The sequence below is a fragment of the Streptomyces sp. NPDC025793 genome (genome assembly GCF_055558375.1).
Genome location: NZ_JBVHMR010000037.1, coordinates 1 through 57,671, shown reverse-complemented (window position 1 = coordinate 57,671; position 57,671 = coordinate 1). Strand labels below are relative to the sequence as shown.

General features: G+C 72.2%; 47 protein-coding genes, 2 pseudogenes and 2 riboswitches (1 of these 51 running past the window's edge). Of the genes and pseudogenes, 22 read left to right on the top strand and 27 right to left on the bottom strand.

Going from position 1 to position 57,671, the window contains the following annotated elements:
- The 4 genes from ACZ4MF_RS39280 to ACZ4MF_RS39265 all read right to left on the bottom strand — a co-directional run.
- On the bottom strand, positions 1-762 hold the 5' portion of the coding sequence (locus ACZ4MF_RS39280; protein ID WP_467497839.1) for an ABC transporter permease. Its footprint begins 246 nt before the window's first position; only the first 762 of its 1,008 coding nucleotides appear in the window; it begins with the start codon at positions 760-762; its stop codon lies off the left edge, out of view.
- A 273-nt stretch (positions 763-1,035) separates the two neighbouring features.
- Entirely contained in the window at positions 1,036-1,881 is an 846-nt protein-coding gene (locus ACZ4MF_RS39275; protein WP_467497837.1) for an enhanced serine sensitivity protein SseB C-terminal domain-containing protein, read from the bottom strand.
- A gap of 166 nt (positions 1,882-2,047) precedes the next feature.
- Entirely contained in the window at positions 2,048-2,839 is a 792-nt protein-coding gene (locus tag ACZ4MF_RS39270; protein ID WP_467497835.1) for an enhanced serine sensitivity protein SseB, read from the bottom strand.
- Positions 2,840-2,906: 67 nt separating this feature from the next.
- A complete protein-coding gene (locus tag ACZ4MF_RS39265) occupies positions 2,907-3,551 on the bottom strand; it encodes an AAA family ATPase (protein ID WP_467497870.1) in 645 nt (214 codons plus the stop codon).
- 163 nt (positions 3,552-3,714) lie between these two features.
- Positions 3,715-3,811: riboswitch (glycine riboswitch) on the top strand.
- Positions 3,812-3,925, top strand: a riboswitch (glycine riboswitch).
- A 42-nt stretch (positions 3,926-3,967) separates the two neighbouring features.
- On the opposite strand from ACZ4MF_RS39265, the gene gcvT reads away from it, so the two are divergent.
- From gcvT to ACZ4MF_RS39240, 5 genes are all read left to right on the top strand, one after another.
- Positions 3,968-5,095 carry a glycine cleavage system aminomethyltransferase GcvT gene (gene gcvT, locus ACZ4MF_RS39260; protein ID WP_467497834.1) on the top strand — a complete coding sequence of 376 codons (1,128 nt, stop codon included), beginning with the start codon at positions 3,968-3,970 and terminating at the stop codon, positions 5,093-5,095.
- A 137-nt stretch (positions 5,096-5,232) separates the two neighbouring features.
- On the top strand, positions 5,233-5,619 hold the full coding sequence (gene gcvH / locus ACZ4MF_RS39255; protein ID WP_467497832.1) for a glycine cleavage system protein GcvH: 387 nt from the start codon (positions 5,233-5,235) through the stop codon (positions 5,617-5,619).
- 4 nt (positions 5,620-5,623) lie between these two features.
- Positions 5,624-6,889 carry a serine hydroxymethyltransferase gene (gene glyA, locus ACZ4MF_RS39250; RefSeq protein ID WP_376289388.1) on the top strand — a complete coding sequence of 422 codons (1,266 nt, stop codon included), beginning with the start codon at positions 5,624-5,626 and terminating at the stop codon, positions 6,887-6,889.
- Between the two features lie 114 nt (positions 6,890-7,003).
- A complete protein-coding gene (locus ACZ4MF_RS39245) occupies positions 7,004-8,371 on the top strand; it encodes an L-serine ammonia-lyase (RefSeq protein WP_467497829.1) in 1,368 nt (455 codons plus the stop codon).
- Between the two features lie 407 nt (positions 8,372-8,778).
- Positions 8,779-10,206: a hypothetical protein gene (locus tag ACZ4MF_RS39240; protein WP_467497827.1), complete on the top strand. Its 1,428-nt coding sequence runs from the start codon at positions 8,779-8,781 to the stop codon at positions 10,204-10,206.
- Between the two features lie 51 nt (positions 10,207-10,257).
- On the opposite strand, the gene ACZ4MF_RS39235 is transcribed toward ACZ4MF_RS39240, so the two are convergent.
- From ACZ4MF_RS39235 to ACZ4MF_RS39220, 4 genes are all read right to left on the bottom strand, one after another.
- Positions 10,258-12,681 (bottom strand): tetratricopeptide repeat protein, encoded by a 2,424-nt coding sequence (locus tag ACZ4MF_RS39235; protein WP_467497825.1) that lies wholly within the window; start codon positions 12,679-12,681, stop codon positions 10,258-10,260.
- Between the two features lie 105 nt (positions 12,682-12,786).
- Entirely contained in the window at positions 12,787-13,686 is a 900-nt protein-coding gene (locus ACZ4MF_RS39230; RefSeq protein ID WP_467497824.1) for a class I SAM-dependent methyltransferase, read from the bottom strand.
- Positions 13,683-14,033, bottom strand: a complete 351-nt coding sequence (locus ACZ4MF_RS39225) for a VOC family protein (RefSeq protein WP_467497822.1) — start codon at positions 14,031-14,033, stop codon at positions 13,683-13,685. Before ACZ4MF_RS39225 ends, ACZ4MF_RS39230 begins: the two co-directional genes overlap by 4 nt.
- A gap of 1 nt (position 14,034) precedes the next feature.
- Positions 14,035-14,226 (bottom strand): CopG family transcriptional regulator, encoded by a 192-nt coding sequence (locus ACZ4MF_RS39220; protein ID WP_467497868.1) that lies wholly within the window; start codon positions 14,224-14,226, stop codon positions 14,035-14,037.
- Positions 14,227-14,355: 129 nt separating this feature from the next.
- Here ACZ4MF_RS39220 and ACZ4MF_RS39215 point away from each other — a divergent pair, with 129 nt between their 5' ends.
- A complete protein-coding gene (locus tag ACZ4MF_RS39215) occupies positions 14,356-14,715 on the top strand; it encodes a hypothetical protein (protein WP_467497820.1) in 360 nt (119 codons plus the stop codon).
- Between the two features lie 314 nt (positions 14,716-15,029).
- Here the strand turns inward: ACZ4MF_RS39215 and ACZ4MF_RS39210 are convergent, their stop codons facing one another.
- Complete coding sequence (locus tag ACZ4MF_RS39210) at positions 15,030-15,176, bottom strand: hypothetical protein (RefSeq protein WP_467497818.1); 147 nt, start codon at positions 15,174-15,176, stop codon at positions 15,030-15,032.
- Between the two features lie 110 nt (positions 15,177-15,286).
- On the opposite strand from ACZ4MF_RS39210, the gene ACZ4MF_RS39205 reads away from it, so the two are divergent.
- Complete coding sequence (locus ACZ4MF_RS39205) at positions 15,287-15,844, top strand: GH25 family lysozyme (RefSeq protein WP_467497816.1); 558 nt, start codon at positions 15,287-15,289, stop codon at positions 15,842-15,844.
- Positions 15,845-16,239: 395 nt separating this feature from the next.
- Here ACZ4MF_RS39205 and ACZ4MF_RS39200 read toward each other — a convergent pair whose 3' ends face one another.
- Both ACZ4MF_RS39200 and ACZ4MF_RS39195 read right to left on the bottom strand, forming a co-directional pair.
- Positions 16,240-16,902, bottom strand: coding sequence for an NADPH-dependent F420 reductase (locus ACZ4MF_RS39200; RefSeq protein ID WP_362822414.1), 663 nt, complete (start codon positions 16,900-16,902; stop codon positions 16,240-16,242).
- 132 nt (positions 16,903-17,034) lie between these two features.
- A pseudogene (locus tag ACZ4MF_RS39195) lies at positions 17,035-17,547 on the bottom strand (zinc-binding dehydrogenase); the annotation flags it as partial.
- Positions 17,548-17,552: 5 nt separating this feature from the next.
- On the opposite strand from ACZ4MF_RS39195, the pseudogene ACZ4MF_RS39190 reads away from it, so the two are divergent.
- From ACZ4MF_RS39190 to ACZ4MF_RS39180, 3 genes and pseudogenes are all read left to right on the top strand, one after another.
- Positions 17,553-17,885 (top strand): annotated as a pseudogene (locus ACZ4MF_RS39190) (helix-turn-helix transcriptional regulator); the annotation flags it as partial.
- A gap of 223 nt (positions 17,886-18,108) precedes the next feature.
- Positions 18,109-18,264, top strand: coding sequence for a hypothetical protein (locus ACZ4MF_RS39185; RefSeq protein ID WP_467497815.1), 156 nt, complete (start codon positions 18,109-18,111; stop codon positions 18,262-18,264).
- Entirely contained in the window at positions 18,261-19,049 is a 789-nt protein-coding gene (locus ACZ4MF_RS39180; protein WP_467497813.1) for an ABC transporter ATP-binding protein, read from the top strand. Before ACZ4MF_RS39185 ends, ACZ4MF_RS39180 begins: the two co-directional genes overlap by 4 nt.
- A gap of 47 nt (positions 19,050-19,096) precedes the next feature.
- Here ACZ4MF_RS39180 and ACZ4MF_RS39175 read toward each other — a convergent pair whose 3' ends face one another.
- From ACZ4MF_RS39175 to ACZ4MF_RS39140, 8 genes are all read right to left on the bottom strand, one after another.
- Entirely contained in the window at positions 19,097-19,309 is a 213-nt protein-coding gene (locus ACZ4MF_RS39175; RefSeq protein ID WP_467497811.1) for an EF-hand domain-containing protein, read from the bottom strand.
- A 59-nt stretch (positions 19,310-19,368) separates the two neighbouring features.
- Positions 19,369-20,271, bottom strand: a complete 903-nt coding sequence (locus ACZ4MF_RS39170; protein WP_467497809.1) for a MerR family transcriptional regulator — start codon at positions 20,269-20,271, stop codon at positions 19,369-19,371.
- Between the two features lie 76 nt (positions 20,272-20,347).
- A complete protein-coding gene (locus ACZ4MF_RS39165; protein WP_467497807.1) occupies positions 20,348-21,535 on the bottom strand; it encodes a YncE family protein in 1,188 nt (395 codons plus the stop codon).
- Complete coding sequence (locus ACZ4MF_RS39160) at positions 21,535-22,353, bottom strand: polysaccharide deacetylase family protein (RefSeq protein ID WP_467497805.1); 819 nt, start codon at positions 22,351-22,353, stop codon at positions 21,535-21,537. The genes ACZ4MF_RS39165 and ACZ4MF_RS39160 overlap by 1 nt, the downstream gene beginning before the upstream one ends.
- An 85-nt stretch (positions 22,354-22,438) precedes the next feature.
- On the bottom strand, positions 22,439-22,942 hold the full coding sequence (locus ACZ4MF_RS39155; protein WP_467497803.1) for an ATP-binding protein: 504 nt from the start codon (positions 22,940-22,942) through the stop codon (positions 22,439-22,441).
- A 310-nt stretch (positions 22,943-23,252) separates the two neighbouring features.
- Positions 23,253-24,020, bottom strand: coding sequence for an enoyl-CoA hydratase/isomerase family protein (locus ACZ4MF_RS39150; RefSeq protein ID WP_467497801.1), 768 nt, complete (start codon positions 24,018-24,020; stop codon positions 23,253-23,255).
- 80 nt (positions 24,021-24,100) lie between these two features.
- Positions 24,101-25,336 (bottom strand): L,D-transpeptidase, encoded by a 1,236-nt coding sequence (locus ACZ4MF_RS39145; protein WP_467497799.1) that lies wholly within the window; start codon positions 25,334-25,336, stop codon positions 24,101-24,103.
- A 155-nt stretch (positions 25,337-25,491) separates the two neighbouring features.
- Positions 25,492-26,703 carry a L,D-transpeptidase gene (locus ACZ4MF_RS39140; protein ID WP_467497798.1) on the bottom strand — a complete coding sequence of 404 codons (1,212 nt, stop codon included), beginning with the start codon at positions 26,701-26,703 and terminating at the stop codon, positions 25,492-25,494.
- Positions 26,704-26,922: 219 nt separating this feature from the next.
- On the opposite strand from ACZ4MF_RS39140, the gene glgX reads away from it, so the two are divergent.
- Positions 26,923-29,169 (top strand): glycogen debranching protein GlgX, encoded by a 2,247-nt coding sequence (gene glgX, locus ACZ4MF_RS39135; RefSeq protein WP_467497796.1) that lies wholly within the window; start codon positions 26,923-26,925, stop codon positions 29,167-29,169.
- Positions 29,170-29,200: 31 nt separating this feature from the next.
- Here the strand turns inward: glgX and ACZ4MF_RS39130 are convergent, their stop codons facing one another.
- From ACZ4MF_RS39130 to ACZ4MF_RS39115, 4 genes are all read right to left on the bottom strand, one after another.
- On the bottom strand, positions 29,201-29,845 hold the full coding sequence (locus ACZ4MF_RS39130; RefSeq protein ID WP_071370789.1) for a response regulator: 645 nt from the start codon (positions 29,843-29,845) through the stop codon (positions 29,201-29,203).
- Positions 29,835-31,085 carry a sensor histidine kinase gene (locus ACZ4MF_RS39125; protein WP_467497794.1) on the bottom strand — a complete coding sequence of 417 codons (1,251 nt, stop codon included), beginning with the start codon at positions 31,083-31,085 and terminating at the stop codon, positions 29,835-29,837. The genes ACZ4MF_RS39130 and ACZ4MF_RS39125 overlap by 11 nt, the downstream gene beginning before the upstream one ends.
- Positions 31,086-31,146: 61 nt before the next feature.
- Positions 31,147-31,881 (bottom strand): ABC transporter permease, encoded by a 735-nt coding sequence (locus tag ACZ4MF_RS39120; protein ID WP_467497792.1) that lies wholly within the window; start codon positions 31,879-31,881, stop codon positions 31,147-31,149.
- Positions 31,878-32,798: an ABC transporter ATP-binding protein gene (locus ACZ4MF_RS39115; protein ID WP_467497790.1), complete on the bottom strand. Its 921-nt coding sequence runs from the start codon at positions 32,796-32,798 to the stop codon at positions 31,878-31,880. Before ACZ4MF_RS39115 ends, ACZ4MF_RS39120 begins: the two co-directional genes overlap by 4 nt.
- Before the next feature lie 181 nt (positions 32,799-32,979).
- On the opposite strand from ACZ4MF_RS39115, the gene ACZ4MF_RS39110 reads away from it, so the two are divergent.
- The 7 genes from ACZ4MF_RS39110 (at position 32,980) to ACZ4MF_RS39080 (ending at position 45,612) form a co-directional block, all read left to right on the top strand.
- Entirely contained in the window at positions 32,980-35,319 is a 2,340-nt protein-coding gene (locus tag ACZ4MF_RS39110) for an ABC transporter transmembrane domain-containing protein (RefSeq protein ID WP_467497788.1), read from the top strand.
- Positions 35,316-37,211 carry an ABC transporter ATP-binding protein gene (locus tag ACZ4MF_RS39105; protein ID WP_467497786.1) on the top strand — a complete coding sequence of 632 codons (1,896 nt, stop codon included), beginning with the start codon at positions 35,316-35,318 and terminating at the stop codon, positions 37,209-37,211. Before ACZ4MF_RS39110 ends, ACZ4MF_RS39105 begins: the two co-directional genes overlap by 4 nt.
- 28 nt (positions 37,212-37,239) lie before the next feature.
- Positions 37,240-39,006, top strand: coding sequence for an ABC transporter transmembrane domain-containing protein (locus ACZ4MF_RS39100; protein WP_467497784.1), 1,767 nt, complete (start codon positions 37,240-37,242; stop codon positions 39,004-39,006).
- Positions 39,003-40,769, top strand: a complete 1,767-nt coding sequence (locus ACZ4MF_RS39095) for an ABC transporter ATP-binding protein (protein ID WP_467497782.1) — start codon at positions 39,003-39,005, stop codon at positions 40,767-40,769. The genes ACZ4MF_RS39100 and ACZ4MF_RS39095 overlap by 4 nt, the downstream gene beginning before the upstream one ends.
- 281 nt (positions 40,770-41,050) lie before the next feature.
- Positions 41,051-43,117, top strand: a complete 2,067-nt coding sequence (locus ACZ4MF_RS39090; protein WP_467497780.1) for a M4 family metallopeptidase — start codon at positions 41,051-41,053, stop codon at positions 43,115-43,117.
- Between the two features lie 252 nt (positions 43,118-43,369).
- Positions 43,370-45,019: a M4 family metallopeptidase gene (locus ACZ4MF_RS39085; RefSeq protein WP_362822424.1), complete on the top strand. Its 1,650-nt coding sequence runs from the start codon at positions 43,370-43,372 to the stop codon at positions 45,017-45,019.
- Between the two features lie 71 nt (positions 45,020-45,090).
- A complete protein-coding gene (locus ACZ4MF_RS39080) occupies positions 45,091-45,612 on the top strand; it encodes a DUF1990 domain-containing protein (protein ID WP_356034471.1) in 522 nt (173 codons plus the stop codon).
- Positions 45,613-46,685: 1,073 nt separating this feature from the next.
- Here ACZ4MF_RS39080 and ACZ4MF_RS39075 read toward each other — a convergent pair.
- Positions 46,686-47,090 carry an ATP-binding protein gene (locus tag ACZ4MF_RS39075; protein WP_467497777.1) on the bottom strand — a complete coding sequence of 135 codons (405 nt, stop codon included), beginning with the start codon at positions 47,088-47,090 and terminating at the stop codon, positions 46,686-46,688.
- Between the two features lie 204 nt (positions 47,091-47,294).
- On the opposite strand from ACZ4MF_RS39075, the gene ACZ4MF_RS39070 reads away from it, so the two are divergent.
- From ACZ4MF_RS39070 to ACZ4MF_RS39060, 3 genes are all read left to right on the top strand, one after another.
- Positions 47,295-48,146 carry a helix-turn-helix domain-containing protein gene (locus ACZ4MF_RS39070; RefSeq protein WP_467497775.1) on the top strand — a complete coding sequence of 284 codons (852 nt, stop codon included), beginning with the start codon at positions 47,295-47,297 and terminating at the stop codon, positions 48,144-48,146.
- 9 nt (positions 48,147-48,155) lie between these two features.
- Positions 48,156-48,353: a DUF397 domain-containing protein gene (locus tag ACZ4MF_RS39065; RefSeq protein WP_467497773.1), complete on the top strand. Its 198-nt coding sequence runs from the start codon at positions 48,156-48,158 to the stop codon at positions 48,351-48,353.
- Positions 48,354-48,479: 126 nt separating this feature from the next.
- Complete coding sequence (locus ACZ4MF_RS39060) at positions 48,480-48,851, top strand: hypothetical protein (RefSeq protein ID WP_467497771.1); 372 nt, start codon at positions 48,480-48,482, stop codon at positions 48,849-48,851.
- A gap of 28 nt (positions 48,852-48,879) precedes the next feature.
- On the opposite strand, the gene glgP is transcribed toward ACZ4MF_RS39060, so the two are convergent.
- The 3 genes from glgP to ACZ4MF_RS39045 all read right to left on the bottom strand — a co-directional run bounded on the left by glgP (position 48,880) and on the right by ACZ4MF_RS39045 (position 56,726).
- Entirely contained in the window at positions 48,880-51,498 is a 2,619-nt protein-coding gene (gene glgP / locus ACZ4MF_RS39055; protein ID WP_467497769.1) for an alpha-glucan family phosphorylase, read from the bottom strand.
- 100 nt (positions 51,499-51,598) lie between these two features.
- Complete coding sequence (locus ACZ4MF_RS39050; protein ID WP_467497767.1) at positions 51,599-56,362, bottom strand: wHTH domain-containing protein; 4,764 nt, start codon at positions 56,360-56,362, stop codon at positions 51,599-51,601.
- Positions 56,352-56,726 (bottom strand): Pepco domain-containing protein, encoded by a 375-nt coding sequence (locus ACZ4MF_RS39045; protein WP_467497765.1) that lies wholly within the window; start codon positions 56,724-56,726, stop codon positions 56,352-56,354. Before ACZ4MF_RS39045 ends, ACZ4MF_RS39050 begins: the two co-directional genes overlap by 11 nt.
- Positions 56,727-56,997: 271 nt before the next feature.
- Here ACZ4MF_RS39045 and ACZ4MF_RS39040 point away from each other — a divergent pair.
- Positions 56,998-57,671, top strand: a 674-nt coding sequence (locus ACZ4MF_RS39040; RefSeq protein ID WP_467497764.1) for a maltotransferase domain-containing protein, incomplete at its 3' end; no start/stop codon positions are given.

The window sequence follows — 57,671 nt, the reverse complement described above, 5'->3', positions numbered from 1 at the left end:
GATGGGCGCGACGAGGTTCGGCAGCAGCTCCTTGAAGAGGATGTAGAACTGCCCGGCGCCGAGGGAGCGGGCCGCCTCGACGTACTCGCGCTCACGCAGCGAGAGCGTCTGGCCGCGGACCACCCGGCCGATGTACGGCCAGCCGAAGAAACCGATGACCAGGATCATCACGAACACCCGCACGCCCGTGCCGGTGAGTCCCAGCATCTGGTTGGGCATGACGGAGACCAGCGCGATGATGAACAGCAGCTGCGGGAAGGCGAGCAGGCCGTCCATGACCCGGCTGATCAGGGAGTCCACCCAGCCGCCGAAGAAGCCCGCCAGGACGCCGAGGACGGTGCCCAGGATGACGGCGACCACGGCGGACAGGAAGCCGACGAGAAGAGAGATCTGTGCGCCGTAGAGGATGCGGGCGAAGATGTCGCGGCCGTTGACCGGCTCCACGCCGAGCAGGTGGTCTCCGCCGATGCCGCCCAGTGAGCCCTTGGGGGTGCTGAACAGCGGGTCGATCAGGTCCTGGTGGTAGACGTCCGGGTCCTGGCCGACCAGGCTCGTGATGACGGGCGCGAGCAGCGCGATCACGATGAGGAGCAGCACCACGACGCCGCCCGTCAGGGCGAGTTTGTCCCGCTTCAGGCGCTCCCAGGCGATCCGTCCCAGGGAGCGGCCCTGAACGGCCTTCGCGTCGGCGGCGGCGACCGCCGCTTCCTCGGCCGCACCGGGCGCCGCTTCCGCGGCCGGCTCGTGCAATGGTGCCGTCATTAGGCTGGGACCCCTCTCAACCGGTGGTAACCGGCCCGCACTTGCCGCTGGTAGCGGCATCATTCAGTCCGTCGTACACACAGGGGCGAGCCCCTTGAAGGGGGAGTCTTCAATGCCCGCGCGACAAGCCGCCAGCCTTGGCAGCGAATGGATGCGTAACCGTGATGCAAGCAGGCGTTTCCTGTTATGCGGACAGTTAATCGCGACAAGCGGACGGTAAGCGGAGGTCGGCCGGGGAAGGTCGGCGGCCGTAGGGCGAGGTCGGCGGCGGGGTCAGTAGCCGCCGGGCACCGGTGGATAGCCGTAGCCGGGGGCCGGGGCCTGCGGCTGGGGCGGTGACTGGAGCTGCGGCTGGGGCTGGGGGTGCGCCGGGGGTACGGCGGCGTGGGCGTCGCGGTCGTAGAACGGGCGGGCGTTGGCCCGCATCCACATCACGACCGGGTCGTAGTCGTCGGTCATCGCGACCGTCGACACCGGCAGGCCCTCGGGGACCGCGCCGACGGACTGCTGCATCATCGCGCGCACCGAGTCGACCGCGGCCGGAGAGGTGTCGTACACGTCCAGGCCGATCACGAGGTACGGCGTCCCGAGCGCGGGCTGCACCCAGGCGCGGCGCAGGGAGCGCAGGGCCGGCGTGCGGTGGGCGTTCTGCGCGAGCAGGGCATAGAACTGCGGGACCTCGATGCCGGGTTCGTCGAGCCGGAGCGGGCCTGCGGGCTGGCGGTCCAGGCCCGTGGCGATGCGGCGCAGGTCCAGCCAGGGGATGCCGACGCCGCCGCCCGGGGCGTGCGGGTTGACCCACAGGCCGTAGTGGTCCGGGTAGAGGGTGCGGGCCACGTCGAGCCCGTCCACGACCTCGTAGGAGCGGTTCCAGCCGCTGGCCGACAGTTCCTGGGCGGAGGTGACGCAGGGGGCGTAGGGGAGGCCGTCGACCTCCATCGTCCCGTACTGGGCGTCCGGGGACCCGGCCTGGCCGTGCCACAGCAGCATCCAGATCTGGCCGGAGGACGGGGTGGCGAGGGCACGCAGCAGGGCCTCGTAGGCGTCGTAGCGTCCGGGCGTGACCTGGCGCAGCGTGTGGTCGACGCTACCGAGGCCGCCGCTGTGGCTCGCGCTCACCTTGTCGTGCCCTTCTGTTTTCCGTGCCCCGTGTGTGGAGACAGCTTAAGCGCCTGCCGGGGTGCCGCTTCGGGTTCGTTCGCGAGTGCGGGTGCGTTGTGGTTTCTCGCGCTCACGCGGCGGAGCCGCATATCGGACGCAGCCCCGCGCCCCCCTTGGGGCGCTTTCAGTGGCCGTACTGATAGAAGGGCCTGACATTCCCCCGCAGCCATTCCGCCACCGGGTCGTCCGTGACGTCCAGGAGGACCAGGCTGACCGGCCAGGCGACCGGGATCCTGCCCAGGGCGCGGCCCAGGGCTTCCATCGGGAGGGTGCGCAGGTCGCCCTCCCACCGGGAGAGCTCCACGCCCACGAACATCACCGGATCGTCCGTCTCGACGGCGGCCAGGCAGCGGCGGGCCGTGCGGACCACGCCGGTCTCGGCGAACTCGGCGGACGCGGCGGCGAGGAAGTCGACCGGGTCGTCCTGCCAGTCGGGCTCGAAGAGGCGGACCCGGCCGCCGGTGTCCGCGCCGTCGAGGGGGGTACGGCCGGCGCGGCACAGCTCGGCCACGGCGGCCGGCGGGAGCGGGATGCCGACCAGCGCGTCCGGGTTCACCGCGATGCCGACCTGCGCGGGCAGGCCCCGGGCGAACTCGACGGCCGGGGCGATGGTGTACCCCATGTGGGAACCGGCCGCCTGGCGCAGCTGCTCCTCCGAGCTGAAGACGGGCACGTAGGCCTGGCCGTCGATCTCCAGCGTGGGCAGGTCCAGCGGGCCGCTGCCCGGACCGCCGCCGTTGGGCAGCGGGATCCACAGGAAGCTGCGGCCGAGGACCTCGATGATCCGGCCGGCCGCGGTGGGTACGCCGAGGGAGGCCGCGAGCACCTCCTCCAGCTCGTTGCCGGGCCAACCGCCGTGCGGGTGGGGGTGCGCCTGTGCCGGGAAGTCCGCGGGAATGTCCGCCGGGAAGTCCATCTGCCTACCGCCTGCTGGGAACCACTGCTGTGACCATGAAGGCTAGCGGGTTGCTGTGACCGTCCCCTCACCGTGGGAACGCGATCCGGCGCAGGGCGTCCGCCGCGGGGCGGTCCAGCAGGGTCGCCGAGCCGACGCCCGCCGGCAGCGCGCCCCGCTCGACGGCGGCGAGCAGCCGGGCCGTCGTGCGGCGGTGGCGGGTGAAGGCGTAGCGGGAGACGCCCCGGCCGCGCTCGCGCTGGCCCTCGCGGGCCGTGCCGGGGGTGACGTCCAGCAGGAGCAGGTGCAGGGTGCCGCCGCGGCGGCGGGCCTCGCGGGCGAGCCAGCCGCGCACCCAGCTCTGGGTGCCGCAGTCGTGCACGACGACGCCCTCGCCGGTGCGCAGGGCACGGCGCAGGCGCGCGTAGTGAGCGAGGCGGACCAGGGGGCGGTAGAGCGCGTAGGGGAGGAAGCCGGGCAGGCGGGCGGCCCAGCGGTCGCGGGTGTCCTGGGAGTCGATGCGGCGGCCGGGGACCGCGCGGCGCATCAGCGTGGACTTGCCGCTGCCGGGCAGTCCCGTGATCACCACCAGGTCCTCGGCGCGGAAGAGCAGGGCGTGCGGGCTGCGGCCGGCCCGGTCGCGCAGGTCCCGGACGACCGGGGCCGGGGCGCGGCGCTGCTTCGGCACCGCGACGCCGCTGGTGACGGTGGCGTACACCGGGGTCCTGTTCACCATGTCGGTCCTCCCCTGTCGGTTCAGTAACAGCTCTGCCCGTGAAACGTAAAGAGAAGGTAATGGACCGAGGTCGGCAGTACGGTCCGCGTGCTGCCACAGGCCGGTTACAAAAGCCCGCTCGGCGTGCAATGATGTGGCCGCCAACTGCATACCGGCCGCTTGAATCCGCGCGGGAGAGTCCCCAGCAGCTGCGCTGGGGCGCCGAAGGAGCAAGTCCCTCCCTTGAATCTCTCAGGCCCCGTTACCGCGCGGGCGAGGCACATCTGAAAAGCGGGCCGCTGCCGGCAGTGGCTCCACCCACGGTGCAAGCCGTGATCGTCCCCGTGGCGGTCGTGGCGAACCTCTCAGGTTCCGATGACAGATGGGGAGGAACGTTCCTCGCCCGTTCCGCTGTCCTGGGAGACGACCGACCGATGAGCAGTACCGAACCCACTGAGCTGCGCCATACCGCGCTGGACGCGCTCCATCGCTCGCTCGGTGCGACGATGACCGACTTCGCCGGCTGGGACATGCCCCTGCGCTACGGCTCCGAGCGCGACGAGCACGTCGCGGTGCGGACCCGGGCCGGCCTGTTCGACCTCTCCCACATGGGCGAGATCACGGTGACCGGCGCCGAGGCCGCCGCCCTGCTGAACTTCGCCCTGGTCGGCAACATCGCCTCCGTCGGCGTCGGCCGCGCCCGCTACACGATGATCTGCCGGGCCGACGGCGGCATCCTGGACGACCTGATCGTCTACCGGCTCGCCGAGACCGAGTACCTGGTCGTGGCCAACGCCTCCAACGCCCAGGTGGTGCTGGACGCCCTCACCGAGCGCGCCGCGGGCTTCGACGCCGAGGTCCGCGACGACCGGGACGCCTACGCGCTGATCGCCGTCCAGGGCCCGGAGTCCCCCGGCATCCTGAAGTCGCTCACCGACGCCGACCTGGACGGCCTGAAGTACTACGCCGGCCTGCCCGGCACGGTCGCCGGCGTCCCCGCCCTGATCGCCCGCACCGGCTACACCGGCGAGGACGGCTTCGAGCTGTTCGTGAAGCCCGAGCACGCGGTCGAGCTGTGGCAGGCGCTGACCGAGGCGGGCGAGGGCGTCGGCCTGGTGCCGTGCGGCCTGTCCTGCCGCGACACCCTGCGCCTGGAGGCGGGCATGCCGCTGTACGGGCACGAGCTGAGCACCTCGCTCACCCCCTTCGACGCCGGTCTCGGCCGCGTGGTCAAGTTCGAGAAGGACGGCGGCTTCGTCGGGCGCGAGGCGCTCACGCAGGCCGCCGAGCGCGCCGCGTCCGAGCCTCCGCGGGTGCTCGTCGGGCTGATCGCCGAGGGCCGCCGCGTCCCGCGCGCCGGGTACGCCGTCGTCGCCGGCGGCCAGGTGATCGGCGAGGTCACCTCCGGCGCCCCCTCCCCCACCCTGGGCAGGCCGATCGCCATGGCCTACGTCGACGCGGGCCACGCGGCGCCCGGCACCGAGGGCGTCGGCGTGGACATCCGCGGCAGCCACGAGCCGTACGAGGTCGTGGCACTGCCGTTCTACAAGCGCCAGAAGTAGAGACTGGGCGCGGTCGCGTCCCCCGCGGGCCCGATTCCGTGGCAGGTACGTGACCCTGCGCACAGTTGCCCGCCCACCAGCGGTTTCCGCAGTCCCCCCTTCACCAGCACTCCCGCGCGTACAGGAGAATTCAGGCCATGAAGAACCCCCAGCAGCTGCGCTACAGCAAGGAGCACGAGTGGCTGTCGCCCGCCGAGGACGGCGTCGCGACGGTCGGCATCACCGAGTTCGCGGCCAACGCGCTCGGCGATGTGGTCTACGCCCAGCTCCCCGAGGCCGGCGCCACCGTGACCGCGGGTGACTCCTGCGGCGAACTGGAGTCGACCAAGTCGGTCTCCGACCTGTACTCCCCGGTCACCGGTGAGGTCGTCGAGGCCAACCAGGACGTCGTCGACGACCCGGCGCTGGTGAACTCGGCCCCCTTCGAGGGCGGCTGGCTCTTCAAGGTCCGCGTCTCGGCCGAGCCGGCGGACCTGATGAGCGCCGACGAGTACACGGCCTTCAGCGCCGGCGAGGAGTCCTGACCGTATGACTGTCCTGAACACTCCCCTGCACGAGCTGGACCCGGAGATCGCCGCCGCGGTCGACGCGGAGCTCGGCCGCCAGCAGTCCACGCTGGAGATGATCGCCTCCGAGAACTTCGCGCCGCTCGCGGTGATGGAGGCACAGGGCTCGGTCCTCACCAACAAGTACGCCGAGGGCTACCCGGGCCGCCGCTACTACGGCGGCTGCGAGCACGTCGACGTCGCCGAGCAGATCGCCATCGACCGGGTCAAGGAGCTGTTCGGCGCCGAGTACGCCAACGTCCAGCCCCACTCCGGCGCCTCCGCCAACCAGGCGGCCCTGTTCGCCCTCGCCCAGCCCGGGGACACCATCCTCGGCCTGGACCTGGCGCACGGCGGCCACCTGACCCACGGCATGCGCCTGAACTTCTCCGGCAAGCAGTTCAACGTGGTCGCCTACCACGTGGACCCGCAGACCGGTCTGGTCGACATGGCCGAGCTGGAGAAGCTCGCCAAGGAGCACCGCCCGAAGGTGATCATCGCCGGCTGGTCGGCGTACCCGCGTCAGCTGGACTTCGCCGAGTTCCGCCGGATCGCCGACGAGGTCGAGGCGTACCTGTGGGTCGACATGGCGCACTTCGCCGGTCTGGTCGCGGCCGGGCTGCACCCGAACCCGGTCGAGCACGCTGACGTGGTCACCTCGACCACCCACAAAACGCTCGGCGGCCCGCGCGGCGGCATCATCCTCGCCAAGAAGGACTTCGCGAAGAAGCTGAACTCCTCGGTCTTCCCGGGCTTCCAGGGCGGCCCCCTGGAGCACGTGATCGCGGCCAAGGCGGTCTCCTTCAAGGTCGCCGCCTCGGAGGACTTCAAGGAGCGCCAGCGCCGTACGGTGGAGGGCGCCCGCATCCTCGCCGAGCGCCTGACCGCGGCGGACGCCCGCGAGGCCGGGGTGAACGTGCTCTCCGGCGGTACGGACGTGCACCTGATCCTCGTCGACCTGCGCGCGTCCGAGCTGGACGGCCAGCAGGCCGAGGACCGGCTCCACGAGGTCGGCATCACGGTCAACCGCAACGCCGTCCCGAACGACCCGCGCCCCCCGATGGTCACCTCGGGCCTGCGGATCGGCACGCCCGCCCTCGCGACCCGCGGCTTCACGGCCGAGGACTTCGCCGAGGTCGCCGACGTGATCGCGGAGGCGCTCAAGCCGTCCTACGACGCGCAGGCCCTGAAGGCGCGCGTGCAGGCGCTCGCCGACAAGCACCCGCTGTACCCGGGTCTGAACAAGTAAGACGCCTTTTACGGGGCACCGCGCACACTGGAGTACGTACCCGCGTACCGGCGTGTGCGGTGCCCGCCCCCCTGTACCACCGTTTTCGCTCCACCCCGTCTTGAGGAGTCGTCCGTGGCCATCTCGGTCTTCGACCTGTTCTCGATCGGCATCGGCCCGTCCAGCTCCCACACGGTCGGCCCGATGCGCGCGGCGCGCATGTTCGCCCGCCGGCTGCGCAACGAGGACCTGCTGTCCTCGGTCGCCTCGCTGCGCTGCGAGCTGTACGGCTCGCTCGGCGCCACCGGCCAGGGCCACGGCACCCCGAAGGCGGTGCTGCTCGGCCTGGAGGGCGCCTCGCCGCGCACGGTGGACGTGGAGTCGGCCGACGACCGGGTGACGGCGATCAAGGCGGCGGGCCGGCTGAGCCTGCTCGGCGAGCACGAGATCCCGTTCTCCTTCGACGACGACCTGGTCCTGCACCGCCGCAAGGCCCTGCCGTACCACGCCAACGGCATGACGATGTGGGCCTACGACGCCGAGGGCGCGGAGCTCCTGTCGAAGACGTACTACTCGGTCGGCGGCGGCTTCGTCGTGGACGAGGACGCGGTCGGCGCGGACCGGATCGTGCTGGACGACACGGTACTGAAGTACCCCTTCCGCACCGGCGACGAGCTCCTCCGCCTCACGAAGGAAACCGGCCTGTCGATCTCCTCCCTGATGCTGGAGAACGAGCGGGCCTGGCGCACCGAGGGCGAGATCCGCGCGGGTCTGCTGGAGATATGGCGGGTGATGCGCGAGTGCGTCGGGCGCGGCATGTCCCGCGAGGGCATCCTGCCCGGCGGCCTCAAGGTCCGCCGCCGCGCGGCCGTCTCCGCCCGCCAACTGCGCGCCGAGGGCGACCCGTTGGCGCACGCGATGGAGTGGATCACGCTCTACGCGATGGCCGTGAACGAGGAGAACGCGGCCGGCGGCCGGGTCGTGACCGCTCCCACGAACGGCGCGGCGGGCATCATCCCGGCGGTCCTGCACTACTACATCAACTTCGTACCGGGCGCCGACGAGGACGGAGTGGTCCGCTTCCTCCTCGCCGCCGGCGCGATCGGCATGCTCTTCAAGGAGAACGCCTCCATCTCCGGCGCCGAGGTCGGCTGCCAGGGCGAGGTCGGCTCCGCCTGCTCCATGGCGGCGGGCGCGCTGGCGGAGGTGCTCGGCGGCAGCCCGGAGCAGGTCGAGAACGCGGCCGAGATCGGCATGGAACACAACCTCGGCCTGACCTGCGACCCGGTCGGCGGCCTGGTCCAGATCCCGTGCATCGAGCGCAACGGCATGGCCGCGGTGAAGGCGGTCACGGCGGCGAAGATGGCGATGCGCGGCGACGGCTCCCACAAGGTGTCCCTGGACAAGGTCATCAAGACCATGAAGGACACCGGCGCGGACATGTCCGTGAAGTACAAGGAGACGGCGCGGGGCGGACTTGCGGTGAACATCATCGAGTGCTGAGGTAAAGCGCGTGGCGGGTGGGGCGGCAGCGGGTGGAGTGGCGGACGGGGCGGCGCGGATACGGGTGCCGGTGGGCGCGGACGCGGAGCGCTGGGTCACCCGGGTCGGCTGCCGCCGGGTCCTGTTCGTCGTGCACAACGTGACGTCGGCGACGCGTCTACTGGACGTCCTCCCGCTGTTCTCCGGCGACCTGCGCGTGCAGATGTTCGCCACGTGCACGGGCTCGTCCCCGTTCCTGGCCGGGGTGCCCGAGCTGCTGGCGCGGGCGGGGCTGCCGGTCCTGCCGTGGGAGCAGGCCAAGGAGACCCCGTTCGACCTGGCCGTGTCGGCCAGCTACGGCGGTGAACTGGCCGCCGTGCAGGCCAAGTTGGCCGTGCTGTCGCACGGGGTTGGGTACAATAAGAGGCTTGCAACACCGGACAACACCGGACAACACCGGACAACACCGGACAACACCGGTCTTCGGGCTGTCGCCCGACTGGCTCCTCACCGACGGGCGTCCCCTCGCCGACGCCACCGTCCTCTCCCACCCGGAACAGCTGGACCGGCTGCGCTCGGCCTGTCCCGAGGCGGCGCCCACGGCGGTCCTCGCCGGTGACCCCTGCTACGACCGCATCCTCGCCGCACTCCCCCAACGCGCCCTCTACCGCCGGGCGTTGGGCGTCGGCCCAGGTCAGCGGCTGATCGTCGTCAGCTCCACCTGGGCGGCCCGCTCCCTCTTCGGCGGAGCCGCCGAGCCGGCGGCGGACGACCTGCTGCCCTGGCTGCTGTCCCGCCTCGCGGCGGAACTGCCCGCCGACGAGTACCGGACCGTCGCGGTCCTGCATCCGAACATCTGGTACGGCCACGGGCCCGGCCAGGTCCGTGCCTGGCTGGACAACGCCCGGCGGGCCGGCCTCGACGCGATCGACCCCCTCGACGGCTGGCGCCAGGCCCTGATCGCCGCCGACTGCGTCCTCGGCGACCACTCCAGCGTCACCTACTACGCCGCGTCCCTCGGCATCCCCGTCCTCCTCGGCGCGTTCCCCCAGCAGGACCTCGACCCGCTCTCCCCGGTCGCCGCCCTCGGCCGTACGGCTGCGCGCCTCGTGCGCCGGGGCAGCCTGCGCGCCCAGATCGAGGACACCGTCGCCGCGCACGATCCCGCCCGGTACAAGGAGCTCGCGGAGCAGACCAGTTCGGCTCCGGGAGAGTCGGCCGCCCTGCTGCGGCGCCTGTTCTACGGCCTCATGGAGCTGGCCGAGCCCGAGGGGCACCCGGCGCTGCTCGACCCGCTGCCGCTGCCGCCGTACCTGCCCGCCCGCCGTACCGCCCCGGTCCGCGTGCTCACGGGCGGCCTCGGCACGGATCCGCCGCAGGTCCGCGTCGCCCGGTACGCCGTCGCCGGTGCCGGGCCCGACCCGTCGGACGCCCCGGACGTGCGCTGGGACTGCGCGCACACGGTGGTCGACGAGGAGACCCGGGAGGCCGGCCGGCTGCGCGTCGCCGACGTCGTCGTACGGTACGCGGCCGGGGACGACCCGCGGCTCGGGCCGCCGGCCGCCTGGACGGCGGAGGCGCTCGACCGCTACCCGTACTGCGGACTGGCCGCCTACGTCGACGGGCCGGACCGCTGCGTCGTCCGCACCCGCGCGGGCGACCTCGTACGGCTGACCGCCACCGCGGGCCCCGACGGACGGGCCGACCTGTGCGATCCCGCCGCCTACGCCTCCGCGCTCCACGCCTGGCTCACCGACGGCCGGACCCTGGCCGACGCCCTGCCCGCGATCACCGTCCGCACGGGCGAGGCGGCACACCGCGTCACCGTGGCGCCCCTCGGCCGGGGAGCACCGTGAGCCGGATCCGGGATCCCGGCTTCCGCGTCGCCGAGCCGCGCGGCTCGGGGCTCAGGCCGTCAGTTCCGTCAGGCGGGCCCGGACGCGGGTCAGGCCGAGCGGGTCCTCGTTGGCCTCGTGGCGTGCGGCGGCGGTGCGCAGGTCCTCCGCCTCCTGCTCCGGGCGTCCCGACAGGCGGTGGCAGCGGGCGCGTGCCTCCAGGGCGTCGGCCAGCTGGAGCCCGGCGCCCGCCTCGGTCATCGCCGTGACGGCCTCGTCCAGGCAGACGCGCGCCTGCTCCGCGTCGCCGGCATCGAGGTGGGCGTCGCCCAGACTCATGTAGACGCGGCCCGCGTTGTAGGTGTCACCGCCGCCCGGCAGTCGGCGGAACTGGGCGAGGGCGTCGTTCAACCGGGCGACGGCGGCCGGGAATTGACGCTGCCTGGTCTGGGCGCGGCCGATGTGGTGGGTCAGCAGGGCCGTGGCGCGCGGCACGTCCGCCCAGCCGTCCTGCCCCGGGCCGATCCGGCGCAGCACCTCCTGCGCCTCCTCGAAACACGCCTGCGCCGCCGCGAACTCCCACTGCTTGAGCCGGAGCAGCCCCAGCGACTCGACGGCGGTCGCCTCGCCCCGGTGGTGGCCGCAGGCCCGGTCGGCGTCCCTGGCCCGCGTGAGGGCGTGCTCCGCGTCCGCCGGCCGGCCCGACCCCATGTGGCCGAAGGCGAGTTGGGCCCACATACGGCCGACGGACCGCGGATCGCCGAACTCCTGCGCCACGTGGCGTCCGGCCGCCTCGACCCCGAGGAGGTGCGTGTCGATCCACTGCGCGTGGAAACCGAGCAGCAGATGCAGGCCCCACAGGGCCTCGCACAGCTGCCAGACCAGGTCGTCGAAGCCGTGGTGGGCGGCGGCCCGGACGACGGCCGCGAGGTTCTCCCGCTCGGTGCGCAGCTCGGCCAGCGCGCGCTTGCCGTCGGCGCGGTCGCGGTGTTCCGGCAGGGCGAGCCCCCGGTACGCGGGGCCGAGCCGCCAGCGCAGCGGCATGACCCGGAAGTCCGCGCCCGCCGCGAAGCGCAGGTGCGCGACCGCGACCCGGCGGACGGCGGCCGCCATCCGGGCGGGTCCGTCCTCGGCCTCCGCCAGCGCGTGGGCGTGCGCCCGGGTCAGGTCGTGGAACCGGTAGCGCTCCTCCCCGACCTCTTCCAGCAGATGCATCCGGGCCAGCTCCTCCAGCAGCCCGCGCGCCTCGTCCTCGGGGACGGCGGCGGCGTGCGCGGCGGTGCGGACGGTCACGGTCGGCCACGGCCACACCGCGAGCGCGCGGTAGAACGCGGCGCAGCCGGGGGTGAGTTCGGCGTAGGCGGCGTCCTGGACGAGCCGGACGGGATCGGCCGTCGCCGCCCGGTCCTCTTCACGCACGGCGGTGCCCTCCCGGTCGTTCCCCTGGTCCCCCTGGCCGCGGCCGGACAGCTGCTGGGCGACGCGCTCCCAGGTCAGCTGGTGCCGGACGGCGAGGCCGGCGCCCGTGGTGCACAGCGCGAGGGGGATCCCGCCCGTGCCGTCGGCCACGGCCCGGACCACGGCGTCGGGCGCGGCGGGGCGGTCACGGCCGGCGACCCGCCGGACCAGCGTCATCGCGTCCTCGGCCGACAGCGGCCCCAGCGGATACGGCCGGGCGCCGTGCTCGGCCACGAGCCGCCCGGGGCGGTACCGGCTCGTCACCAGGACGAGGCACTGCGGCGAGGCCGGGAGCAGCGGGATGACCTGGGCGTCGTCGTGGGCGTTGTCCAGGACGACGATCAGGCGCCGGTCGGCGGTGCAGTCGCGGTAGAGATCGCGCTGGCGCGCCTCGTCGCCCGGCACCAGGGCGCGCGGCACCCCGAGCCGCTCCAGGAACCACGCGAGCACGTCGGACGGCTGGAGCGCCGTTCCGGCCGAGGCGCCTTTCAGGTCCGCGAACAGCACCCCGCCGGGAAAACGCTCGCGCAGCTCCGTCGCGCAGTGCACGGCGGCGGCGGTCTTGCCGATGCCGCCCGGCCCGGTGAGGGCGGCGACGGCGGGCGCGCCGGGCGTCCGCTCCTCGTCGTCCAGCAGGGCCGTCAGCCAGGCGAGCACCTCCGCGCGGTCGGTGAACACCGCCGTCGTCGGCGGCAGCATCTGCGGGCGCGAGGCACCGTGCGCCACGGCGGGTACGGTGCGCGGCGAGAGCCACGCGGCCTCGCGCACCCAGTCCGTGACCTCGCGGGCGAACTCCGGTGATCTGCGGGCGAGTTCGAGCAGCTGCCGGGCCGCCGCCGTCTGCTCGGACTCGGTGCCGGGGAAGGTGGGCGGGGCGAGGCGCGGCGAACCGGCCGCCGCGGAGCCCGAGTTGTCCCCGGAGCGGCCCCGGCTCAGCAGGTCGCAGAGCCGCTCGGAGAGCCGTCTGCCCGCTTCACCGCTCGCTCCGGAGACGGCACCCGAAGCGACCGTGCCGACCGCCGAGAGTGCCATGCTCATCAACGCTTCCACTCCGGAACTCCCCCCAACTCGCCGTTGCCGTCATCGTATCGACGCGCGGGCGCGGCGGACGGGGGCGACAGGCGGGTACGGCGCACGGCGGGTTCACGTGGTGGCCACCAGCAGGTCCTCCCCCGTCGACGGGCGCAGGCCGTCCGGGCGGCCGGTGAAGTACCGCTCGGCGAGGGAGGCGCCCGAGACGTGCCGGGCCTCCTTGAACCCGGCCTCGCGGGCCAGGCTCAGCATCTCCTCGGGGGTGTAGAAGCTGCGGAACGGCGTGCCCGCACTCCGCGCCCCCGCCGTGCTGGTGCGCAGACCCGGGCGGTCGGCCTCGGCCACGAGATCCTCGGGCAGCAGGAAGGTCATGGCGAGGGTCGAGCCGGGGGCCAGCGCGGCGATCTGGCGCAGGGTGGTCGCGGTGGCCTCCTTGGTGAGGTACATCGTGACCCCGCTGGAGGAGACGACCGCCGGCCGGCCGGGGTCGAAACCGGCCGCCGTCAGCGGCTCCCGCCAGGCCCCGCCGCTCGCCTCGAAGTCGACCGGCACGAGGTGCGGCCGGCCGGGGACGCCGTAGCCGAGTGCGGCGAGGCGCCGGTGCTTCCACTCCTGCGGGCCGGGCTGGTCGACCTCGAAGACGCGCAGCCGGGACATGCCCCCGGTCCGGCCCCCGGTCTCGCGCTGGGCGAAGGTGTCGAGCCCGGCGCCCAGCAGGACGTACTGGTCGACGCCGCGTTCCGCGGCCTGCTCGGCGACCAGGTCCTCGACGAACCGGGCGCGGGCGACCATGGCGGCCCGGAACGCCCGGGTCGCCACCGGGTCCATGTCCGGCCGCTCGCGCCAGCCGTCGCCCGGGTCCGCGATCCTGAGCCCGATCTCGTCCGTCAGGACGTGGGGCGGCGCGTCGACCTGGACGTGCATCGCCCGCCACAGGGCGCACCGGACGGCGGTGTGGTCCGGCGCCACGTCCGTCGGGCCGCCCGCCGGGCCGCCGGCTCCGCCGGTCACGCCTGCTCCTTGCGGGGAGCCTGGAGGCTCCACAGGCGTCCGTCGGGGTCGCGGACGGTCATCAGCCGGGTGCCGAAGTGGGTGTCCTCGAAGGGCGTGACCACCTCGACGGCGGGGTCGGCGCGGAACGCGTCCGCGTCCGGCACCCTGAACACGATCTGCGTCTGCGGCTCCCGGTCCTCGGGAACCTCCGCGATGAACACGTACGGCCCGTCGCCGCACCGGAACTGCCCGGAGTTGTGGTCGGTCTCGAACTCCAGCTCGTAGCCCAGCCCCTGGAAGAAGCGGGCCGCCCTGCCCCAGTTGTGCGTCTCCAGGAAGACCGCTTCGATGCCCTCGGTCGCCATGTCAGCCCTCTTTCCCGCTCGTATCGCCGGTCTCGTTCTGCTTGCTCGTCCCGCCGTCGTCGAGGTAGGCCCGCAGGGCGTCGGCGACCAGCGCCGACAGCGACATGCCCGACTCGATGGCACGGAACTTCACCTGCTTGATCAGTCCGATCGGCAGGTACACGTTGAACTGCTTGACGTCCTCATCGCCCACATCCACGAGGCTAGCATGCTAGCAATCTAGCAGCACGCCGGAGGCTGATGTTCCTCCGTGGACTACCGGGCAGTAACCGCCTTCTCCAACGCTGCGGCCAACCCGGCAGCGGGCAGAGGGAGTTCGGGCATGCGGGTGATGAGAAGGCCGGCGGCGCTCGCGGGAGCGGCGGCCATGCTGACGGGGCTGCCGGGGAACGCGCACGCGGCCCCGGCGAAGGTCTCCGAGACGACGTCGATCGGCACGCACAACGCGTACGACAAGTCCGAGTACACGTACTTCGCGCAGGCGCTGGACTCCGGCTCCTCGCTGCTGGAGATCGACATCTACGCGGACAGCGTGAACAAGCGGTGGCGGGTGAGCCACAGCGACGCCGAAGCCCTGGTTGCGGTCCTTGCTGTACAGCTCGCTCGGGGTCTTGGCGTTGCTGGGCTCGTCGTACTCCGCACTGGACGCGGCGGCGAAGGCGAACACCTGGCCGAGCCGTGACTCCCTCAAGGGCAAGTTCGTCTTCGAGGTGATCCCCGGCACGGTGGAGAGGAAGAACCCGCTGGACCACTACTGGACGGACCAGGAGTACGGCGACCACCTGCGCGACCCGTACACGGCGGGGAACATCGCGAGGGGCGAGGCCTTCCCCGCGGTGCTGGGCGCGGCGACCCGCGGGCGAGCAGGTGGACCTCCGACACCTCGATCCGGCCCTGGTTCGTCTTCTTCGACGGTGACGCGGCGACGTACGTCAACAACGGCTACGACACGTCGTTCCACTCCACGAACCACTGCATCCTGATCATGACGGACGCCTACAACGTGTCCCCGCCGATCTCCTCCACCGCCCCCACGGACACCGAAGTCGCCGCCAGGCCGGCGCTGTTGGCCGGGGACCACGCGAGCATCATCACCTCGGACCGGTCGGCGAAGTCGGCGTCGGTCCTCAGTTCGGTCGTCACCCGGAGCCGACTTCCGCCCCGTGGAGCGGATCGAGCGTGCCATCGTGGGGCATCACTCAACCAGCACCCCCAACTCCTTACCCCCATCGGCACTTCGAGGAGTCCCCCACATGCTCCACGGCATCGATGTCAGCGCGTTCCAGTCGTCCTCGTACGACACGAGCGGACTCTCCTTCGCCTTCATCAAGGCGACGGAGGGCCGCACGTACACCAACCCCCACGTCGCCGCCCAGACGAAGACCGCCCGGGACGCCGGACTGGTCGTGGGCTTCTACCACTTCCTGTGGCCGGGCAACCTCACCGCCCAGGCCGAGCACTTCGTGACCGCCGCTCCCTCCAGGGTGGGCGACATCCTCGCCGTCGACTGGGAGACCACGGGCGACGGCACCCGCGCGAGCAGCGCGGAGAAGGACACGTTCATCCGGAAGGTGAAGCAGCTACGGCCGCAACACCGGGTCGTGCTCTACGCGAACAGGGACTTCTGGTTGACCGTCGACACGAGCTCCTACGCGGGCGACGGTCTCTGGATCGCCGACTACGTCACCGCGGGCAGGCCCCGCATCAAGGCGAAGTGGCTCTTCCACCAGTACACCAGCGAGCCCCACGACAAGGACGTGGCCAACTTCGCGAGCACGGCGGCGCTGAAGGGCTGGGCCGACGGCGCATAAGAGCTCACTTCTCCGCCCGGAGACGCTTGGCGGGCGGATCCGCAAGGTACTGGTTCAGCACATCGAAGGGCCGATGCTCGGTCGGGAGACTCTCGGTTCGACGAAATCCTTGGTCACGTTGCAGTGGCTGAGTCGGACGCCCTCAGCGTTGCAGGATTTGCACCGTATGGCCGAGGAGCTCCGGATGCGTTGCGCGTCGAGTACGCGGACACGGGCTTGGGCACGCCGTATCCGCGGCACTCGGTGATCCCGCGTTCGGCCATCTCCTTGGCAACGCCGTTGCCCCGCTTGCGCCGGATCGGGGAGAGGGGTTGTCCCTTCTCGGACTGCTGACAGTGCCCCGTACAGAATCGGCCGTACGAGGGTCCGTACACGGGGAGCGGAGGCCGCTGATGTCAGCCGCGGAAGCCCGCCGGGCGTTCCGGGGAGGCCTCGGCGAGGGCCTTGGTGACGGCTTCGGTGCCGGCCTGGAGGCCGTAGACCGGGGTGTCCGGCTGCTGGCGCCAGGAGTCGTCGATGCCGCCCGCGTCCACCGTGTCGAAGCCGAGCTCGTCGATCAGGGCGCGGACCCTGGCCTTGGCGGCAGCGTCGTCGCCCGCGACCGGGAGGGCCATGCGGTCGGGGGCGCCGGCCGGGCGGGGGCGGTCCAGGATGTCCTGGGCGTAGGTGCCGTTGAAGGCCTTGATCACCGGGTGGCCGAGGTGCTGTTCGGTCCAGCGGCTCTCGGTCAGGCCGTCGTCCTCGATCGCCGCGATGCGGCCGTCGCGCTGCTGCGGGTAGTAGTTGCCGGTGTCGATCACCGCCACGTCCTTCGCCGCGCCGTCCAGCACGCCCGAGGGGAGGTTCGGGATCGCCTTCAGCGGGATCGTGACGACCACCACCTCGGCGTCCCGGGCCGCCTCCTCGACCCGGACCGCGCTCGCGCCCGTCTCCTCGGCCAGTTCCTTCAGGGTCTCGGGGCCGCGGGAGTTGGCCACGGAGACGTCGTGGCCGAGGGCGGTGAGCCTGCGGGTGAGGTTGCCGCCGATGTTTCCCGCGCCGATGATGCCGATCTTCATGTCAGGCCCTCCGGGGTCGTCTCTTTTCATGCATGTGCATGCTTCGCGTGTCCCCGACAACCTCTTCGGTCCCGGCACTATTCCGCGACTCCGGCATTCGTGTGAACCGCCTCGGACGCGTACGACGATCTTGCCCGTGTGGCGGTTCGACTCCATCAGGCGGTGCGCGTCCCCGATGCGGTCCAGGCCGTCGTACACCTCGGCGATCACCGGCCGGAGAGTGCCGTCGGTGAGGCCCGAGCCGACGTAGTGGGCGGCGCGGCGGCGGCCCTCCGGTGTGCCGGTGAGCGCGAAGTTGGCGTAGCCGTGGACCGTGACGGGCCAGTTCATGGGCAGTTCGACGGGGCCGTCGGCGAGCCGGCCGTAACTGACCATGGTGGCGTCGGTTGCGGCGGCCGCGCCCAGTTCCCGGAAGTACGAGCCGCCGATCGCGTCCAGGACGATCTCGGCGCCCCGGTCGCCGGTCAGCCGCCGGGTCTCCTTGATCACGTCCTCGGCGTCGGTGACGATCACCCGCTCGGCCCCCAGGTCGAGCAGCGCCTGCCGCTTGGCCTCGGTGCGCGTGGTCGCGATCGGGACGGCCCCGGCCCGCCGGGCCACCTGGATCGCGGCGGTGCCGACCCCGCTGGCCGCCCCGGTGATCATCGCGCGGGGCAGCCGCACTCCTCGCGCCGGTACAAGTACGCGCCCTGGGGCGCGCGGTTCGCCGCCTCGGGCGAAGCCGGGTGGCGGAGCTGGGCGCCGCCGGCGGGCTGTCCCGGGCGGCCCTCGCGCGCCGGTTCACGGCGCTGGTGGGCGAGCCGCCGCTGACGTACCTGACGTGGTGGCGGATGACGACGGCGGGCCGGCTGCTGCGCCACGACGACCTGTCCCTGCGTCAGGTCGCCGAACGCACCGGCTACGCGTCGGAGTTCGCCTTCGCCAAGGCCTTCAAGCGGGAGTACGGCACCGCACCGGGCCACTACCGGAGGACCGCCCCCTGACCCCGTTCCCGTCCCTTCCTGCGGAGCCCAGCGGGACGGACGCCGGCGCACGGACGCCCGGGTCGGGCTCGGCGCCTGGTCCGCGCACCGGGAGGAGCCCGGGGCGCACCGGTTCCCGGGTAGCCTGACCGCCGGTGGCGGCTGCGCGGGCACCGGGGACACGCCCCTCGCGTCCGTCACGGACGCGCTCGCGGGCGCCGGACACTCGGTGGAGGTGCTGGACGTGGTGGAGCAACCGGACGTGGACGGCGAGGCGGTCGCCCGCGCCGAGTGCCGGGTCGGCGACCGGATCCGGTGGGGCGCGGGCCGGTACGCCCGCGGTCTCGCGGCCCCGGTTCGGGCCGTGCTGTGCGCGGTGGACCGGGCGGTGGTCCGGTGAGCGAGGTACTGCGCGCGGAGGGCGTCGATCTCGTCCGGGACGGGCGGCCGATCCTCCGGGAGGTCTCGCTGACGGTCCGGGCCGGGGAGCACTGGGCGCTGCTCGGGGCCAACGGGGCGGGAAAGTCGACCCTGTTGGGGCTGCTCGGGGCGGTGACGCATCCGAGCCGGGGCACGGTGGAGGTGCTCGGGAGCCGGCTGGGCCGGGTCGATCTGCGGGAGCTGCGGGCGCAGGTGGGGCACGTCAATCCACGCCATCCGCTGTCCTCGCCGCTGACGGTACGGGACGTGGTGCTGACCGGGGTGACGAACTCGATCGAGCTGCTCCCGCGCTGGCGGCCGAGCCCGGAGCAGGAGGAGCGGGCCGAGGCGCTGACGGCCACGCTGGGGCTCGCGGCGCTGCGGGACGCCCGCTGGCCCACGCTCTCGCAGGGCCAGCGCGGGCGGACGCTGATCGCGCGGGCGCTGATGCCCGAGCCCCGGCTGCTGCTCCTGGACGAGCCGGCGACCGGTCTGGATCTGCCGGGCCGGGAGCAGCTGATCGAGGCGCTGGAGGAGCTGCGGTCGGCCCGGCCGCGGCTGGCGACCGTCCTCGTCACGCATCACCTGGAGGAGCTGCCGTCGGGCACCACGCACGCGGTGCTGCTGCGCGACGGGCGGGTGCTGGCCTCGGGGCCGGTCGAGGAGGTCCTCACCGGCGACCAGATCGGCAAGTGCTTCGACCTGCCGCTCACGCTGCAGCGTCACGACGGCCGCTGGAGCGTGCGGATCCGGCGCACCGCATGACGAAGGGGGTGCCCCGGCCGGTACGGCCGTGGCACCCCCCGGGCGGGTCACTTGTTCAGGTAGGCCCAGAACTCGTCGAACGACAGGACCTTGTCGCCGTTGAGGTCGCGCTGCTTGATGATGGACTCCGCCACCGACTCGGTGACGTTCCAGTCGCCGCCCTCGGCCAGCGCGTGCTTGAACTCGGCAGCGGTGATGAATCCGTCTCCGTTCGCGTCGATCCGCTCGAACTGCTTGCGTGCTTCCTCGATGTCCGCCACCGATCCGCCCCTTTTGCTCGTGTTTCTGTTGCCGTGCTGGCGTACTGACGCTGGTCAGATTAACGGGCCGCGCGAGCACGCAGCGCGGTGACCACCCAGGCGAAGTCCTCGGCGTGCGGCGGGGCGGGCTGCCGGTTCACGACGGAGATGAGTTCGCGGTACCGGGCGACGCGGTCGTCGAACCCCACTGCCATGCGTTCCAGTACGGCTTCCCGGTCGGCGTCCCCGAACAGCTCCGTCAGGACCTCGTCGGCCTCGGGCGCGGTGGGCTCGACGCCCCGCTCGCGCGCCGGGGCCACCAGGTCCACCAGCCGCTTGGCGAACCACAGGGACCGTCCGCGCGGCTGCCGGTCCGCGGCGTTGAACTCCATCGCGCGCCGCATCTGCGCCCGGAACTCCGGGTCCTGGAGCATCTCGGCCAGTTCCACCCAGGCGTCGACCTCCTCCGGCGTGGGGTCCTCCGCGAGGTGGACGGCCGTCTGCCGGATCCGCTCCTGCACGTCCGGGTCCACCGCGTCGAGCCCGTGGAGCGTCTCGTCCACGAACTCCTGCATGATCCGCTGCCGCTGCGCCGCCGACAGTCGCGCCAGCTTGTTCATCAGGGTCATCTCCTTGGCCGTCGAGCCTCGTCGGGCGACCGTCGACAGCACGGCCCGGGTCACCTTCAGCGCCCTGATCTGCGCGTCCAGCGCCGCCACATGGGCGGCCGCGACCTCCGCCACCGTGCGCTCCCCGGCCAGCACCCCGCGCACGTCCGCCAGGCCCAGCCCCAGCTCGCGCAGGGTCCGGATGAGCTCCAGGCGGGCGACGCCCTCGCTGTCGTACAGCCGGTAGCCGCCCGGGGAGCGGGTCACCGGGGTGAGCACGCCCTCGTCGGACCAGTAACGGATGGTGCGCACGGTCAGCCCGGTGGCCCGGGCCAGCTCGCCGATGGTGAGGAGTCCGGTGCCGTCGTCGGTCATGTCCGGGAGTCTGGGCCTTCCAGCGGGTGGAGACTCAAGGGGCGCGGAGCGGTCTGTGCGGCGGAGCGTTCGGTGCTCAGCGGAAGACGCCCGTGTGGCCGAGCGAGTAGCGGCCGGGCTGGGGGTAGACCGCGAGGCCGTGCGGGCCGCTGCCGACCTTGATGCGGGCCAGCTGCTCACCGGTCCGCGTGTCGATGGCGTACACCTCGGAGTTGTAGCGGCCGGACAGCCACAGCACCTTGCCGTCGGCCGAGACACCGCCCATGTCGGGGCTGCCGCCCTGAGGCAGCCGCCACTTCTTGGTGAGTTTGTCCTGGGCGAAGTCGAAGACGGAGATCGTGCCCTCGCCCCGGTTGGAGATGTACATCTCGCGGGAGTCGCGGCTGATGTAGAGGCCGTGGCAGCCCTTGCCGGTGTAGAGGAAGCGGGGCTCGTCGAAGGTGTCGCCGTCCAGGATCCACAGTCCGTTCGCGACCATGTCGGCGATGTAGAACAGCTTGCCGTCCGGGGAGATCTTGACGTCCTGCGGCATCGAGCCGCGCTGTGGCAGCCTCCGCTGGTCGACGACCTCCATCCGCGCGGTGTCGACCTTCAGGATCTCTCCGCTGAACTCGCAGGAGACGATGAAGTAGCGGCCGTCCGGCGAGAAGTCGGCGTGGTTGACGCCGTAGCACTTGACCGGCAGCGTCTTGACGACCTTCATGGTGTGCGCGTCACGGAAGACCAGCGCGCGGTCCATGGAGGCCATGACGACGGCGTACTTGCCGTCGGGCGTGAAGTACAGGTTGTACGGGTCGTGCACCGCGAGCGACTTGCCCGCCTTGCCGGTCTTCGGGTCGATCGGGGTGAGGCTGTTGCCGAGGTCGTTGTTGACCCAGAGGGTCTTCAGGTCCCAGGACGGCACGACGTGCTGGGGCTGGCGGCCGACCGGGATCGTGTCGATGACCTTGTAGGTCGCGGGGTCGATGACGGTGACGGTGTTGGAGTTGGTGTTGGGGACGTACACCCGGGAGGGGAAGTCCTTGACGACCGGGGAGAGCTGGTTCGGGTGGTCGGCGGCGTAGAGGTCGTCCGGGTTGTCGACCGCGGGCATCCCGGGGAGCACGTCCACCCGCTTCTGGTCCACCTGTGGCCGGGCGGGCGCCTTGCTGCCGAGAGCCTGGTCGCCCCCCTTCGAGGATCCGGAGCTGCACGCGGACAGCAGGGACAGGGCGGTCAGGGCGGCACCGGCGGTCAGCAGCCGGGCGGCTTTCGTGGTGCGCATCAGCTCAGCAGCTCCGTGGTGGTGACCGCGCGCAGTCCGCGGCGGTCGAGTTCGTGGAGGACGTCGGGCAGGGCGGTGACGGTGTCCGGGTACCCGAAGTGCATGCTCACCACCGACCCCTTCTTCACGTCGGCGAGAACCTTGCGGGTGACGGCGGCGGCGCCGGGGCGGGTGTAGTCGAGCGAGTCGACGTCGTACGACAGCACGTGCGGATACCCGGCCTCGCGGGCGAGCCGGACGACCAGCGCCGACGCGGTGGGCGAGCGGGAGGGGCGGAACCAGGTGCCGATGGATCCGGTGAGCCGCTTCAGCCGGTCCGCGCAGTCGGTGATCTCCTTGCGGGCGTCCGCCTCGGCCATCTCGTTGACGGAGATGTGCCGTTGGGTGTGGTTGCCGAGGTCGTGGCCGCCGTCGAGGATCCGGCGGGCGATGTCGGGGTGTTCGTCCAGCCAGGTGCCGACGGCGAGCACGGTGAGGCGGGCGCCGTGCTGCTCCGCCGTGTCCAGCAGGGAGTGGGCGATGCCCGGATCCCCCTGGCCGTGGAAGGTGAGGGCGACCTGGGGACGGGTGCGCGGGCCGTGGGCGATCTGGGCGGGCAGGCCGGGATAGGCGCGGGGAGCGGGGGCGGCCCGGGCGCCGGGCGAGGGACGGCTCGTGGTGTGGGCGCCGGAGGGGGAGGCGGTGGGGGACCCGGGGTCCGGGGTGGCGGCCGGGGCGGTCTTACCGGCACCGCAACCGGCGGCGAGCGCACCGCCGGCGACGAGTCCGGCGCCCGCACGCAGCACCCCGCGTCGGTTGGTCGTGGTCACCCGCACCATTTAAGGGCGGGGAGGTAAGAAAAGCGCCGATTAGCCCGATTGAGGGATGACTTCGGGTCGCGGTCGCCTCGGCGCAAGACGCCGGCTACCGGTCGGACACCCGCATCTCGAACCAGGTGGTCTTGCCGCGCGGCAGCAGGTCCACGCCCCACCGGTCGGAGAGCTTGTCCACCAGGAACAGGCCGCGGCCGCTGACGTCCAGGTCCTGAACCGGCATCAGACAGGGCAGCCCGCGCGAGGGATCGCGGACCTCGACCCGGATCCAGCCGGGGCGGCGGTGCATCCGCAGGCCGAAGATTCGGGCGCCGGTGTGCCGTACGGCGTTGCCGACGAGTTCGGACACGAGTAAGACGGCGTCCTCGGTGATCTTGGGGGTCAGCCGCCAGGTCCGCAGGACGACGACCTGGGTGAGCCGGCGGGCGGTGGCCGCGGATTCCGGGCGGGACGGCAGCGGGACCTCCGCCTCCGTCGGGTTTCCGAACAGTTCGAGCGCCTTGAGCGCCTGTTCGTCCTCGACCCCGGGCGACCAGCGTGCCGCGGCAGCACGACCGTGTCCCCGCGGCTGTTCGATGCCCTCCAGCCCCGCCATGCCCCCATGATGGCCGTCCGGAGGCGCCTTGGGGGCCGTTCCGACGGAATACGCCCCCTGCACGCCCCCACTCCCACCTCTGCGCGTGGCATATGCCGACGACACGTCGACGTCCGGTGCGACTCGGTTGACCTGCGCGGACGGCTCACTTCCGGGCAATCGACAGGCTCCCTCGACGGCACAGGCTTAAGGTCGCCTTAAGGCTCCCATAAACCGCCCCATCGAGGGACCCGGATGAGACGACACGTCAATTGCAAGGGGAACAGCGGGAGTTGCGGCCGAAGTCACCCGGAAGTCCACACGCTGACGCTCAGCGGAACGTGGCCTTGCCCGGGCCCTCCTCCACGAAGCTGCGCATGCCGGTCTCGCGGTCCTCGGTGGCGAACAGGCCCGCGAACCAGTTGCGTTCGACGGCGAGCCCGGTGTCGATGCCGGTCTCCAGGCCGGTGTCCACGGACTCCTTCGCCGCGCGCAGCGCGATCGCCGGCCCCTGGGCGAGCCTCGCGGCCCAGGCGTGCGCCTGCTCGTACACCTCGCCGGCCGGCACGACCCGGTCCACCAGGCCGATCGCGAGGGCCTCGTCGGCCTTGACCTGACGGCCCGTGAAGATGAGGTCCTTGGCCTTGGAGGGGCCGACCAGCCGGGGCAGGCGCTGAGTGCCGCCGGCGCCCGGGATCAGGCCGAGCAGGATCTCGGGCTGGCCGAGCTTGGCGTTGTCGGCGGCGATGCGGAAGTCCGCGCACAGGGCCAGTTCGCAGCCGCCGCCGAGGGCGTAGCCGGTGACGGCCGCGACGACGGGCTTGGGGATGCGGGCGACGGCCGTGAAGGCGTCCTGGAGGCCACGGGAGCGCTGGATCATCGCGGCGTGATCCATGTTCTGCATCTCCTTGATGTCCGCGCCCGCCGCGAACACCCGCTCGCCGCCGTAGATCACCACGGCGCGCACGTCGTCGCGGCGCGTGACCTCCTCGGCGAGTTCCTTCAGCCGGTCCTGGGTGGCGATGTCCAGCGCGTTCATCGGCGGACGGTCGAGGCGCAGCGTGCCGACGCCTTCGGCGACTTCGAGATTCACGGTCATGGGATGCAGGTTAACGGGGACTAACGGCGGCGGGCCCGGTGCCGTAGGTCACAGCACCGGGCCCGTCCGTCAACGTGGGCTCACTTCGTCCAGTCCGCCCACGACATGTTCCAGCCGTTGAAGCCGTTGGCCGGGTCCACCGTGCGTTCGTTCGCGTGCTGGACGATCACCACGTCGCCGATGAGCGAGTGGTTGAAGAACCAGGCCGCAGGGGTGGAGCTGTCGTAGCCGCCCTGCACGTCACGCAGGCCGATGCAGCCGTGGCTGGCGTTGTAGTTGCCGAAGGCGTCGCCGCCCCAGTAGTTGCCGTGCGCGAAGGTGCCGGAGCCGGTCAGGCGCATGGCGTGCGGGACGTCCTTGATGTCGTACTGCTTGCCGTAGCCCACCGTCTCGCTGTCCATGCGGGTCTCGGTGAGCTTCTCGCTGATGACCATCTGGCCGTTCCAGGTGTCGTAGCCGGGCTTGCCGGTGGTGACCGGGAGGGTCTTGACGACCTTTCCGTCCTGGGTGATCTTCATCGTGTGCTTCTCGGCGTCCACGACGGAGACCTGGTTGCGGCCGATCGTGAACGTCACGGTCTTGTGCTGCTTGCCGTAGACGCCGGAGCGGCCCTCGACACCGTCGAGGTTCAGGTCGACGGTGACCTTCGTGCCTTCCTTCCAGTACTTCTCGGGGCGGAAGTCGAGGCGGTCGTTGCCGAACCAGTGGCCCTCGACGTCGACCGCGGGCTGTGTCGTGATCTTGATGGACTTCTCGACGGCCTGCGGGTCGGTGATGCCCCGGGTGAAGTTGACGGAGAACGGCATGCCCACGCCGACGGTGGAGCCGTCCTCGGGGGTGAAAGTGCCGAGGAAGGTGTTCTTCGGGGTGAGGGTGGTGAAGGTGGAGTCCTCGGCGCTCTCGCGGCCCTCGGAGTCCTTCGCGACCGCGTGCACCGTGTACGTGGTGGCCGCGGCCAGGTGGGTCGACGGCGTCCAGGACGCGCCCCCGCCGCCGATGCTGCCGTCGACCTTCGCGCCCTTGGCGTCCTTGACGGTCACCTCGGTCAGCCTGCCCTTGGCGACGTCGACCTTCAGCGCGCCGCTGGTGTCGACGCCGGTGGCGCCCGACTTGGGCGATATCGTGACGGCCGCCGCCGACTGCTGCTTGCCCTGCTGAGTGCTGGAGCCCTTGCCGTCGGCCCCCGCCCCCTTGCCGCCACCCCCGCCGCACGCGGCGAGCGACAGCACCAGGGCGCCGGATATCAGCGCCCATCCTGTGTTCCTACGGCCTCGCCGTCCCGCCGTCGACGCCCCCGATATGGGCCGCACGTTCAAGTCGTCTCCCCTCGCCGGACCTGGTCAGGCCCGCTCCCCACCACACTGGTGCGCGCATATTAACCGCCTGGTTTTGAGCTCGGTGTCAGGTGAATGTCACCGTTCCGTCGCAACTTCCGCCCGCACCCCCGCCCGTACCGAAAACCCTCCCCCGGTTACTTCACCGCGCTGCCCGCATTCCACTCCTGCCAGGTCATGTTCCAGCCGCCGAGGCCGTTGTCCGCGGCCACCGTCCTGTCCCGGCTGCCCACGACCTCCACGACGTCGCCGATGAGGCTGCGGTCGAAGAACCAGCCCGCGGGCGTGGCCGAACTGCCGCCCTTGACGTCCCTGAGCCCCACGCACCCGTGGCTGACGTTGACGTGCCCAGGGGCGTCCGGCGACCAGTAGTTGCCGTGCAGATAGGTGCCGGAGGCGGTGAGCTTCATGGCGTGCGGGACGTCGGGGATGTCGTACTCGCCGCCGAAGCCGACCGTGCGGCTGTTCATGCGGGTGACGTCCTGCATGTCCATCACCACCATCTTGCCGTTGTACGTCGGGTTGCGCGGGCCGCCCGCCGTGATCGGCACGGTGGCGAGGAGCTGGCCGTCGCGCCGTACCTCCATGGTGTGCCTCGCCGCGTCCACGAGGGAGACCTGGCTGCGGCCGACGGTGAAGGCGAAGGTCTTGTGCTGCAACCCGTAGACGCCGGGCGCCCCTTGGACGTCGCGCAGGTCCAGCCCGACGGTGACCTGGGTGCCGGGCTTCCAGTAGCGCTCGGGACGGAAGTCCAGGCGGCTGCCCCCGAACCAGTGCGGGCGGATCTCGACGGGCGGCCGCGCGCTGACCCGGACGGCGCGTTCGACGGCGGCCCGGTCGGCGATCTCCCGGCTGAAGGCGAGCGAAACGATCATGCCGGTGCCGACGACGGCACGGTTCTCGGGGGTGACGTAGGCGATGAACCGCTCGGCGGGGACGAGGGTGGTGAAGGTGGTGTGCCGGGCCGAGCGGCGGTCGTCGGCGTCCCGCGCCACCACGTCGACCGTGTACCGGGCGGCGAGCGCGAGCCGGTCGTCGTCGGGCCGCCAGGTCCGTCCGTCGGCGCTGACGCGCCCGGGGACCGGGAAGTCCTGCGCGTCCTGCTCTCTGACGACGGTCACCTTCTCCAGCCGCCCGTCCGGCACCCGGATCCGCAGCCGCTCGCCGGGGCGGACGCCCGTGACGGCGTCGCCGGGGCTGACGCGGATGACGTCCCGCGGTGCCCGGGGCTTGTCGTACGCCCCGAGCGGTCCGGAGCCCCCGGAGCAGCCCGCCAGCAGTGCCGCCCATGTCAGTACCGCGGCCAGCGCGGCTCCCGCGCGCCGTGCGCGTCCTTGTACGTGCCTCACGCGGGACTCAACGACCGGGCCCGCTCGGGGGAAACGTGAGTGCGACGCACGCACTGGGCAGAAGAGAGGGAAGGACGACACGTTGGGGAGCCTCCCCGGAGGGGGACCCCAGCCCGGACATGAGCCGCACGGGGGCGCAGCCGTGCCGGAGGGCCGAGCGGGATGCTCTTCGGCCGGTGGACCGCGCGCCGTCCCCCGGGCTGAAAGAGGGGCCGACAGGTGACGAGCGCAGCAAAGCGGCGGGCACCGGCCGGGCAGCCGGCCGTCGGGACGGGGCAGCAGCCGTCCGGGCTGAACGGCGTCCGGCACGCCGCGGCGCCGACCCCGGTGGTCTGGCCGGGCGCGCCGACCCCGCTGGGGGCCCGGTTCCGGACCGGCCCGGACGGGGTCGCGGGCACCAACTTCGCGCTGTGGGCGGGCGGGGCGGAGGCGGTCCGGGTGTGCCTGTTCGACGAGGGCGGCCGCGAGACCCAGGTCCGGCTGACCGAGCTGACGCACGAGATATGGCACGGCTTCGTGCCGGGCGTGATGCCGGGCCAGCGCTACGGCTACCGGGTGGACGGCCGCTGGGACCCGTGGACCGGTGCCCGCTGGAACCCGGCCAAGCTGCTGCTGGACCCGTACGCGCGGGCGGTGGACGGCGAGTTCGGGCTACCGCCCGAGGTGTACGGGCACGTCCGGGACTGGCCCGAGCAGTACGTCGCCGACACCGTGCGCGACGAGCGGGACTCGGCGCCGTACGTGCCGAAGGGCGTCGTCGTCGACGATGACGACGACTGGGAGGACGACCGGCGGCCGAAGACCCCGTGGGCCGACTCCGTCCTCTACGAGCTCCACGTGCGCGGCTTCACCAAGCTGCACCCGGGGATCCCCGAGGAACTGCGCGGCACCTACGCCGGGTTGGCGCACCCGGCCGCGATCGAGCACCTGACCAGGCTGGGCGTGACGGCCGTGGAGCTGCTCCCCGTCCACCAGTTCGCGCACGAGGACCACCTGCTGCGCCGGGGCCTCGTCAACTACTGGGGCTACAACTCCATCGGCTACTTCGCCCCGCACGCCGGCTACGCGGCCACCGGGACGACGGGCCAGCAGGTCGGCGAGTTCAAGCGGATGGTGCGCGCGCTGCACGCGGCCGGCATCGAGGTGATCCTCGACGTGGTCTACAACCACACCGCCGAGGCGGGCGAGTTGGGACCGACGCTCTCCCTGAAGGGCATCGACAACCGCGGCTACTACCGGCTCCAGGGCGACGCCCGCCGCTACGCCGACTACACCGGCTGCGGCAACACGCTGCACGTCGTCCAGCCCCAGGTGCTGCGGCTGATCACCGACTCGCTGCGCTACTGGGTGACCGAGATGGGCGTCGACGGCTTCCGCTTCGACCTCGCGGCGGCGCTGGCCCGCTCGATGCACGACGTCGACATGCTCTCCCCGTTCCTGGCGGTCATCGCCCAGGACCCGGTGCTGCACCGGGTGAAGCTGATCGCCGAGCCGTGGGACGTCGGCTCGGGCGGCTACCAGGTCGGCGCCTTCCCGCCCCTGTGGACGGAGTGGAACGACCGCTACCGCGACGCGGTCCGGGACTTCTGGCGCCAGGCCCTGCCGGACGTACGGGAGATGGGCTACCGCCTGTCCGGCTCCAGCGACCTGTACGCCTGGGGCGGCCGCCGCCCGTACGCCTCGGTCAACTTCGTCACCGCGCACGACGGGTTCACGCTGCGCGACCTGGTGTCGTACGAGCGCAAGCACAACGAGGCCAACGGCGAGGACAACCGCGACGGCACCGACGACAACCGCTCCTGGAACTGCGGCGTGGAGGGCGAGACGCAGGACGAGCGGGTACGGTCGCTGCGCCGCCGCCAGCTCCGCAACCTCCTGACGACCCTGCTCCTGTCCACCGGTGTGCCGATGCTGGTCGCCGGCGACGAACTCGGCCGCACCCAGGGCGGCAACAACAACGCCTACTGCCAGGACAACGAGATCGGCTGGCTGGACTGGTCGCTGACGGCCGAACCGGGCTGGCGGGCACTGACCGACCTGACCGCCCGCCTGATCGCCCTGCGCCACCGGCACCCGGTGCTGCACCGCCGCGCCTTCTTCTCCGGCCGCGCGCACTCGGCGGACGGGCTGCGCGACCTCGCCTGGTTCACCCCGCGGGGCACGGAGATGACCGAGGCCGACTGGTACGCCCCCGCGGCCACGCTCGGCATGTACCTCTCCGGCCGGGACATCCCGGGCCGCGACGAGCGGGGGGCGCCGGTCGTGGACGACAGCTTCCTCGCGGTGCTGCACGCGGGCGAGGACCCGACCGCGTTCGTGCTGCCGGGCCCGCCGTGGGCGCGGCGGTACGAGGTGCTCGTGGACACCGACCGCGAGGACCAGGCGGAGCCGCCGGGCACGGTGCATCCGGCGGGGGCGCGGATCACGGTGCCGGGGCGGTCCGTGCTGCTGCTGAGGGTGGTCTGAGGGGCCCGGGCCCGCGTGCGGGCGGGCCGGCTCAGCCCAGGATTCCCCGGTCGTACCCCGTCGCCACCGCCGCCGCGCGGTCGTTGACGCCCAGCTTGGCGTACAGGTGGGTGAGGTGGGTCTTCACCGTGGCCTCGCTGATGAAGAGTTCGCGGGCGATCTCACGGTTCGACGTGCCCTTGGCGACCAGGGCCAGAACCTCGCGTTCGCGGGCCGACAGCGGCTCGCCGGACGGGGCGCGGGGGGTGCGGACCGCGTGGACCAGGCGGGAGGCGACCGCCGGGGAGAGGACCGTACGGCCCTCGGCGGCGGCCCGCACGCCGGTGAACAGCTCGTCGCGCGGTGCGTCCTTCAGCAGGTAGCCGGTCGCGCCCGCCTCGATCGCGGGGAGGGTGTCGGAGTCGGTGTCGTAGGTGGTGAGGACCAGCACCTTGGCGCGGGCGCCCCGGCGGGTCAGCTCTCGGATCGCGTCCACGCCCGAGCCGCCCGGCATCCGCAGGTCCATCAGGATCACGTCCGGGTCCAGGGCGGCGGCCCGCGCCACCGCCTCGACGCCGTTCGCGGCCTCCCCGAGCACGCGGAAGCCCGGCGCCGACTCGAACATGCCGCGCAGGCCGTCGCGGACGACCGGGTGGTCGTCCACGATCAGCAGGGAAATCACGGTCTCAGCGGTCATCGCCGACCAACGGTACGCGAGCCGACACCGCCGTGCCGTGCCCGGGCTCGGACTCCACCGTCAGGGCGCCCGCGATGCGCTCGGCGCGGGCCCGCATGCCGTCCAGGCCGAAGCCGCCGGCGCGGGAGCGGGCCGGTACGGCGGCCGGGTCGAAGCCCGTGCCGTCGTCGCGGATGTCGAGGGTGACCTCGTCGCCCATGAAGGAGAGGGTGACCCCGACCCGGGTCGCGCCGGCGTGCCGGGCCGCGTTGGACAGGGCCTCCTGGGCGATGCGCAGCAGCGTCGCCGAGACCTCGTCGTGCAGCTGCTCGGTGGTGCCGGTGACCGTGAACTCGGCCCGCACGCCGGTGCGTTCGCCCCACTCCGTGACCGTCTTCTTCAGCGCCTCGGGCAGTCCGCCGGCCGTGAGCTCCACCGGCGCCAGGTTGTGCACCGAGCGGCGGGCCTCGCCGAGGCTGTGCCGGGCCAGCGTGGAGGCGCGCTCCAGATGGGTGCGGGCGGTGGTCAGGTCGGGGGCGTTCGCGACGACCTGGAGCTGCGCGATGATCCCGGTCAGGCCCTGGGCGATGGTGTCGTGGATCTCGGCGGCGAGCCGGCGCCGCTCGTCGGCCACGCCCGCCTCCCGCGCCTGGACGAGGAGTTGGGCGTGCAGGGCGGCGTTCTCGTCGAGGGCCTGCTGCAGCGCCGTGTTGGTGCGCTCCAGCTCGGCGATGGTGTCGGCCTGGACACTGAGCCGGGCCTGCTCCTGCTCGGCGAACCGGGTGAACACGCTGACCATGCCCATGTTGACGCCCAGCACGAGGAAGAAGCCGAGCCACATGACCAACCCGTGCGGTGGCCAGCCGCCCACCTCGCTGCCGGCCATGGTGACGGCGGTCAGGAAGAGACCCGGCAGCACCAGCCGGCGCGGCAGCTCCCGGCCGGCGGTGTAGTAGCCGCTCACGGCGTAGAAGGCGAAGAACGGGTTGGCCCAGGTCAGCACGAAGGCGATGGCCCAGCGCAGGAGGTAGAGGCACACCCCCGTCCGGCTCGGGCCCGGCCGCGTCCGCTTCACCCTGCCCCAGTACAGCTGCAGCACGACGGCCACGGGCACGAGTGCGGTGCAGACGATCATTCCGGTCCGGTCCATGCCGACCGGGTGGGCGGAGATCGCCGCCGCGACGACACCGGCGGCCAGCAGTGCCCAGGGCCCCCAGGTGTCGAAGGACGCCCGGGGCGGCGGCTGCACGGTGCTCGTCATGCCCCCAGTGTCCGGCACGGCCCGGCTCCTTCCTCCACGTCCACCGCGGTGGAGCGCCCGCTCACTCCCAGCGGAACCAGCGCGCGGCGGCGCCGGTGAGCAGCAGCGTCCACGCCGCGAGCACCCCGAGGTGCCCCCAGGCCGGCCAGCCCCCGGAGGCGGCCTGGTCCAGGGCGCGGGCCGCCGCGCCGAAGGGGGTCAGCTCGACCACCCGGGCCAGCGCGTGCGGCATGGACCGCACCGGGATCCACACACCCGCGCAGAACATCATCGGGAACAGCACCATCGACCCGATCGCACCGGCGATCCTCGTCGTCCGGGAGAGCGCCGAGACCACGCTGCCGAGCGCGAGGGCGGCCGCCGCCGCGAGCAGCAGGGCCAGCAGATAGCCGGCCGGCTGCCGGGGCAGTGTCACGCCGAAGGCCACCCGGCCGACCGCGAGGGCGAGCACCGCCGAGGCCAGCGCGGCCACGCCCTGCACGGCCATCTGTGCCGCCAGCAGGGCCGCGGGGCGGACCGGTGTGACGGACATCCGGCGCAGGATGCCGCGCTCCCGGTAGCCGGTGAGGACCTGCGGCAGCCCCTGCGCCCCGGACATGATCAGGGCGATCAGTACGGCGACGGGCACATAGACGTCGACCGGCCGCAGCCCGCCCATCGACGCGTCGGCCCGACGGAACGAGGGGATGGAGCCGAGGATCGCCAGCAGCAGCGAGGGGAACAGGAAGATCCAGAAGAGGGCGGCCGGTTCCCGGCGGAACAACCGGAACTCGGTACGCAGCACGGCGGTGTTCACGCGGCTTCCTCCTCGGCGGGGCCTGCGGTCAGGTCGAGGAACGCGTCGTCCAACGTGGCGTCGACGACCCGTAGTTGGCGGGCGGTGATGTGGTGGCGGGCGAGCAGGGTGATGACGGCGTTCACGGTCTCGTCGGTGCCGGACAGGGTGATCCGCTCGCCCTTGCGCTCGACCGAGGCGAGCGCGGGCAGCGCGGCGAGCTCACGCTCGTCCAGCGGTGCGGACGGGCTGAAGCTGATGACCGTGGCGCCCGCCGAGCGGCGGATGAGCCCGGCAGGGGTGTCCAGCGCGGCGATCCGTCCCCGGTCGATGACGGCGATCCGGTCGCACAGCCGCTGCGCCTCCTCCATGAAGTGGGTGACCAGCAGCACGGTGACCCCGCTCGCGCGGACTTCCTCGATCAGCTGCCAGGTGTCGCGCCGGGCGCGCGGGTCCAGGCCGGTGGTCAGCTCGTCCAGCACCACGACCCGGGGCCCGCCGACGAGCGCCAGCGCGATGAACAGCCGCTGCTTCTGACCGCCGGACAGCTTGCCGAACCGAGTGCCCAACTTCTCCGTCAGACCGAGGCGTTCGGCGAGGGGGCGCCAGTCGGCGGGGTGCGGGTAGAAGGCGGCGTAGAGCTCCAGCGCCTCGCGCACGGTGAGCTTGGCCTGGAGTTCGCTCTGCTGGAGCTGGGCGCCGAGCACCCGCGCGACCTCCGCGTGGTCGGCGACGGGATCGTGGCCGAGGACCCGGATCCGGCCGCCGCCCGGGACCCGCAGGCCCTCGACGCACTCCACGGTGGTGGTCTTGCCGGCGCCGTTGGGGCCGAGGATCCCGAAGATCTCGCCCTCCTCGACGGTGAAGGAGACACCGTCGACCACGGCGCGGCCGCCGTACGACTTGCGCAGATCGGTGACTTCGATGACGGATGGCATGCTCCGAGCATTCCGGCCGAGCCCCGGCGGCACATCGGCCGACCCGCTCGAAGCCGCATCCGCCGATCGGTTGATGCCGCCCTACGACTCCTCGCCCGCGCCGGTCGTAGGACCAGCGGCGGAGCCGGGTCCGGCCGAAACTCGGTGGGCGATGTCGGTGCCGGTCCGTACGCTCGCGGTGATGTCCACGACACGTGCAACCACCGAGGACCGATCGGCCGTCCGCACGCTGCTGCGGCTGTGGCCGTACGTACGCCCCGTGCGCGCACGGCTGTTCACGGCCGCGTTCGTCGCCGTCGTGGCCTCCTGTACGGGACTGGTGATCCCGCTCGTCCTGAAGTGGATGGTCGACGGACCGGTCGCCGACCGCGACCCGGGCGGGGTATGGCTGGGTGCCCTGTACCTGTTCCTGCTGGGCGTCGCCGAGGCGCTGCTCTTCGGTCTGCGCCGGTGGCTGGTGGCCCGTCCGCTGTCGCGCGTGGAGGCGCGGATGCGGGCGGGGCTGTACGGGCGGCTGCAACGGCTGCCGGTGGCCTTCCACGACCGCTGGGCCTCGGGCCAGCTGCTGTCCCGGGGCACCACGGACCTGATGCTGCTGCGCCAGTTCCTGGCCTTCCCGCTGACGTTCCTGCTGGTCAACGGCGTGACCATCCTGGTCGGCGTGGTGATCATGCTGGCGCAGGACTGGGTGCTGGGGCTCGTCGTCCTCGGCCCCACGATCCCGGTGATGTGGACCTGCGCGGTCTTCGAGCGGCGGTACGCCACGGTGGCCCGGGCGGCGCAGGACCAGGTCGGCGATCTGACGACGGTGGTCGAGGAGAGCGTGCTCGGCATCCGCGTCGTCAAGGGCTTCGGCCGCCACCGCAGCCAGGCGCACGCCTTTCGCGAACTGGCGCTCACGCTGCGCGGCACCGAGCTGCGCAAGGCCCGGCTGCTGGCCGTCATCTGGGGCGTCATCGTGACCCTGCCCGAGCTGGCGATCGGGGCGGCGCTGGTGCTGGGAGTGGTACGGGTGTCCGACGGGGGCCTGTCGGCGGGCACCCTGGTCGCCTTCCTGAGCACGGCACTCGCCCTGCGCTGGCCGGTGGACTCCATCGGCTTCCTGCTGGCCATGAGCCAGGAGGCGGCAACGGCGACGGAACGCTACTTCGAGGCGATGGACGAGTCCCCGGAGGAGGACCTGCCAGCGGGTCGCGGGCAACGCCCGGCAGCGGGTCGCGCAGAGCGCTCGACCAGCGGGCGCGGGGAAAGCTCGGCACCGGGGCGCGAGGAGAACCCGGCCCCCGGACACGGGGGCGACTCGGCCACCGGACACGGGAAGAGCCCAGCCCCCGGAACCGAGGACAGCTCAACCGCCCCGCGCGAAGGGGACTCGGCAGCCCCGCACGGGAACGGCCCAGCAGCCGGACACGGCGAGGACCCGGCAACCGGACGCGGGGACGACCTGGCCGCCCGACGCGAGGAGAACCCGACCCCCGAACACGGGGGCAACTCGGCCACCGGACACGGGAAGAGCCCAGCCCCCGGAGCCGAGGACAGCTCAACCGCCCCGCGCGAAGGGGACTCGGCAGCCCCGCACGGGAACGGCCCAGCAGCCGGACACGGCGAGGACCCGGCAACCGGAGTCCTGGACGACCTGACCGGCCCACCCGCAGAGGACCCGGCAGCCGGACTCCCGGACGGCCTGGCCGGACAGCGCGAGGAGAACCCGGCCCCCGCACGCCAGGATGCCCGACCGGGACCGCACGGCGGCGGTGCCGGGCTGCGGTTCGAGAACGTCCACTTCCGGTACCCCGACGCCGCCCCCGACTCGCCGCCCCTCCTCACCGGCGTCGACCTGCACATCCGCCCCGGCGAGTCCATGGCCCTGGTCGGCGCGACCGGGAGTGGGAAGACGACGCTCACCGCGCTCGTGCCGCGGCTGCACGAGGTCACCTCGGGGCGGATCACCCTCGACGGCGTCGACATCACCGACATGCCCCGCGAGGAGTTGCGCACCAAGGTCGCCGTGGCCTTCGAGGAGCCCACGCTCTTCTCGGCGAGCGTCGGCGAGAACGTCCTCATGGGTGCCCGGCCGGACGCGGGCGAGCCGGAGTTGGAGCGGGCGCTGGCGGTCGCGCAGGCCGCCGGTTTCGTGCACGCCCTCCCGCAGGGCGCCGGCACCCGGGTCGGCGAGCAGGGCCTCAGCCTGTCCGGCGGCCAGCGCCAGCGCCTCGCGCTGGCCCGCGCGGTCGTCGGCCGACCGGACTTCCTGGTCCTGGACGACCCGCTGTCCGCCCTCGACGTGCACACGGAGGCGGCCGTGGAGGCCGCGTTGCGCCACGTCCTCGCCGACACCACCGCCCTGATCGTGGCCCACCGCCCCTCCACGGTGCTGCTCGCCGACCGGGTCGCCCTGCTCTCGGGCGGCCGGATCGCCGCCGTCGGCACGCACCACGAACTGCTGCGCACCAGCGCCGAGTACGCGCATCTGATGTCCGGGACATCCGGGCACTTCAGGGATACGGAGGAATCCCGTTGACCACCACGACCGCCTCCACCCCCACCTCCGACGACGACGAACTCCCCCGTCCCCGGCAACAGTCGGCCGGACAGGGCACCGGTCAGGGGGCCGACGGCGCGGACGACGCCTTCGACCGGGACGTCCTGCCCACCGCGCCCGGCGCCACCGCCGCCCTGCTGCGCTCACTGCTCGCGCCCCTGAAGGGCAGGGCGGTACGGACCACGGTCCTGCTGCTGCTCCAGCAGGCGGCCGTACAGGCGGGCCCGCTGATCGTGGCGTACGCCATCGACAGCGCCGTACCCGCGTTCCGTGCCCACCACCACGGCCCGCTGATCGCGGTGGCCGTCGGCTATCTGCTGTGCGCGCTGCTCTCCGGCGCCCTCCAGGCCGCGTTCATCGAGACCTCCGCGCGGGTCAGCCAGGACGTGCTGCTGGACCTGCGCGGCCGGATCTTCCGGCACGCGCAGGCACTGAGCGTCGACTTCCACGAGCGCTACACCTCGGGCCGGCTGATCTCCCGCTCCACGACGGACGTCGAGTCGCTGCGCGAGCTGCTGAACGACGGACTCCAGGAGCTGGTGACCGTCGTGCTGTCCTTCGTCTACATCTCCGCGCTGCTGCTGTGGCTGGACCTCGGCCTGGGCGCGCTCGCGGTGGCCTCCCTCGCGCCGCTGTACCTGCTCGTGCGCGTGTACCAGCGGCGGGCGGGGCGGGTGTACCGGGCGCGGTCCACGGCCATCGCGGCGGTGATCGTGAAGTTCGTGGAGACGATGAACGGCATCCGCCCGGTGCGCGCCTTCCGCCGGGAGGCCGTGAACGACGCCGAGTTCGCCGTGCTGAACCGGCGGCACGAGCGAACGAACGGCGACGCGCTGCTGGAGATGGCCCGCTATGTGGTCGGCTCCCGGCTGGTGGCCAACACGGCGGTGGCGGGGATCGTGCTGTGGGGCGCCTACCGGGTGGCTGCGGGCTCGCTGGAGCTGGGCGTGCTGGCGGCGGCGGTCCTCTACCTCCGACGCCTCTACGACCCCATCGACCGGCTCGGCATGTTCCTCAACGCCTACCAGTCGGCCGCGGCCTCCCTGGAGAAGATCGCCGGCCTGCTGGCCCAGACCCCGTCCGTGCCCGAACCGGCGGCGCCCCGTGAACTCCCGTCACCGAAGGGCGACCTGCCGGGGCGCGAGGTCGTCTTCGACGCGGTCCGCTTCGGCTACCGCACCGGCGGCGAGGTGCTGCCTCGTTTCGATCTGACCCTCCCGGCCGGACAGACGGTCGCCGTGGTCGGTTCCACGGGCGCGGGCAAGTCCACCCTCGCCAAGCTCCTGGCCCGCTTCTACGACCCCTCCGGCGGCCGTGTCCTGCTCGACGGCGTGGACCTGCGGGAACTGCCCACGCCCGAGCTGCGGCGCGGGGTGGTCATGGTGACCCAGGAGGCGTTCCTGTTCTCCGGGACCGTCGCGGAGAACATCGCCATCGGCCGGTCCGACGCCACCCGCGAGGAGATCGAGCGGGCCGCGAAGGCGATCGGCGCGCACGAGTTCATCAGCGCGCTGCCCGACGGCTACGACACCGACGTGCGCAAGCGCGGCGGCCGCATCTCGGCCGGTCAGCGCCAACTGGTCGGCTTCGTCCGGGCGTTGCTCGCCGACCCGGCGGTGCTGATCCTGGACGAGGCGACCAGCTCCCTGGACATCCCGGGCGAGCGGGCGGTGCAGCGGGCGATGACGACCGTGCTGCGGGGCCGTACGGCGGTGGTGATCGCCCACCGCCTGTCGACGGTCGAGATCGCGGACCGGGTCCTGGTCATGGAGCACGGCCGCATCGTCGAGGACGGCACTCCGGCCGACCTCGTCGCGGGCACGGGCCGCTTCGCGGACCTGCACAGGACCTGGCGGGACAGCCTGGCCTAGGCCCGGGGCCGACACGAGCGGGGGACGGATGATCGACGCGTACGAGGAACCGGGGGTGCCCGACACCCGCAGCGGCTGGCGGTATCTGTGCTGGCTGGTGTGGCGGCAGCGGGGCCGGTCGCTGGCCGGGGCCTCGCTGGCCAGCGTGTGGATGGTGCTGCTGGCCGCGCAGCCGTACATGATGGCGCGGGCCGTGGACGACGGGCTGGTGCCGGGGCGGCTGGGGGTGCTGGCCGCGTGGACCGGGGCGATGTTCGTGCTGGGCGCGGGCAACGCCTGGCTGAGCATCATGCGGCACCGCACCATGACCCGGGTGCGGATGGACGCCAACTTCCGCACGGTGAAGGTGGTCGTGGGGCATGTGGTGCGGCTCGGGGCCGCGCTGCCGCGCCGGGCGGGGGCCGGGGAGGTCGTGACCATCGGCGTCGGCGACGTACAGGTCATCGCGCAGTCGCTCACCGCCGTCGGGCCGGGCGTCGGCTCGGCCGTGGTGTACGTGGTGGTCGCCGGGCTGCTGTTCGCCGTCTCGGCGCCGCTCGCCGCCGTCGTCCTGCTCGGGCTGCCGGTGCTCGCGCTGGTCACCGGACCGCTGACGCTGCGTCTGCAACACGCGGAGAGCGAGTACCGGGAGCGGCAGGGTGTGCTGACCGCCCGCATCGGGGACCTCGCGGGCGGCCTGCGCGTCCTCAACGGGCTGGGCGGGAAGTCGCTGTTCGCCGACGGGTTCCGGACGGATTCGCAGGCGCTGCGCGCGCAGGGATACCGGGTGGGCGCGGTGGCCAGCTGGGTGCAGGCGCTCGGCGTCGGGCTGCCCACCCTGTTCCTCGCCGTCGTCACCTGGCTCGGTGCCCGGCTGACGGCCCAGGGGCACATCAGCATCGGCCAGTTGGTGTCCGTGTACGGCTATGTCGCGGTGCTGATCGGGCCGGTGGCGTTCATGGTGCAGATGGTCTACGAGCTGAACCGTGGCGTGGTGGCCGCGCGCCGGGTCGTACGGCTGCTGCGCCTTGCGCCGGATCCGGACGAGGGCATGCGGCCCGCGCCCGCGGAACCGGCCGAGCTGCACGACCCGGTGTCCGGGGTGCGGATCGCGCCGGGCCGGCTGACCGCGCTGGCCGCCGCCCGGCCCGCCGAGGCCGCCGCCGTGGTCGACCGGCTCGGCCGGTTCGGTCCGACCGACGCCACCTGGGGCGGGGTGCGGCTGGACGCGATCCCGCTGGCCGACGTACGCGCGCGTGTGCTGGTCGCGGACAACGAGGCCGACCTGTTCGCGGGGCCGCTGCGGGAGGTCGTGGCCGCCGGGAGCCCGGTCGGGGAGGCGGCGCTGCGGCGGGCGCTGTACGCCGCAGCGGCCGAGGACGTCGTACGCGGGCTTCCGGAGGGGGCCGACTCGGCCGTCGCCGGGCAGGGCCGCAGTCTCTCCGGTGGCCAGCGCCAACGGATGCGGCTGGTACGGGCGTTGCTCGCCGACCCGGAGGTGCTGCTCGCCGTGGAGCCGACCTCGGCGCTGGACGCGCACACGGAGGCGACGGTGGCCGAGCGGCTGCGGGCGGCGCGCGAGGGGCGTACGACGGTGGTGACGTCGACCTCGCCGCTGCTGCTGGACCGCGCGGACACGGTGCTGTTCCTGGCCGACGGCAAGGTCGCGGCGCGCGGCCCGCACCGGCGGCTGCTGGCCGAGGAGCCGCAGTACCGGGCCCTGGTCGCCCGGGACGTCGAGGCCGAGAACCCGGAGAACACAGAGAATGCCGGGAACGCGGCGGATGTCACCGACACGGAAGGGGTTGCGGGGTGACGGCGGGCGTGCCGGGTGAGGGGCTGCTGCCGGTCGCGGACCGGGGGCAGGTGCGGCGGGCCGCGGTGCGGCTGGTGCGGGCCGACGGGCGGGCGTTCGCCGCGGCGGTGCTGCTCAACGCGCTGGCGGCCGGGGCGGGACTGGTCGGGCCGTGGCTGGTCGGGCGCATCGTGGACGAGGTGCGCGCCGGACACGGGGTCGGGGCCGTGGACCGGCTCGCGCTGTGGATCCTGCTGTGTTCGCTCGCCCAGCTGCTGCTGGCCCGCTGGGCGCGCTACGTGGGCTACCGGTTCGGGGAGCGGACGCTGGCCCGGGTGCGCGAGGAGTACGTCGAGCGGGTGCTGGCGCTGCCCGCGGCCGTGGTGGAGCGGGCCGGTACGGGTGACCTGACGGCGCGGGGCACGGCGGACGTGGCGACGGTCGGCAGCACGCTGCGGGACGTCGGTCCGGAACTGCTGGTCAACTCCGTGCAGGCGCTGTTCGTGCTGGGCGCGGTGTTCGCGCTGGACCCGCTGTTCGGGGCGTTCGGGGTGCTCGGGCTGACCCCGGTCTGGCTGGCGCTGCGCTGGTATCTGCGGCGGGCCCGGGACGGCTATCTCGCCGAGGGCGCGGCGACGTCCGAGGTGGCGGAGATCGTCGCCTCGACGGCGGCCGGGGCCCGCACCGTCGAGGCGTTCCGGCTGCGGCAGCGGCGGGTCACGGCCGGCCGGGACGCGCTGGAGACGTCCCGCCGGACCCGCTTCTACACGCTGTTCCTTCGCACGGTGTTCTTCCCGGCGGTCGAGATCACGTACACCGTGCCCGTGGCGGGGATCCTGCTGCTGGGCGGCTGGCTGCACGAGCGGGGCTCGGTCGGGGTGGGCGCGGTGGTGGCGGCGGCGCTGTACCTGCGGCAGTTCACCGAGCCGCTGGACCAGATCCTGATGCGGGTGGAGCAACTGCAGAGCAGCGGCGCCTCGTTCGCGCGCGTGGAGGGGCTGGCGCGGGCGCCCCGCTCGGACGCCGGTGCGGGCTCGCCGGTGCCGGTGGACGACCGTATCGACGTGCGGGACGTGCGGTACGCCTACGAGCGCGGCGGCGAGGTGCTGCGCGGGGTGGACCTGACGGTGCGGCCCGGGGAGCGGCTCGCGGTGGTGGGGCCCTCCGGAGCCGGCAAGACGACGCTGAGCCGGCTGCTCGCGGGCATCGACCGGCCCGGGTCCGGTGCGGTGACGGTGGGCGGGGTGCCGGTAGCCGATCTGGAGCCGGAGCTGCTGCGCCGCCAGGTGGTGCTGGTGACGCAGGAGCACCATGTGTTCCTCGGCACGGTCCGGGACAACCTCCTGATCGCCGAGCCGGAGGCCACGGACGGCGACCTGTGGGCGGCGCTGGCGGCGGTGGGCGCCGACGAGTGGGTGCGCGACCTGCCGGCCGGCCTCGACACCCGGCTGGGCACGGGCGGCACCGCCACCGACGGCTCGCAGGCCCAGCAACTCGCCCTGGCCCGTGTGGTGCTGGCCGACCCGCACACCCTGATCCTGGACGAGGCGACGGCCCTGCTGGACCCCACCACGGCCCGTCACACCGAACGCGCCCTCGCCGCCGTCCTGGAGGGCCGCACGGTCATCGCCATCGCGCACCGCCTGCACACCGCCCACGACGCCGACCGCGTGGCGGTCATGGAGGACGGCCGCCTCACGGAACTGGGCACGCACGAGGAGCTGGTGGCGGCGGGCGGGGCGTACGCGGCGCTGTGGCGGACCTGGCACGGGGACGCCCGCTGAGGGACGCGCCCCGCCCAACGGTCCGCATACCGGACCTGAACAACCGGTCAACGGACCGTTTCCGGCCAAGTTTGTGACGCGGTCCTGACAGACACGCCGATCCCCTGCCACTCTTCCCTGGCCGACTCACAGCAACCCCACCACTGCACGCGCACGCTCGTGAGCCGGCCCGCACGACCCCGCACCTCGTTTCGCGCACGTCCTGCTCTGCCCGGACGCCCCGACCTCTCGTCCGGTCTCCCCTGGCCGCACGACCCGCGGCCACGCAGAAGGAGTCAGTGTTGAGACGCAATTCCTCTCGCGGACGCACCTCCCACACCCCGCAGTCCCGCACCGCGCACCGCCGCAGCGCGGCCCTCGCCCTCGCCGGTGCCGCCGCGCTGATCGCCGCCGCCGTCCAGACGGGCGCGGCCAGTGCCGCTCCGGCGGCCGGCCCGCGGCCCGTCAAGGCGGACCCGGCGCACACGGCGCACACGGCGCTCAGGCTCTCGCCCTCGCAGCGCGCCGAGCTGCTGCGCGACGCCGACGCCACCAAGGCCGCCACGGCGCGCTCGATCGGCCTCGGCAGCCAGGAGAAGCTGGTCGTCAAGGACGTCGTGAAGGACGCCGACGGCACGCTGCACACCCGCTACGAGCGGACGTACGCCGGTCTGCCCGTCCTCGGCGGCGACCTGGTGGTGGACACGAACAAGTCCCGCAAGACCATGGACGTCATCCGTGCCACGAACGCCACGGTGAAGGTCCCCGCCCTCACCCCGAAGGTGTCCCGGGCCGCGGCCGAGAAGCAGGCCGTGCGGCGGGCGAAGGCCCGCGGCGGCACGAAGTCGGCCGCCTCCAGCGTCCGCACGGTGATCTGGGCCGCCACGGTCAGGCCCGTCCTCGCCTACGAGACGATCGTGGGCGGCCTCCAGGACGACGGCACCCCGAACCAGCTGCACGTCATCACCGACGCCACCACCGGCAAGAAGCTCTACGAGTACCAGGGCATCGAGACCGGCGTCGGCAACACCCGGTACAGCGGGCAGGTCACGCTGACCACGGCCCAGTCGGGCTCGACGTACACGCTGACCGACAACTCGCGCGGCGGCCACAAGACGTACAACCTGGGCGGCGGCAGCGACGGCACCGGCACGCTGTTCTCGCAGAACAACGACACCTGGGGCGACGGAACCACGTCGAACGCGGCCACCGCGGGCGCCGACGCGGCCTACGGCGCGCAGGAGACCTGGGACTTCTACAAGAACACCTTCGGCCGCAGCGGCATCAAGAACGACGGCGTCGGCGCCTACTCCCGGGTGCACTACGGCGATTCGTACGTGAACGCGTTCTGGGACGACAGCTGCTTCTGCATGACGTACGGCGACGGCCAGAACAACGCCGACCCGCTGACCTCGCTCGACGTGGCCGGCCACGAGATGAGCCACGGTGTCACCGCCAACACCGCGGGCCTGAACTACAGCGACGAGTCCGGCGGCCTGAACGAGGCGACCAGCGACATCATGGGCACCGGCGTGGAGTTCTACGCCAACAACGCCTCCGATCCCGGTGACTACCTCATCGGCGAGAAGATCAACATCAACGGCGACGGCACCCCGCTGCGCTACATGGACCAGCCGAGCAAGGACGGCAGCTCGGCGGACAGCTGGTCCTCCTCGGTCGGCGGCCTGGACGTCCACTACTCCTCCGGCGTCGCCAACCACTTCTTCTACCTCCTGTCGGAGGGCAGCGGCGCCAAGACGATCAACGGCGTGAACTACAACTCGCCGACCTCGGACGGGCTTCCGGTGACCGGAATCGGCCGGGACAAGGCGCTCCAGATCTGGTATCGAGCGCTGACCACCAAGTTCACCTCCACCACGAACTACGCCGACGCCCGCACCGGCACCCTCGCGGCGGCCGGCGAGCTGTACGGCACCTCCGGCGCGGAGTACGCGGCGGTCGAGGACGCCTGGGCGGCCGTCAACGTCGGTTCGCGCTCCGGCGGCGGTGGCGGCACCGGCTCGACGTACGACAACCACACGCAGATGGCGATCCCGGACAACGGTCCGGCCATCACCTCGGCCATCACCGTCTCCGACCGCAGCGGGAACGCGCCGGGCAACCTCCAGGTGAACGTCGACATCACGCACACGTGGCGCGGTGACCTGGTCATCGACCTCGTCGGCCCGTCGGGCAAGGCCTACCGGCTGAAGAACTTCAGCTCCTCCGACTCGGCCCACAACGTCAAGGCGACGTACACGGTGAACGCGGCGGCCGAAACGGCCGACGGGACATGGAAATTGAAGGTGCAGGATCAGGCCAGTCAGGACACGGGCACGCTCAACGACTGGAAGCTGATCTTCCCGTAAGCCGCACGCCAGGACCCTTGCACTACGGGGCTGTTCGAGGGGTCGTCCCCCCTCGAACAGCCCGGGTTCACACGCCTGAAATGTTTCCCGAACGGTCGTCTTCCGGCCAACATCACTTCAGGGTCCTGACATGTACGCATCCTTGATGTCACTCTCTCTCCACCCGCCGCAGCAGCACAGCAACTTCACAACCCCACACAGCCGGGCCAGTAACCCCACGCTGCCCGGACTCCCCACCTGAAGGAGCTTTGAGTGAGCCCCCTCTACGCGCGTCACAAGCGCACCACTCTGGCCATCGCCACCGCTGTCGCCGCCGGAGCCCTGCTCTCCACCGGGCTGACCACCACCGCCTCCGCCCAGCCCACCGCCCACCAGTCGGCCGCCGCCCCCGCCGCGCTGTCCGCCACGGCCCACGCCTCCCTGATGCAGAAGGCGCAGGACACCGCCGCCACGACCGCGCAGGCGATAGGCCTCGGCGCCAAGGAGAAACTGGTCGTCAAGGACGTCGTCAAGGACGCCGACGGCACGGTCCACACCCGCTACGAGCGGACGTACGCCGGCCTCCCCGTCCTCGGCGGCGACCTGGTCGTCCACACCGCCAAGTCGGGCCGGACCGAGGGCGTCACCAAGGCGACCAGGGCGACCATCAAGGTGGCCTCGCTCACGCCGAAGATCACCCCCGCCAGGGCCGCGCAGCAGGCGGTGTCCGCCGCCAGGACGCTCGGCTCCGCCAAGTCCGCCGCGGACGGCGCGCGCAAGGTGATCTGGGCGGCGAACGGCACGCCCGTCCTCGCCTACGAGACGATCGTGGGCGGCCTCCAGGACGACGGCACCCCGAACCAGCTGCACGTCATCACCGACGCCACCACCGGCAAGAAGCTCTTCGAGTACCAGGGCATCGAGAACGCGACCGGCACCGGCAAGACGCTGTACTCGGGCACCGTCAGCCTGACCACGACCCAGTCGGGCTCGTCGTACAACCTGACCGACGCCTCGCGCGGCGGCCACAAGACCTACAACCTGGCCCGCAAGACGTCCGGCACCGGCACCCTGGTCAGCAACTCGACCAACACCTTCGGCACCGGCACCGCCTCCACCTCCTCCTCCGACCAGACCGCGGCCGCCGACGCCGCCTACGGCGCGCAGGAGACCTGGGACTACTACAAGAACACCTTCGGCCGCAGCGGCATCAAGAACGACGGCAAGGCCGCCTACTCCCGCGTCCACTACGGCAGCTCGTACGTGAACGCCTTCTGGGACGACAGCTGCTTCTGCATGACCTACGGCGACGGCGAGGGCAACGCCGACCCGCTGACCTCGCTCGACGTGGCCGGCCACGAGATGACCCACGGCGTGACCGCCAACACCGCGGGCCTCGACTACAGCGGCGAGTCCGGCGGCCTGAACGAGGCGACCTCCGACATCCTCGGCGGCGTCGGCGTGGAGTTCTACGCCAACAACGCCAAGGACCCCGGCGACTACCTCATCGGCGAGAAGATCAACATCAACGGCGACGGCACCCCGCTGCGCTACATGGACCAGCCCAGCAAGGACGGCAGCTCGGCGGACTCCTGGTCCTCCTCGGTCGGCAACCTGGACGTCCACTACTCCTCCGGCGTCGCCAACCACTTCTTCTACCTCCTGTCGGAGGGCAGCGGCGCCAAGACGGTCAACGGGGTCTCGTACAACTCCCCGACCTCCAACGGCTCCAAGGTCACCGGCATCGGCCGGGACAAGGCGCTCCAGATCTGGTACAAGGCGCTGACCACGTACTTCACCTCGACCACGGACTACAAGGCCGCCCGCGCGGGCACCCTGAGCGCGGCCAAGGACCTGTACGGCTCCGGCAGCACCGAGTACAACACGGTGGCCGCGGCCTGGTCGGCGGTCAACGTCAGCTGAACCAGCCGTAGTTGAACTTCGGGCGGCACCCGGTGGGAGAACCCCCCGGGTGCCGCCTACCCTTGTGACCCATGTCCTCGGCGCCCTTCACCTACGAACCCGTCGGCGCGACCCGCGACGACCTGACGTACTGCCCGCCCGGCTTCCACCCCCTCTTCGTACGCACCCGCCTCGGCGAGGGCGCGAAGCTCTTCGAGCGGGCGGCCGAGGCGGTCCTCACCTGGGAGATGCACCGCGCGATGGGCGTGGGCATCGACACCACCGCCGACCGCGCGACCCCCGGCGCGGACGTCACCGTCACCCTGGCCGGCCTCCTGAAAGCCCCCTGCCGCATCATCTGGACGACCGAGGAACCCCGCCGCGCCGGCTGGGCCTACGGCACCCTCGAAGACCACCCCGAATGCGGCGAGGAAGCCTTCCTCGTCGACCGCACCGGCGACGGCACGGTCTGGCTGACCGTGGCCGCCTTCAGCAAACCCGCCAAGTGGTACGCGAAGGCCGGCGGCCCGGCGACCCGGGTCCTGCAACACGCGTACGCACGGCGGTGCGGTGCGGTGCTGAAGAAACTGTGCGCGGGGTTGTCGGAGGAGTGAGCAGTAAGGAGTAAGGAACCCGCCAACCTGGGTGGTGGGTTCCATGCCGCGTTGCTGCTGACAGCACGTAAATGTGATGATCCGAGGCATGCCTGAGCACGGGGGCGCCTCCGATTCGGTGGAACATATAAGCAGGTCACGGCTGTACGACTACGTGGACGTGACCGGCTCCGACGAGGAGGAGCCCGAGCCCTCGCCGAGCGCCCTCTCCCCCGATGCCGCTGGCCGCAGGCGTCGTGAGTTCGCGGTGCTGCTGGGTGCGTTCCGTCGTACCGCGGTCCTGGTGCCGGTGGATGCGGACGAGGCGCCCCTGACGGGCGATTTCGGCGGGGTCCGCTGGATCTACGCCTTCTCCCACGAGCGCGCGCCGGCCCGTTTCGCGTTCGCGCGGGGCGAGGGCGAGCGGGAGTGGGCGTATCGGCGGTGGCTCGGGGCGCGGCTGCTGGATGCGGCGGTGCCCCATTGTTCAGCAACTCATCGACGCAACCTTGCCGGAAGAGGAGGAGGATCGCCTTCTGGAGGAACTGAAGGCGAGCGTACTCCATCCGCGAGTGTCGAATTTGATCTACTACGCAGACCCTCAATTGACAGCAGAAGAAGTAGTGGATCAGGCTCTCGCTTATCGCCCGATCGAGCTCTAGGCGCTCCCAGCGGGCCTACGGAGTTGGAGACCGGCGGTGCCCGTTTGGACGGGCGCCGCCGACAGGCGGCGGACACAAGCGGGTCGCGGGCCTCGATCCGGAGCTGTGGCCCGCGCTGCCGGCGCCGGTGGAGCCGGCACTCGGTTCGAGCGGCCTCACAACCGCTTGTTGCTCCGGCACCGAACGACGATCGCACCGCCGACGGAGTGCCAGTGCCGGAAGCCGAACTGGATCGACCGCGAGGCCACCTCGCCACTGCTCCGGGCGATGACGATGAGTATCGGCTCGCAACGGCACTTCCCGCACAGGCAGGAGAGGCAGCAGAGCCGGCCACGCCGCTTAGCCTCGCCCCTCTTCCCTACGACTCGACCACGAGGACGAAGGCCCCCTCACGGGCTCTGCCCGCAAGCACCTAGTGCGACCAGCCGACCATCACACCACCCCCAGCTCACACCACACGTACTTCCCCCGGTCCCCGAACCTCGCCGACGGCTGCCACCCCCACAGGTTCGCACAAGCCGACACCAGCCCCAGCCCCCGCCCGTCCTCCGACTCCCCCACCTCCTCCAACGCCAGCGGCGGGTCGGGCGGCGCCGGGTCCGTGTCCCACGCTCCGATCCACACGACGCCCTCCGGGGTGCGGCGGACCCTGAGCGCGGCGGGGCCCTTCGTGTGCCGTACCGCGTTCGACACCAGCTCCGAGGCGAGGAGTTCGGCAGTGTCCACCAGGCCGATCAGACCGTGCAGGGCCAGGATCAGGCGCAGGGTGCGGCGGCACACCGTGACGGCTCTGGGGTCGTTGGGGATGTAGAGGGTGTAGTCCCAGGTTTCGGGCATGCGTCATCAACTCCAGCGGAAGAGAGGGGTCCTCACGCGCGGCGGCAATGCCGCAGCCGTCATGGCACGACGGAGCAGTGCACTTCCGCAGCGTGCGCGGTGCGTCACCGACAGTAGTGCAAAAATTTTTCCTCACGCAAGCGGGTCGCGTAATCTGACGCCCGAACGAGGCACGACAGCACGGCGGTTGAAGGCGGAGGGGCGATGGCGCCGAGAAGCCAACCCACAGCACGGCAGGTACGCCTGGGCACCGAGCTACGCAGACTGCGGGAAGCCGCAGGCCTGAAAGCCCGCGAAGTCGCGGGGTTGCTCAGTTCGACGTCGGCGCAGATGAGCCAGGTCGAGGCGGGCCTCGCCGGCGTGAGCGAGGAGCGGGTGCGGCGGCTGGCGGCGCACTACGCCTGCGCTGACGAGGCATTCGTCGAGGCCCTGGTCGCGATGGCCGGCGAGCGTGCGCAAGGCTGGTGGGAGGAGTACCGGGGAGTGCTTCCACCGGTGTTTCTGGACGTCGCCGAGACGGAGCACCACGGGGCTTTTCTGCGTGAGGTTGTCACCACCCATGTGCCCGGGCTGCTGCAGACCCCCGACTACGCCCGTGCCGTCTTCGGTTACATGGTCCCGGAGCTTCCGGAGAGCGAACTGAAACCCCGGATCGAACACCGGATCAGGCGCAGGTCCGTACTTGAGCGCAAGGTGCCCGTCCCGTACGAGACGATCATTCACGAGGCGGCGCTGCGCATCCTGGTGTCCGACCGCAGCACCGCTCATGCTCAACTCAGGGAAATCCTCGGGGCGATCGAACGCGAGCACGCCACAGTGCGTGTCATCCCGTTCGCGGGAGAGGGATTTGCCGGTGCCGGGATCGAGATGATGTACGTGGGCGGGGCGCTCCCCCGGCTGGACACCGTACTGCGTGATGCTCCGCACGGCACCACCTTCATCGATGCCGAATCCCAGCTGGCGCGCTTCCGGGCCCTACTCCATAAGGTGGAGAGAGCAGCACTGCCGCCCGTGGAGTCACGGGACTTCATCCATCGCTTGACGAAGGAACTGTGAGGCGCCCGCATGAACCAGGCCATCCGCTGGCACAAATCGTCGTACTCCGGCGGAGGCGATGGCAACACCTGCGTCGAAGTCGCCGACCTCGACACCCACATAGCCATCCGTGACTCAAAGGCCCCGGCCCGAGCCACTCTCGCCTTCCCTGCCGGTTCGTTCGTCCTCTTCCTCGAAGGGCTGAAGACGGCGGCCGGAGCCAGGTAGTCGCAGCGCTCACCAGCACACCGACCCGTACCAGAACGTCAGTCCGGGAGGGCGTATCAACTCCACCGAAAAACGCGAAGGTGCCCAGAACCTGGTGTTCGTTCGCCCCAACCCGGACTGGTACCGATGACCACGACCACCCCTGCCCCCGTACCGACCGGGCGCCGGCGTGCGCTGCTCGTCGCGGTGCTGACGGCTGTCTCGACCGGCCTGCTCATCGCGCACCTGGCCTTCAGCTCCGACACGTTCCAGCACTGCAGGTACCTGGGGCCCTCTACGCGCATGTACGTCACCTCGTGGGCCGGTCTCACCTGCGCCCTCGGCGCCCTGCTGGCGTTCGCCACGCTTCCCCGCACCGAGCGGCGCGGACTCGCGCTGGTGGCCGCCGTGCTCGGCCTGCTGTTGACGCTCGGACTGCTCGCGACCGTCTACTGGCTGTACGCCCCGGACCCGGCCGGCGGGGACGACTGCTCCGGCCTGCACCTGCTCGTGCCGTAGCGCAGAACAGCCCTCCCCGGCTGGACAGCTACCGCAACAACACCCCCGCCCCCTCCACCACCTCGCCGGGCGGCACCGCCACCAGGCCCGGTTCCGCGGCCGAGGCCAGCAGCCGGTGTGTGGGCAGGATGCGGACCGTGTAGCCGTACGGGCCCGTGCGGTCCAGGGAGAGGGGGCCCTCGTACAGCAGCCGGCCCTCCAGGTCCGGGGCTCCCGTCGGTTTCAGGGCGACGACCGTGGCGTCCGTGATGTGGTCCTCGGCGTCCACCCGGCCGGAGACCGCCTGGACCTCCACGTCGTCCGGGCTCAACTCGCCCAGGGCGACCCGCACCCGCAGGCCGACGGTCGTGCCCAGCTCCGCCGTGGCCGTCGTCGCCGTCGTCTCGACGTGGTCGACTCCCACCTCGGGCCAGGCCGCCCGCACCCGGGCCTTCCAGGTGGCCAGTTCGCTCGCCGTGTCCGGGGTGAGCGCGCGGTGCGCCTGGGCGGCGGGGGCGTAGAGGCGCTCGACGTAGTCGCGGACCATGCGGCCGGCCAGCACCTTCGGGCCCAGCAGGGTGAGGGTCTGGCGGACCATCTGGATCCAGCGGTCGGGCAGGCCGGCGCGGCCGCGTTCGTAGAAGCGCGGGGTCACCCGCTGCTCCAGCAGGTCGTACAGCGCCGCCGCCTCGATGTCGTCGCGGCGGTCGGGGTCCATGCCGACGCCGTCCGCCGTCGGGATGGCCCAGCCGAAGTCCGGCTGGAACCATTCGTCCCACCAGCCGTCCAGCACGGAGAGGTTGAGGCAGCCGTTGAGCGCCGCCTTCATGCCGGAGGTGCCGCACGCCTCCAGGGGGCGGAGGGGGTTGTTGAGCCAGATGTCGCAGCCCGGGTAGAGCTTCTGCGCCATCGCCATGCCGTAGTCGGGCAGGAAGACGATGCGGTGGCGCACGCGCGGGTCGTCGGCGAAGCGGACCAGTTCCTGGACGAGGCGCTTGCCGCTGTCGTCGGCGGGGTGGGCCTTGCCCGCCACGACGATCTGGATCGGGCGCTCCGCATGCAGCAACAGCTCCATCAGGCGGTCCCGGTCGCGCAGCATCAGGGTCAGCCGCTTGTACGACGGGACCCGGCGCGCGAAGCCGATGGTCAGGACGTCCGGGTCCAGCACCCCCTCGATCCAGCCCAACTCGGCGTTCCCGGCGCCCCGTTGGCGCCACGACGCCCGCAACCGATCGCGCACCTCCAGCACCAGCTGTTCGCGCAGGGTGCGGCGCAGCTCCCAGATCTCCTGGTCCGGGATGTCGGCGACGGAGTCCCAGCGGTCCGAGCCGCCCACCGTCAGCGCGTCCTCCGCCCGCTGGGCGCCGACCTCGCGGGCGCCGAGGCGCAGCACCTCCGGCGCCACCCAGGTCGGCGCGTGCACCCCGTTGGTCACCGAGGTGATCGGCACCTCCTCGGCGTCGAATCCCGGCCACAGCCCGGCGAACATCTCCCGGCTGACCTGTCCGTGGAGCAGGGACACGCCGTTGGCCCGCTGAGCCAGTCTGAGCCCCATCACGGCCATGTTGAACAGGTTCGGCTCGCCGCCCGGGTACGTCTCCATGCCCAGCGTCAGGATCCGCTGCACATCGATGCCGGGCAGCTCGGCGTCCGCGCCGAAGTGCCGGGCGACCAGTTCCCGGTCGAAGCGGTCGATGCCGGCCGGGACGGGGGTGTGGGTGGTGAAGACCGTGCCGCCGCGCACGGCCTCCAGCGCGGAGTCGAAGTCCAGTCCGCCCGCGCACAGTTCGGCGATCCGCTCCAGGCCGAGGAAGCCCGCGTGCCCCTCGTTGGTGTGGAAGACCTCCGGCTCCGGGTGCCCGGTGAGGCGGCAGTACGTCCGCACCGCCCGCACACCTCCTATGCCGAGCAGCATCTCCTGGAGCAGCCGGTGCTCGCTGCCGCCGCCGTAGAGCCGGTCGGTCACCCCGCGTTCGCCGAGGTCGTTCTCCTCGACGTCCGAGTCGAGCATCAGCAGCGGCACCCGGCCCACCTGGGCCAGCCAGATCCGGGCATGCAGCGCCCTGCCGCCGGGCAGTGCGAGCGAGAGCCGCGCGGGGGTGCCGTCGGGCTCCTTGAGCTGGGTGAGGGGCAGCTCGTTGGGGTCGAGCACCGGATAGTGCTCCTGCTGCCAGCCGTCGCGGGACAGGGTCTGGCGGAAGTACCCGTGCCGGTAGAGGAGACCGACACCGATCAGGGGTACGCCGAGGTCGCTGGCGGCCTTGAGATGGTCGCCGGCGAGGATGCCGAGGCCGCCGGAGTACTGGGGCAGCGCGGCCGTGATGCCGAACTCCGGGGAGAAGTAGGCGACGGCGACGGGCAGCCCGTCCGCCTGCGCCTGGTACCAGCGCTCCCCGGTCAGATAGTCGTCGAGGTCGTCGGCCACGGCGCCGAGCCGGCGCAGGAACCGCCGGTCCCCGGCCAGCTGTGCCAGCCGGGCCGGGCGTACCCGGCCCAGCAGCCGTACCGGATCCGCCTGGGCGGCGGCCCAGGCCTCCGGGTCGACGGACTGGAAGAGGTCGCGCGTCTCCGCATGCCAGGACCAGCGCAGATTCCGCGCCAGGTCACTCAGCGGCCGGAGGGGATCGGGGAGAACGGGACGGACGGTGAACCGACGGATCGCCTTCACACTTCCACCTCGGACGCGTCGCGGGGGGAGACGTACGGCGCCGTACGTCTCGTCGTCACTGTCGACGGTAGTGGTTACCGGAGGGTCGGTGGGGAGGTCCTCAGGGCGTGGCGGGATCTGTGAACTCCACGTCGTCGGGGAGGACGTGGCCCAGCTGTCGCAGGCGGTGGGCGACTTCGGCGGGGGTGCGGGCGAGGAGGTGAGCCGTGTGGAAGACGTGAGTGAGGGGGACGGGTCTGGTCGCGGTGAGCCAGCCCTTCTGGGACGGGCCCATGAGGAACCAGAGGATGTTGTCGGGGGTGCACAGCAGGGTCTGTTGTTCCTCGCCGGGCTTCCAGTTTCCGGCCGGCGGTTCCGGCGCCGTCCGGTAGCCGTAACGGGCCAGACAGGCGACGATCTCCCCGGTCGGCTGCCGTCGTTCCTGAGCGGCTCGCAGGACGTGATGCCAGGGCACCTGGCACTCGGTGTCCAGCCAGGGCTCCTGACCGTCGTGGTCACGGCTCAGCAACATCAGATCGCCGTAGTCGTCGGGGCGACGCGGGTCGTCGTCCAACGCGTGCACGCTGTATCCGAGTGAGGCCAGCCGTCGCGCGACCTCCCGGTCCGGCACCCGGTCGGCCTGGGCGAGCCTCACGATCACCGATGGCCGTACGGGGGTCCCCGCGTCGAAGTACCCGTACGTGTGTACGTCTCTGACAAGCCGGGCGAGGAGGTGCTCGTCCTCCTGTGCGGGCAGCTGCGGCACCGGGATGTCCAGCGCTCTCAGTTTCGCCACCACGTCCTCGATCCGGATGTTGTGCCGTTCAGCGACCCTGAACAGGTGGTACAGCGGCATGACATGGTCCGCGCGGCGCCAGGGCGGCCGGCCGATACCGCTGGTGCTGAGGAGGTCGACGCCGACGGGATCCACCACGTTGGGCGGGTTCCCCGACGAGAGGCGGTAACCGGCCGCGCGGAGGGCGTCGGCGATCCGTTCCGCCCGTCCGGGGAACGCGGTGGTGGCGATGGTCAGATGCGCCATCGGCACGGGCCGGTCCCGGTGCAGCTCGGCACCGTTCGGGTCGAGGTTCTCGCGCAGCACCAGCGTGGGCAGGTCCGCCTTGTCCGGCGGCCAGACGCTGCGGCGCAGCCGCCCGGTGCCTGCCGCGTCGTCGGGCACGCGAAAACCGAGTGAGGCGAGCAGGCGCGCCGTGACGAGCGGATCATGTCCGTCGATGCTCAGATGTTCGACGGACAGCTCCGCCTCCGGGCCGAGCCACGGCGGTTCGCCGTCCTGATCGCGACTGACCAGCCGTGTCAACTGACGCAGTGAGATCTCCGCGCGACCGGCGACGATGTCGGCCGTCCGGCGCAGGATCGCCGGGCCGGGCAGGATCGCACCAAGCTGCCGCATGCGTTCGACCACGTACGTGAACGGCATGCCGCTGTTCTCCACGGTGGACAGCAGCGCTCCCAGCGGCAGCGGCCGACCGAGGTCCATCGCCTCCCACAAGAGAAGCTCGTCCGTGGGAAGCGCCACAGGAAGCGAGGATCGCACGCGCAGTCCGGCACGCGGATCAGCGGCGGCCCAGACCCTCGTCCGCCATTCGCTGAGCACCCCGTTCTCGCCCGCGATCACGCCGGCGGTGCCCGTCGCCCGCACGCGTCGGACCAGCGACTCGTCGGCCGGGCAGCAGCCCACGGCCCCGGCGTCCGCCGTCAGCGGTTCACCCACACGGGTACGGAAGGTGAACCGGTGGCCGCGGGCCACGGCCTGCTCCGCGATCCGGTCGGCGAGCCAGCCCTGCCGCCCGGCCGGCTTGGCCTCGGACGGAAGTCTGCGGTTGTCGTTCGGCCATCCGCCGATCACCAGCGCATACAGCCATGCCAACGACAACACCCGCCCGCCCTCGTCGAACAGGACGGGAATCTTGCTGGTGAGGAGTTCACGCACATGCTGCTCGTGGTCGTCCAGCATGGCCGCGCGGTCGACGCTCAGCCGGGGGGCGTGCCCGGCGGTGAGATTGACCACGACGCCGAAGCGGGCCTCGCCCGCCCACAGCCCGTCGGCCAGGACCGCCCCGCGTCCGGGGCACCACCACACTCCGTCTCCGGCGTCCTGGGCCGCAACGGTCTCGCCGTCCCTGGACCGCCAGACCCCGACCGCGTCGTCGGCGGAGTCCGGGCCGACGTAGGCCGACAGCTTCCCGGGCTCCCACCGCAACGGCTCCTCTCCGTCCTCCTCCACCCGCACGGAGAAGTCCGACACCCAGAGATTGCGCCGCAGCGCCTGACCGCAGGAGATGTTCTCCTCCGGATTGCGCAGATAGAGCCGCACCTTCGTGCCCGACTGCAGCATGGCCCGGTCGGACTGGATGCGGAACAGCGCGCCGGGGCCGTCGATGTGGACGATCAGCCGCTCCCCGGCCCGCATGTCCTCGCCGAGCCTGCTGGTCGTCACCCGGATCTCGTCGGCGAGCATGAAATAGCTGAGCACCCCGACGCCGAACCGGCTGTTGGGATGGAACGCGATGCCTTCCTTGTCCCACTCGGCCCACTCCGCGAGGAACTCCCGTTGCTCCACGAACCGGCTGCCCGCGAAGGCGAAGAGCCGGCGCAGTTCGCGACGGCCCATGCCGATGCCGTTGTCACGGCACTCGATGTAGGGCCGGCCGTCCTCCACCCCCTGGACGAAGGTGATCCCGCCCGTCCAGTCGTCACGTTCACCGGGGTTGCGGCGGTTCCACAGCTCGGTGCGGGCCCTGCGGTACCGGCAGGCGTCCAGGGCGTTCTGGTACAGCTCGCGCAGGGCGAGCGTGCGGTCCCGGTAGAGCTGTTCGCCCATGAGCAGGTCACGGACCCGGTCGCCGTCGAGCCGGAAGCGTACGTCGGCGGCCTCGTAGCGGGGCCTGGCGTCGGCGTCGGTGGCGGGCGTGACCCGGCTCGCGCCGAAGCCGGTCGGGACGCCCCAGGCCGGCACGCTCTGGCGGTCCGGCCGGCTCAGCACTGCGCGCACCGTTCGGTCGAGGGCGTCGGTGTGCTGGCGCAGGGCGAGTTCGACGGCCTGGTGCGGACACTCCACCGACAGCACCCGGCGGGGGCCGTCCGGCTGCCAGGCCAGCCTGCGCAGCGCCTCCCGGAAGGCCGTGCCGTCGACGGGGTCGCTGATGCCCAGGTGCTCGGCGACCAGGGCGGGCAGCAGCACGGGGTCGACGGCCATGTGGTGGGCGACGGTGAGCAGGGTGCCGACCCGGTCCCAGTCGACGGTGTGCTCGGCGGCGAGCTGTGCGGCCACCGTGTCCGGTTCCGGTCTCGGCGCCTGCTCCAGGTCCAGGCCGATCAGCTCGGTCAGCCGCCACAGCCGGGCGGGGCTCAGGACGTGACGGACGAGCTGCGGGCCGAACTCGTCTCCGTCGGGCAGGACTTCCAGGCCCGCGAGCCCGGAGCGCACCACGGCGTCCCGCGTGCCGGGCAGCCGCAGCAGCCACTGGCGGGCCAGCCACCAGGCCACGGCGCGGGCCTCGTCGTCCCGGCCGCGCTCCCGGGCGCGCCGCTCGCGGTCGCGCAGGGCCTGGTGCGCGTCGCAGTACCGCTCGAAGTCCCCGCGGGTGGCGAGCGCGCAGTCGTCACCGGCGGGCTGTCCGCCCTCCAGGCTCCACGGCCGGATGTCCCGGGCCAGGTAGGCGAGCCGGGTGCCGAACGCGGTGAAGAGGAACGGGCCCAGGACGAGGAGGGCGGCCTCGGTGAGGCTGAGGTCCAGGTGGGGTGAGGCCGAGTCGGCGGCCGTACTGCGCAGCATGGTCTCCACGCAGCTTCCCATCCGGCTCTCGCACTCGGCGGGCCGCCAGACGTCGCCGTGCTCGGCGAGCCACGCGTCGGGACCGTCGGTGTCGTGCCCCCACAGGCCGACGAGCCGCACCACGGCCTCCCGCACCTGGGCGACCGCCGCGTCCTTCTGTACGCCGGTCAGGTTGCCGGGCCGTACCCGTCGCCAGGCCTCGTGCTCGGCGGCGGCGTGCTGCCAGGGGTGCTCCCCCGCCGGTCGTCCCGCCCCGGCCCCGTGGTGGGGGAAGAGCAACAGGCCGTCCCTGCCGGTGGCGAAGTTGATCTGGACGCACTGGTCGCCGACGCCCCGGTCGTCGCGCGCGATCAGGCGGACCCGTTCGTCGAGCAGGGGCTCCAGCGCGTCGAGCGTGCCGGGCGCCGACGTGTGACGGGCGATCTCCGTGAGCGCCTTGGTGAAGTACGAGAATCCGGTCGTCTCGTCCGGCGCGGCTCTCCTCCCCTCGCCGGACGGCTCGGCCGCGTAGCCGAAGCCGGCCGTACGGTAGCGGGCGCAGGCGTACACGTGCGCGTACCGGGGGCGCTCGGGGTCGTCGTAGTCCTCGTAGCCGGTGGTTCCCTTGCTCCAGGCCGGCGCGTCGCCCACCGATTTCGTGAACGTGTCGAACGGATCCCGGCAGGCGTCGACCGCCACCACGAGCTGAGCGGCCTCGGACTCCCTGAGGAACGCGCCGAACTCGATCGGCAGGCAGTGGCTCCGGAACCGGAGCGAGTCGAGCCGGGCGGGTCCGGTGACGAGAAAGTCCACACCGTCGGAGTGGAAGCCGTGCCCGGACAGGAGCAGCAGCAGGTGGTCGCCCGGCGCCGCCTTGCGCACGAAGCGCTCGACCTCGTCCTCGATCGCCTGGGCGTGCAGTTCACCGGCCTCCAGGACCTTGGCCTCCTGGTATCCGGCCGTCTCCAGTGCCTCGGCGAGCAGCCGCAGTTCGGTGGTGATGAACGGCATCGACCGGAAGGAGTGGTCCCGGTACTGGTCCACGCCCACCAGCAGGGCGCGGAACCGCCGGTCTCTCCAGTCCGGTCCGCCTGCGCTAGCGGTCACCGCCGGCCGGCCTCGGGGTCAGCGTCAACTGGATGCCTCCGGTGCGCTGCGCCTGGCCGCCGACGCCCACGACGACGATCTGTCCCGAGGTGGTGAGCTGGCAGGACACCTGCACCTGGGAAATGCCCCAGCCGTCCGGACCGGACTCCTGGAGTCCGTCGAAGGCCTCCCTGAGCCCGTCGAGGGTGCGGGCCAACTGGGCGTTCAGGTCGGCCGGTTTGAAGGTACGACGGCGGACCCGGCCCTCGTCCTCACCGCGTCGCGAGCCGAAGGACTTGTCCCGCACGTCACCGGGGCCGTCGTCCAGCACGAGGAACTCCAGTTCCTCGCCGGATTCGACCGAGTCCTCACCGTACGGCACCATCCCTGGCTCCCCCAGCTCGTCCGGACCGTATCCCGCCGATGATAGGCCTGTTGAGGTGCGTGGAGCGCGGGTTGCCGGGCACCCGGAAAAAAGGGGCCGGTCCGACGGGTGGACATACGCGCGAGTAGTTAACAAAGTGCCGGATTGCCCACCCGAGCAGGATGGGAAGGCTCCTGCGGTACACACCCCACAGGCGCACCACAGCACCTCGCAGGACCCACCTCCCCACATCACTCCGCCCACACCCACGTTGACGCGGACAGGAGCGGTCATGCCCGCCACGCACCAGTCGTCAGGACCACCGTCGAGCAGCAAGGCATCGGCCAAGAAACCCGTGAAGCCCGTGAAACCCCGCGCCGGGACGGCTTCTTCACCGCCGCCGGCCACCACCCTGGGCCGTATCCCCGTCCTCGACGTACGCCCCGTGGTCCAGCACGGGCGCAGGCCGGCCAAAGCGGTGACCGGTGAGTCGTTCGAGGTGTCCGCCACGGTCTTCCGCGAGGGGCACGACGCCGTCGCGGCGAACGTGGTGCTGCGCGGTCCGAAGGGCCGGCGCGGCCCGTGGACACCGATGCGGGAGCTCGCCCCGGGCACCGACCGCTGGGGTGCCACCGTCACCGCCGGGGCGCCCGGCCGCTGGACGTACACCGTGGAGGCCTGGTCCGACCCGCTGGCCACCTGGCGGCACCACGCGAGCGTCAAGATCCCGGCCGGTGTCGACACCGCCCTGGTCCTGGAGGAGGGCGCCCGGCTGTACGAACGTGCCGCCGAGGGCGTCCCGAAGGCCGACCGCCGGCTGGTGCGGAAGGCGGCGGCGGCCCTGCGCGACGAGGCCCTGTCGGTGGGGGACCGGTTGGCGCCGGCGCTGTCCCCGCAGGTGGCGGCGGTGCTGGAGCGGCATCCGCTGCGGGAGCTGGTCACGGCGTCCGAGGCGATGCCGCTGCT

What these genes read in the sequence shown, in the direction of transcription:
- ACZ4MF_RS39270 (WP_467497835.1), bottom strand. Translation starts at nt 2,839, where the DNA reads ATGGACTTCCCGGCGGACATTCCCGCGGACTTCCCGGCACAGGCGCAC.
- gcvT (WP_467497834.1), top strand. Translation starts at nt 3,968, where the DNA reads ATGAGCAGTACCGAACCCACTGAGCTGCGCCATACCGCGCTGGACGCG.
- gcvH (WP_467497832.1), top strand. Translation starts at nt 5,233, where the DNA reads ATGAAGAACCCCCAGCAGCTGCGCTACAGCAAGGAGCACGAGTGGCTG.
- glyA (WP_376289388.1), top strand. Translation starts at nt 5,624, where the DNA reads ATGACTGTCCTGAACACTCCCCTGCACGAGCTGGACCCGGAGATCGCC.
- ACZ4MF_RS39235 (WP_467497825.1), bottom strand. Translation starts at nt 12,681, where the DNA reads ATGAGCATGGCACTCTCGGCGGTCGGCACGGTCGCTTCGGGTGCCGTC.
- ACZ4MF_RS39225 (WP_467497822.1), bottom strand. Translation starts at nt 14,033, where the DNA reads ATGGCGACCGAGGGCATCGAAGCGGTCTTCCTGGAGACGCACAACTGG.
- ACZ4MF_RS39215 (WP_467497820.1), top strand. Translation starts at nt 14,356, where the DNA reads ATGCGGGTGATGAGAAGGCCGGCGGCGCTCGCGGGAGCGGCGGCCATG.
- ACZ4MF_RS39205 (WP_467497816.1), top strand. Translation starts at nt 15,287, where the DNA reads ATGCTCCACGGCATCGATGTCAGCGCGTTCCAGTCGTCCTCGTACGAC.
- ACZ4MF_RS39200 (WP_362822414.1), bottom strand. Translation starts at nt 16,902, where the DNA reads ATGAAGATCGGCATCATCGGCGCGGGAAACATCGGCGGCAACCTCACC.
- ACZ4MF_RS39170 (WP_467497809.1), bottom strand. Translation starts at nt 20,271, where the DNA reads ATGACCGACGACGGCACCGGACTCCTCACCATCGGCGAGCTGGCCCGG.
- ACZ4MF_RS39165 (WP_467497807.1), bottom strand. Translation starts at nt 21,535, where the DNA reads ATGCGCACCACGAAAGCCGCCCGGCTGCTGACCGCCGGTGCCGCCCTG.
- ACZ4MF_RS39160 (WP_467497805.1), bottom strand. Translation starts at nt 22,353, where the DNA reads ATGGTGCGGGTGACCACGACCAACCGACGCGGGGTGCTGCGTGCGGGC.
- ACZ4MF_RS39155 (WP_467497803.1), bottom strand. Translation starts at nt 22,942, where the DNA reads ATGGCGGGGCTGGAGGGCATCGAACAGCCGCGGGGACACGGTCGTGCT.
- ACZ4MF_RS39150 (WP_467497801.1), bottom strand. Translation starts at nt 24,020, where the DNA reads ATGACCGTGAATCTCGAAGTCGCCGAAGGCGTCGGCACGCTGCGCCTC.
- ACZ4MF_RS39130 (WP_071370789.1), bottom strand. Translation starts at nt 29,845, where the DNA reads ATGACCGCTGAGACCGTGATTTCCCTGCTGATCGTGGACGACCACCCG.
- ACZ4MF_RS39125 (WP_467497794.1), bottom strand. Translation starts at nt 31,085, where the DNA reads ATGACGAGCACCGTGCAGCCGCCGCCCCGGGCGTCCTTCGACACCTGG.
- ACZ4MF_RS39115 (WP_467497790.1), bottom strand. Translation starts at nt 32,798, where the DNA reads ATGCCATCCGTCATCGAAGTCACCGATCTGCGCAAGTCGTACGGCGGC.
- ACZ4MF_RS39110 (WP_467497788.1), top strand. Translation starts at nt 32,980, where the DNA reads ATGTCCACGACACGTGCAACCACCGAGGACCGATCGGCCGTCCGCACG.
- ACZ4MF_RS39100 (WP_467497784.1), top strand. Translation starts at nt 37,240, where the DNA reads ATGATCGACGCGTACGAGGAACCGGGGGTGCCCGACACCCGCAGCGGC.
- ACZ4MF_RS39080 (WP_356034471.1), top strand. Translation starts at nt 45,091, where the DNA reads ATGTCCTCGGCGCCCTTCACCTACGAACCCGTCGGCGCGACCCGCGAC.
- ACZ4MF_RS39075 (WP_467497777.1), bottom strand. Translation starts at nt 47,090, where the DNA reads ATGCCCGAAACCTGGGACTACACCCTCTACATCCCCAACGACCCCAGA.
- ACZ4MF_RS39070 (WP_467497775.1), top strand. Translation starts at nt 47,295, where the DNA reads ATGGCGCCGAGAAGCCAACCCACAGCACGGCAGGTACGCCTGGGCACC.
- ACZ4MF_RS39065 (WP_467497773.1), top strand. Translation starts at nt 48,156, where the DNA reads ATGAACCAGGCCATCCGCTGGCACAAATCGTCGTACTCCGGCGGAGGC.
- ACZ4MF_RS39060 (WP_467497771.1), top strand. Translation starts at nt 48,480, where the DNA reads ATGACCACGACCACCCCTGCCCCCGTACCGACCGGGCGCCGGCGTGCG.
- ACZ4MF_RS39045 (WP_467497765.1), bottom strand. Translation starts at nt 56,726, where the DNA reads ATGGTGCCGTACGGTGAGGACTCGGTCGAATCCGGCGAGGAACTGGAG.